Source organism: Oceanococcus atlanticus, assembly GCF_002088235.1.
Classification (GTDB): domain Bacteria; phylum Pseudomonadota; class Gammaproteobacteria; order Nevskiales; family Oceanococcaceae; genus Oceanococcus; species Oceanococcus atlanticus.
On sequence record NZ_AQQV01000003.1, the window covers coordinates 461373 to 519043 of the forward strand.

At 60.7% G+C, this 57671-nt stretch carries 54 protein-coding genes (2 of these 54 cut by a window edge); 37 read left to right on the top strand and 17 right to left on the bottom strand.

Features of this window, described 5'->3' with window-relative positions; all coding sequences use genetic code 11:
- The 13 genes from pepN to tsaB form a co-directional block, all read left to right on the top strand.
- On the top strand, positions 1 to 980 hold the final stretch of the coding sequence (gene pepN, locus ATO7_RS13095; protein WP_083562384.1) for an aminopeptidase N. The gene continues 1576 nt to the left of window position 1, outside the view; the window shows 980 of its 2556 coding nt (coding positions 1577–2556); the start codon falls outside the window, past its left edge; the stop codon is at positions 978 to 980.
- Positions 981 to 1113: 133 nt separating this feature from the next.
- A complete protein-coding gene (gene phoB, locus ATO7_RS13100; protein WP_083562386.1) occupies positions 1114 to 1809 on the top strand; it encodes a phosphate regulon transcriptional regulator PhoB in 696 nt (231 codons plus the stop codon).
- Entirely contained in the window at positions 1809 to 3167 is a 1359-nt protein-coding gene (gene phoR / locus ATO7_RS13105) for a phosphate regulon sensor histidine kinase PhoR (RefSeq protein WP_083562388.1), read from the top strand. The genes phoB and phoR overlap by 1 nt, the downstream gene beginning before the upstream one ends.
- Positions 3168 to 3314: 147 nt before the next feature.
- Positions 3315 to 4280 (top strand): PstS family phosphate ABC transporter substrate-binding protein, encoded by a 966-nt coding sequence (locus tag ATO7_RS13110; protein WP_083562390.1) that lies wholly within the window; start codon positions 3315 to 3317, stop codon positions 4278 to 4280.
- 81 nt (positions 4281 to 4361) lie between these two features.
- Positions 4362 to 5366, top strand: coding sequence for a porin (locus ATO7_RS13115; protein WP_158523210.1), 1005 nt, complete (start codon positions 4362 to 4364; stop codon positions 5364 to 5366).
- Positions 5367 to 5451: 85 nt separating this feature from the next.
- The gene (locus tag ATO7_RS13120; protein WP_083562394.1) at positions 5452 to 7704 is read left to right on the top strand and encodes an ABC transporter permease subunit; all 2253 of its coding nucleotides are present in this window, start codon (positions 5452 to 5454) and stop codon (positions 7702 to 7704) included.
- On the top strand, positions 7701 to 9395 hold the full coding sequence (pstA, locus tag ATO7_RS13125; RefSeq protein ID WP_083562396.1) for a phosphate ABC transporter permease PstA: 1695 nt from the start codon (positions 7701 to 7703) through the stop codon (positions 9393 to 9395). The genes ATO7_RS13120 and pstA overlap by 4 nt, the downstream gene beginning before the upstream one ends.
- A 56-nt stretch (positions 9396 to 9451) precedes the next feature.
- Positions 9452 to 10252 (top strand): phosphate ABC transporter ATP-binding protein PstB, encoded by an 801-nt coding sequence (pstB, locus tag ATO7_RS13130; RefSeq protein ID WP_407938471.1) that lies wholly within the window; start codon positions 9452 to 9454, stop codon positions 10250 to 10252.
- Between the two features lie 78 nt (positions 10253 to 10330).
- Entirely contained in the window at positions 10331 to 11068 is a 738-nt protein-coding gene (phoU, locus tag ATO7_RS13135) for a phosphate signaling complex protein PhoU (RefSeq protein ID WP_083562400.1), read from the top strand.
- Between the two features lie 41 nt (positions 11069 to 11109).
- On the top strand, positions 11110 to 13374 hold the full coding sequence (gene mrcB / locus ATO7_RS13140; protein ID WP_083562402.1) for a penicillin-binding protein 1B: 2265 nt from the start codon (positions 11110 to 11112) through the stop codon (positions 13372 to 13374).
- Positions 13374 to 13898 carry a tetratricopeptide repeat protein gene (locus ATO7_RS13145; RefSeq protein WP_083562404.1) on the top strand — a complete coding sequence of 175 codons (525 nt, stop codon included), beginning with the start codon at positions 13374 to 13376 and terminating at the stop codon, positions 13896 to 13898. The genes mrcB and ATO7_RS13145 overlap by 1 nt, the downstream gene beginning before the upstream one ends.
- A gap of 14 nt (positions 13899 to 13912) precedes the next feature.
- Entirely contained in the window at positions 13913 to 15844 is a 1932-nt protein-coding gene (locus ATO7_RS13150) for an ATP-dependent DNA helicase (RefSeq protein ID WP_206044925.1), read from the top strand.
- The gene (gene tsaB / locus ATO7_RS13155) at positions 15841 to 16515 is read left to right on the top strand and encodes a tRNA (adenosine(37)-N6)-threonylcarbamoyltransferase complex dimerization subunit type 1 TsaB (RefSeq protein ID WP_083562408.1); all 675 of its coding nucleotides are present in this window, start codon (positions 15841 to 15843) and stop codon (positions 16513 to 16515) included. The genes ATO7_RS13150 and tsaB overlap by 4 nt, the downstream gene beginning before the upstream one ends.
- On the opposite strand, the gene ATO7_RS13160 is transcribed toward tsaB, so the two are convergent.
- Positions 16512 to 17144, bottom strand: a complete 633-nt coding sequence (locus tag ATO7_RS13160) for an arylesterase (protein WP_083562410.1) — start codon at positions 17142 to 17144, stop codon at positions 16512 to 16514. The two genes, tsaB and ATO7_RS13160, sit on opposite strands and share 4 nt — an antisense overlap.
- On the opposite strand from ATO7_RS13160, the gene ATO7_RS13165 reads away from it, so the two are divergent.
- Both ATO7_RS13165 and ATO7_RS13170 read left to right on the top strand, forming a co-directional pair.
- A complete protein-coding gene (locus tag ATO7_RS13165; protein ID WP_083562413.1) occupies positions 17143 to 17661 on the top strand; it encodes a gamma carbonic anhydrase family protein in 519 nt (172 codons plus the stop codon). The two genes, ATO7_RS13160 and ATO7_RS13165, sit on opposite strands and share 2 nt — an antisense overlap.
- Before the next feature lie 69 nt (positions 17662 to 17730).
- Positions 17731 to 19581, top strand: a complete 1851-nt coding sequence (locus ATO7_RS13170; RefSeq protein ID WP_083562414.1) for a hypothetical protein — start codon at positions 17731 to 17733, stop codon at positions 19579 to 19581.
- Positions 19582 to 19591: 10 nt separating this feature from the next.
- Here ATO7_RS13170 and ATO7_RS13175 read toward each other — a convergent pair whose 3' ends face one another.
- Positions 19592 to 20341, bottom strand: coding sequence for a class I SAM-dependent methyltransferase (locus ATO7_RS13175; RefSeq protein ID WP_083562416.1), 750 nt, complete (start codon positions 20339 to 20341; stop codon positions 19592 to 19594).
- A gap of 186 nt (positions 20342 to 20527) precedes the next feature.
- Between ATO7_RS13175 and ATO7_RS13180 the strand changes: the two genes are divergently transcribed.
- The 3 genes from ATO7_RS13180 to ATO7_RS13190 are packed head-to-tail and all read left to right on the top strand — an operon-like array spanning position 20528 to position 22471.
- On the top strand, positions 20528 to 21457 hold the full coding sequence (locus ATO7_RS13180) for a transaldolase (protein ID WP_083562417.1): 930 nt from the start codon (positions 20528 to 20530) through the stop codon (positions 21455 to 21457).
- The gene (locus ATO7_RS13185) at positions 21454 to 22083 is read left to right on the top strand and encodes a CoA pyrophosphatase (protein ID WP_083562419.1); all 630 of its coding nucleotides are present in this window, start codon (positions 21454 to 21456) and stop codon (positions 22081 to 22083) included. Before ATO7_RS13180 ends, ATO7_RS13185 begins: the two co-directional genes overlap by 4 nt.
- A complete protein-coding gene (locus ATO7_RS13190) occupies positions 22070 to 22471 on the top strand; it encodes a MazG nucleotide pyrophosphohydrolase domain-containing protein (RefSeq protein WP_083562421.1) in 402 nt (133 codons plus the stop codon). Before ATO7_RS13185 ends, ATO7_RS13190 begins: the two co-directional genes overlap by 14 nt.
- On the opposite strand, the gene sthA is transcribed toward ATO7_RS13190, so the two are convergent.
- Positions 22468 to 23865, bottom strand: a complete 1398-nt coding sequence (sthA, locus tag ATO7_RS13195) for a Si-specific NAD(P)(+) transhydrogenase (protein ID WP_083562423.1) — start codon at positions 23863 to 23865, stop codon at positions 22468 to 22470. The genes ATO7_RS13190 and sthA overlap by 4 nt on opposite strands.
- Positions 23862 to 24623 carry a ParA family protein gene (locus ATO7_RS13200; RefSeq protein WP_083562425.1) on the bottom strand — a complete coding sequence of 254 codons (762 nt, stop codon included), beginning with the start codon at positions 24621 to 24623 and terminating at the stop codon, positions 23862 to 23864. The genes sthA and ATO7_RS13200 overlap by 4 nt, the downstream gene beginning before the upstream one ends.
- A gap of 91 nt (positions 24624 to 24714) precedes the next feature.
- On the opposite strand from ATO7_RS13200, the gene ATO7_RS13205 reads away from it, so the two are divergent.
- Positions 24715 to 25032, top strand: coding sequence for a DUF2288 domain-containing protein (locus ATO7_RS13205; protein WP_240499476.1), 318 nt, complete (start codon positions 24715 to 24717; stop codon positions 25030 to 25032).
- A gap of 45 nt (positions 25033 to 25077) precedes the next feature.
- Here ATO7_RS13205 and ATO7_RS17205 read toward each other — a convergent pair whose 3' ends face one another.
- Positions 25078 to 26487: a fatty acid desaturase gene (locus tag ATO7_RS17205; protein ID WP_083562429.1), complete on the bottom strand. Its 1410-nt coding sequence runs from the start codon at positions 26485 to 26487 to the stop codon at positions 25078 to 25080.
- Between the two features lie 141 nt (positions 26488 to 26628).
- On the opposite strand from ATO7_RS17205, the gene ATO7_RS13215 reads away from it, so the two are divergent.
- Complete coding sequence (locus ATO7_RS13215) at positions 26629 to 27660, top strand: helix-turn-helix transcriptional regulator (protein ID WP_158523211.1); 1032 nt, start codon at positions 26629 to 26631, stop codon at positions 27658 to 27660.
- 47 nt (positions 27661 to 27707) lie between these two features.
- Here ATO7_RS13215 and acnA read toward each other — a convergent pair whose 3' ends face one another.
- Positions 27708 to 30416, bottom strand: a complete 2709-nt coding sequence (gene acnA / locus ATO7_RS13220; protein WP_083562433.1) for an aconitate hydratase AcnA — start codon at positions 30414 to 30416, stop codon at positions 27708 to 27710.
- Positions 30417 to 30484: 68 nt separating this feature from the next.
- Positions 30485 to 31615 carry a tRNA 2-thiouridine(34) synthase MnmA gene (mnmA, locus tag ATO7_RS13225; RefSeq protein WP_083562436.1) on the bottom strand — a complete coding sequence of 377 codons (1131 nt, stop codon included), beginning with the start codon at positions 31613 to 31615 and terminating at the stop codon, positions 30485 to 30487.
- A 66-nt stretch (positions 31616 to 31681) separates the two neighbouring features.
- Here mnmA and ATO7_RS13230 point away from each other — a divergent pair, with 66 nt between their 5' ends.
- The 3 genes from ATO7_RS13230 to ATO7_RS13240 are packed head-to-tail and all read left to right on the top strand — an operon-like array spanning position 31682 to position 38955.
- Entirely contained in the window at positions 31682 to 33520 is a 1839-nt protein-coding gene (locus ATO7_RS13230; RefSeq protein ID WP_083562439.1) for a tetratricopeptide repeat protein, read from the top strand.
- A gap of 10 nt (positions 33521 to 33530) precedes the next feature.
- Positions 33531 to 35147, top strand: a complete 1617-nt coding sequence (locus ATO7_RS13235) for a FecR family protein (RefSeq protein ID WP_083562442.1) — start codon at positions 33531 to 33533, stop codon at positions 35145 to 35147.
- A 34-nt stretch (positions 35148 to 35181) separates the two neighbouring features.
- A complete protein-coding gene (locus ATO7_RS13240; protein WP_083562444.1) occupies positions 35182 to 38955 on the top strand; it encodes a Calx-beta domain-containing protein in 3774 nt (1257 codons plus the stop codon).
- Positions 38956 to 38973: 18 nt separating this feature from the next.
- Here the strand turns inward: ATO7_RS13240 and ATO7_RS13245 are convergent, their stop codons facing one another.
- The 8 genes from ATO7_RS13245 to gspG all read right to left on the bottom strand — a co-directional run bounded on the left by ATO7_RS13245 (position 38974) and on the right by gspG (position 44458).
- Positions 38974 to 39744, bottom strand: coding sequence for a type II secretion system protein N (locus ATO7_RS13245; protein ID WP_083562446.1), 771 nt, complete (start codon positions 39742 to 39744; stop codon positions 38974 to 38976).
- On the bottom strand, positions 39741 to 40229 hold the full coding sequence (gspM, locus tag ATO7_RS13250; protein ID WP_083562448.1) for a type II secretion system protein GspM: 489 nt from the start codon (positions 40227 to 40229) through the stop codon (positions 39741 to 39743). Before gspM ends, ATO7_RS13245 begins: the two co-directional genes overlap by 4 nt.
- Positions 40229 to 41413 carry a type II secretion system protein GspL gene (gene gspL, locus ATO7_RS13255; RefSeq protein WP_083562450.1) on the bottom strand — a complete coding sequence of 395 codons (1185 nt, stop codon included), beginning with the start codon at positions 41411 to 41413 and terminating at the stop codon, positions 40229 to 40231. The genes gspM and gspL overlap by 1 nt, the downstream gene beginning before the upstream one ends.
- 74 nt (positions 41414 to 41487) lie before the next feature.
- Positions 41488 to 42426, bottom strand: a complete 939-nt coding sequence (gspK, locus tag ATO7_RS13260; protein ID WP_083562452.1) for a type II secretion system minor pseudopilin GspK — start codon at positions 42424 to 42426, stop codon at positions 41488 to 41490.
- The gene (gene gspJ, locus ATO7_RS13265; protein ID WP_083562454.1) at positions 42423 to 43037 is read right to left on the bottom strand and encodes a type II secretion system minor pseudopilin GspJ; all 615 of its coding nucleotides are present in this window, start codon (positions 43035 to 43037) and stop codon (positions 42423 to 42425) included. Before gspJ ends, gspK begins: the two co-directional genes overlap by 4 nt.
- Positions 43034 to 43486, bottom strand: a complete 453-nt coding sequence (gene gspI, locus ATO7_RS13270; RefSeq protein ID WP_083562456.1) for a type II secretion system minor pseudopilin GspI — start codon at positions 43484 to 43486, stop codon at positions 43034 to 43036. Before gspI ends, gspJ begins: the two co-directional genes overlap by 4 nt.
- Entirely contained in the window at positions 43476 to 44006 is a 531-nt protein-coding gene (gene gspH / locus ATO7_RS13275; RefSeq protein WP_083562458.1) for a type II secretion system minor pseudopilin GspH, read from the bottom strand. Before gspH ends, gspI begins: the two co-directional genes overlap by 11 nt.
- 11 nt (positions 44007 to 44017) lie before the next feature.
- Positions 44018 to 44458, bottom strand: a complete 441-nt coding sequence (gene gspG / locus ATO7_RS13280; protein WP_146680349.1) for a type II secretion system major pseudopilin GspG — start codon at positions 44456 to 44458, stop codon at positions 44018 to 44020.
- Positions 44459 to 44483: 25 nt separating this feature from the next.
- On the opposite strand from gspG, the gene rrtA reads away from it, so the two are divergent.
- The 11 genes from rrtA to ATO7_RS13335 all read left to right on the top strand — a co-directional run bounded on the left by rrtA (position 44484) and on the right by ATO7_RS13335 (position 53572).
- Positions 44484 to 45110: a rhombosortase gene (rrtA, locus tag ATO7_RS13285; protein WP_083562460.1), complete on the top strand. Its 627-nt coding sequence runs from the start codon at positions 44484 to 44486 to the stop codon at positions 45108 to 45110.
- 1 nt (position 45111) lies between these two features.
- A complete protein-coding gene (gene fabD / locus ATO7_RS13290) occupies positions 45112 to 46053 on the top strand; it encodes an ACP S-malonyltransferase (RefSeq protein ID WP_240499477.1) in 942 nt (313 codons plus the stop codon).
- The gene (gene fabG, locus ATO7_RS13295) at positions 46050 to 46784 is read left to right on the top strand and encodes a 3-oxoacyl-ACP reductase FabG (RefSeq protein ID WP_083562462.1); all 735 of its coding nucleotides are present in this window, start codon (positions 46050 to 46052) and stop codon (positions 46782 to 46784) included. Before fabD ends, fabG begins: the two co-directional genes overlap by 4 nt.
- Positions 46785 to 46942: 158 nt before the next feature.
- Positions 46943 to 47185, top strand: a complete 243-nt coding sequence (gene acpP / locus ATO7_RS13300) for an acyl carrier protein (protein WP_083562464.1) — start codon at positions 46943 to 46945, stop codon at positions 47183 to 47185.
- A 125-nt stretch (positions 47186 to 47310) separates the two neighbouring features.
- Positions 47311 to 48549: a beta-ketoacyl-ACP synthase II gene (gene fabF / locus ATO7_RS13305; protein WP_083562904.1), complete on the top strand. Its 1239-nt coding sequence runs from the start codon at positions 47311 to 47313 to the stop codon at positions 48547 to 48549.
- A gap of 7 nt (positions 48550 to 48556) precedes the next feature.
- Entirely contained in the window at positions 48557 to 49861 is a 1305-nt protein-coding gene (locus ATO7_RS13310) for a chorismate-binding protein (RefSeq protein ID WP_083562466.1), read from the top strand.
- The gene (pabC, locus tag ATO7_RS13315) at positions 49858 to 50712 is read left to right on the top strand and encodes an aminodeoxychorismate lyase (RefSeq protein WP_083562468.1); all 855 of its coding nucleotides are present in this window, start codon (positions 49858 to 49860) and stop codon (positions 50710 to 50712) included. Before ATO7_RS13310 ends, pabC begins: the two co-directional genes overlap by 4 nt.
- On the top strand, positions 50705 to 51721 hold the full coding sequence (gene mltG, locus ATO7_RS13320; RefSeq protein WP_083562469.1) for an endolytic transglycosylase MltG: 1017 nt from the start codon (positions 50705 to 50707) through the stop codon (positions 51719 to 51721). The genes pabC and mltG overlap by 8 nt, the downstream gene beginning before the upstream one ends.
- Complete coding sequence (gene tmk / locus ATO7_RS13325; RefSeq protein ID WP_083562471.1) at positions 51718 to 52329, top strand: dTMP kinase; 612 nt, start codon at positions 51718 to 51720, stop codon at positions 52327 to 52329. Before mltG ends, tmk begins: the two co-directional genes overlap by 4 nt.
- Positions 52326 to 53237, top strand: coding sequence for a DNA polymerase III subunit delta' (locus ATO7_RS13330; protein WP_083562473.1), 912 nt, complete (start codon positions 52326 to 52328; stop codon positions 53235 to 53237). The genes tmk and ATO7_RS13330 overlap by 4 nt, the downstream gene beginning before the upstream one ends.
- A complete protein-coding gene (locus ATO7_RS13335; RefSeq protein WP_083562475.1) occupies positions 53234 to 53572 on the top strand; it encodes a PilZ domain-containing protein in 339 nt (112 codons plus the stop codon). The genes ATO7_RS13330 and ATO7_RS13335 overlap by 4 nt, the downstream gene beginning before the upstream one ends.
- On the opposite strand, the gene ATO7_RS13340 is transcribed toward ATO7_RS13335, so the two are convergent.
- Positions 53573 to 54631 carry a cyclic nucleotide-binding domain-containing protein gene (locus ATO7_RS13340; RefSeq protein WP_158523212.1) on the bottom strand — a complete coding sequence of 353 codons (1059 nt, stop codon included), beginning with the start codon at positions 54629 to 54631 and terminating at the stop codon, positions 53573 to 53575.
- Between the two features lie 232 nt (positions 54632 to 54863).
- On the opposite strand from ATO7_RS13340, the gene ATO7_RS13345 reads away from it, so the two are divergent.
- The 3 genes from ATO7_RS13345 (at position 54864) to ATO7_RS13355 (ending at position 56216) form a co-directional block, all read left to right on the top strand.
- Complete coding sequence (locus ATO7_RS13345; RefSeq protein WP_146680351.1) at positions 54864 to 55178, top strand: hypothetical protein; 315 nt, start codon at positions 54864 to 54866, stop codon at positions 55176 to 55178.
- Positions 55179 to 55185: 7 nt separating this feature from the next.
- Positions 55186 to 55758, top strand: a complete 573-nt coding sequence (locus ATO7_RS13350; RefSeq protein ID WP_083562481.1) for a DUF2726 domain-containing protein — start codon at positions 55186 to 55188, stop codon at positions 55756 to 55758.
- A 149-nt stretch (positions 55759 to 55907) separates the two neighbouring features.
- Positions 55908 to 56216, top strand: coding sequence for a PAS domain-containing protein (locus ATO7_RS13355; protein ID WP_083562483.1), 309 nt, complete (start codon positions 55908 to 55910; stop codon positions 56214 to 56216).
- Positions 56217 to 56376: 160 nt separating this feature from the next.
- Here ATO7_RS13355 and putA read toward each other — a convergent pair whose 3' ends face one another.
- Positions 56377 to 57671, bottom strand: the end of a protein-coding gene (gene putA / locus ATO7_RS13360; RefSeq protein WP_083562485.1) for a bifunctional proline dehydrogenase/L-glutamate gamma-semialdehyde dehydrogenase PutA. 2227 nt of this gene lie beyond the right edge of the window; the window shows 1295 of its 3522 coding nt (coding positions 2228–3522); its start codon lies off the right edge, out of view; its stop codon occupies positions 56377 to 56379.

The window sequence follows — 57671 nt, forward strand, 5'->3', positions numbered from 1 at the left end:
TAACCTGGGATTACGCTTACAGCCAGGATCAGCTCAAGCACATCGTGCGTCATGCTCAAGACCCATTTTCGCGTTGGGAAGCAGCACAACGCCTGTACTTGATCATGATCGATGCGGCCTACGCCGGAACCACGCTTGAAGACCAGCACCTCGACGTGTTTTGCGAAGTGATGGTGGGCGAGGGCGATGGCGCGGTGATCGCAGCGTTGCTCAGCCCACCATCAGCCGATGAGCTCACCACGCGCTACACCGAACTTGACCCGCTGCGCCTGAGCCAGGCCGTGGATCAGACCGAAGCAGCCCTGGCACGAGTGCTAGGCGATGCATTGGCAACACAGACCCAGAACTTGATGGAGCACGTAGCGACGTATGCCTTCGAACCGGCCGCCGCCGCACGCCGTAGCCTGCGGGCTCGCCTGCTGCGGTTGTGGTGTTTGCGCGGTGACCAGCAGGCCTGGCAGCAGGCTGAGCAGCTGTACGACAACAGCGACAATCTGACCGATCGCTTGGCGGCCTTGCAAGCGCTCAACCAGACTGACGCTGCACAACGCGACATCCTGCTTGAACGCTTTTACCAAACCTACAAAAACGACAAGCTGGTGCTTGACCGCTGGTTTGCGTTGCAAGCTGCCCGCGCCGGCCAGGCTGGCCTTGATTCGGTGCGCACCTTGCTTGCGCATGCCGATTTCGATCAAGGCAACCCTAACCGCGTTCGCGCGTTGATCGGCACCTTTGGCATGCTCAACCTTTCAGCCCTCCATGCACAAGGCGGGCAGGGCGTTGCCCTGTTGGCCGAGCAAATTCTGGTTTACGACAAGCTCAATCCACAGCTCGCAGCACGCTTGATCACGCCGTTTGCCGGCCTCAATGGCCTTGCTGAAGAGCGCGCCGCAGCAGTGCGTAAAGCGCTGCAAGAGATCGTCGCACAGGCGTCATCGCCGGATGTTCTGGAACAAGCACAACGCATTCTGGGGCACTGAATTCCTCCAACATTCGCCGCGAAAACCTCGAAAATTCAAAGTCCTGGCCCGATTGTCACACCACTGTCATACTCGCGGTGGAGACTATGCGGGTCAAATTGGACTGTTTTGAATGACCGTGACTGATTCTTCTATGCGCGGCAAGACCATCCTGGTTGTTGAGGATGAGAAGCCGATCCGAGATTTGCTGCGATTTTCCCTTGAACGTGAGGGATTTCAGGTTGACGCTGCAGAAGACGCGGCGGCCGCGCGGCTGGCGTTGGCAGAGCACCGCCCAGATCTCGTCCTGATCGACTGGATGATGCCAGTCACCAGCGGCCTTGAATTCGCCCGCGAACTCAAGGCTGCCGCAACCTTTGCCGATATTCCACTCATCATGCTCACCGCGCGTGGCGAAGAAGGCGACAAGGTCAAAGGCTTGAACACCGGTTGTGACGACTATGTGACAAAGCCCTTTTCGACCGCAGAGCTGGTCGCCCGCATCAGCGCTGTGTTGCGCCGTACCGTTCCCGGCGGCAGCGATGAACGGATTGAATTTGGTGGCATCGAGATCAATGTGGCGGCCCAACGTGTAGAGGCCAATGGTCAATCCATCAACCTGGGCCCCACCGAGTATCGTTTGCTGCACTTTTTCACCAGCCACCCGGAACGGGTGTACAGCCGTGAACAGCTTCTTGACCGCATCTGGGGCCAGAATGTCTACATCGAAGAACGCACCGTAGATGTTCACATCCGGCGCTTGCGCAAGGCTCTGGCTCCGGCGGGCAAAGACAACCTGATCCAGACTGTGCGCGGCACCGGCTACCGCTTCTCGGCCACGCCGAGCTGATGAACAGAGCACTCCAGGCTGAGCTTTTGCGGCTGTTTGGCTACGCCAGCCTGGGTGCATTGCTGGCCGTACCTTTCCAAGCGCCAATGGTCGGCCTGTGCCTGGGGCTGCTGGGTTTTATCTGGCACCACCTGTGGCATGCCGCAGCGCTGGTTCGCTGGCTCAACGCGCCGAAGAAGCACGAGCTTCCAGATGGCGTGGGCATCTGGCGTGAGATTTACACCGGCTCCTACGAGCGCTGGAAACAAGGCAAGAAACGCAAACGCCAGCTGCGCGCCATCGTATCCGAATTTCGTGCTTCAACCGCGGCCTTGCCTGACGCCGCCGTGGTGCTGGATGCCGATGGTTGCATAAGCTGGTTCAACGAAGCCGCGACCAATTTGCTCGATCTGGAAGGCAAGCGTGACCGTGGCATACGCATCAGCCATCTGATCCGTCATCCCGAGTTTGCCAACTACCTTAAGGCGGACGACAGCGAAAAGGCGGGCATTGAGATTGCCGCCCCCGCTGAATCCGGCCGCATGCTGTGGATTCGCGTCATTGCCTACGGACAGGGACAGAAGCTGTTGATTGCCCGGGATGTCACAAAAATGAAACAACTCGAACAGAGCCGCCGCGACTTTGTCGCCAACGCCTCCCACGAGCTGCGCACCCCGCTGACCGTCCTGCGTGGATACCTGGACATGATGGCTCAAGAGGCCGAATCAGACGAGATCGCTGCACAGGCCGGCGAGAAGGACACCACCGATGGACTTGCGCCCTGGCATGCGCCGCTGCAGGAAATGCGCAGACAGGCCAGTCGCATGCAGAAAATCATTGCCGACCTGCTCAAGCTCGCCAACCTTGAAGCCAGCGGGCGCCACGCCAGCGATGAACTGATTGATATCCCGGCCTTGATTGGCGCATCGCTGGAAGAAGCCATGGTGTTGTCGGATGGCCAGCATGAATTCATCGCCCACGTTGATGAATCTCTCAACCTGAGAGGCAATCAGGCAGAGCTGCACAGCGTGATCTCCAACTTGCTGAGCAACGCACTGCGCTACACACCGCCCCAGGGCAAGATCGAAATCTTCTGGGAAAACCGCAGCAACGGCGCATTGTTACGTGTTTGTGACACGGGCATCGGTATCTCTCCCACCGATCTGCCGCGGCTGACCGAGCGTTTCTACCGCGCGGACACCGCACGCTCGCGTGAAACAGGCGGCACTGGGCTTGGCCTGGCCATTGTTAAACATGCACTTGAGCGCCATGAAGGCCAGCTCAAGATCCGCAGCCAGCTCGGCCAGGGCAGCGAATTCACCTGCCATTTTCCGCGCACGCGCAGTGTCACACGGGACGCGCTCGCCAAAGCCGGCTAGGCGCCTCAAACCGCGCTACGACAAGGTGTTTCACACTTTGTCATAAAACTGTCACAGTTGATCTCTAATGTGCGCCCATCAAACGCCGCAGGTGCGTCAGTGCACCGCTTCGGCGTCCCGTCCAACAACCAAAGGAATGGACAACCGATGAAGCTCATTTCTGTGATCTCCGCCGCGACGCTCGGTCTGGGTCTCGCCACCTCTTCACTGGCCAATGGGGTTGACCCGGCGCTGCCAGCCTATGCCAAAGCCTCTGGCGTGTCCGGCAACATTTCCAGTGTTGGCTCGGACACGCTGGCCAATCTGATGACCTTGTGGACCGAAGAGTTCAAGCGCATCTACCCGAATGTGAACATTCAGGTGCAGGCTGCCGGCTCCTCCACGGCACCGCCGGCGCTGACCGAAGGCACCGCCAACTTTGGCCCCATGAGCCGCATGATGAAAAGCGGTGAAGTTGAAGCCTTTGAAAAGAAATTCGGCTATGCCCCAACGCCCATCGGTGTCGCCATCGATGCACTGGCCGTCTACGTCAACAAAGACAACCCGATCAAATCGCTGAGCATCCCGCAGGTGGACGCCATTTTCTCCTCAACCCGCAAATGCGGCGCGCTGAACGATGTGCAGCGCTGGGGTGACCTGGGCATGTCAGGTGATTGGAGCAGCCGCCCGTTGCAGCTGTATGGCCGCAATTCGGTATCGGGCACCTATGGCTACTTCAAGAAAGTCGGCCTGTGCAAAGGCGACTTCAAGAACAACGTGAATGAACAGCCTGGTTCGGCGTCGGTCGTGCAGTCCATCAGCACCGGCCTAAACGCCATCGGCTATTCCGGCGTTGGCTACCGCACCTCCGGTGTGCGCGCGCTGCCGCTGGCCAAGAAAGAAGGCGACAAGGCCTATGAGCCGACCCCGGACAACGCGGTATCCGGCAAATATCCGTTGTCGCGCCTGCTCTATGTCTACGTGAACAAGCACCCCAACAAACCGATGGCCCCGCTGGAGCGCGAGTTCGTCAAGCTGGTCATGTCCAAGCAGGGCCAGGAAGTGGTGGTAAAAGACGGCTACGTTCCGCTGCCCAAGAAGCTTGCTGACATCCAACTCAAAAAACTGAAATAAACCGCTGTCATCATGACCGGATGCGAACCGTCATCCCCACGCACGGTTCGCATCTTTTGCCGCAAGGACAAAGAAGTAAAAATGAAAACAAAAGCCACTCTGGCCTTGGCCAGCCTGATCGCCGCACCGGCTTACGCCAATGTTGAAATGCCGCACATCTATGGGCGCGCCGACGTATCCATCAACAGCACCGAAGAAGCCGGCTCGGACAGCGCGATCCAGACCAACAGCAATGCATCGCGACTGGGTTTTCACAACACCCATGCGCTGACCGACAGCCTGGACGTGTTCTACCGTCTGGAATATGAAGTCAACTTCGACGAGCGTCTGCGCTCCGAAGATCGCGACATGCTGCGTCAGCGCAACAGCATTGTGGGCTTGAAAGGGACCTGGGGTAGCGTGTTCGTCGGGGTTCACGATACGCCGTTCAAGAAGGCCGAACTGAAAGTCGACCAGTTCAGCGACTATCACCTGGCCGATATCGATGAAGTCATCGGTGGCCAGGACCGCATCTCTGACACCATCAACTACATGTCGCCGAAATTCGGCAACCTGCAGTTCTGGGCGATGCTGATTCCCGGTGACGATGAAGCCACCGCGCCCGGCACCGACTCCGGTGGCGGTGCTGATGGATCGCAGGGTGATGGTCTGGCCGACGCCGTATCGGCTTCGGTGACCTACAAGCACGACAAATTCCAGCTCGCTTTTGCGATCAACAGCGAAATCGATGCGCGTGACAGCTTCCGCCTGAGCGGTCAGACCAAGCTGGGCATGTTTCAGCTTGGCGCGCTGATCCAGCAGTCCGAGAATTCAGATGGCAGCGGCACCGACGGTGTTGCCTACGTGCTCAGCGGCGCCATGAACATCACCAGCCAGACCAAACTGAAACTGCAGTGGGCCAGTGCTGATGAAGATTCGGTGGAAGCGTCACCGGGCTCAGATCTGCTGGTCGCAGGGGTTGATCACAAGCTGGCCAAAACCACCAAGGTCTATGCCTACTACAGCGATCGCTCCAATGACGTCGAGGCGGAAGAATTTTCCACCATTGGCGTTGGTATTCAGCACAACTTCGGTCAGGCGAAGTAACCGCCTCTGATCCATTGACGTAAAGGCCTTCGCCCTGGCGAAGGCCTTTGTACACCCGCAAAACCACACCCAACAGGCAAACGGCATGAGCAACGCCAGCGACACCACCGACGGCACGGTCTTCGCCAGCCCCGGTTTGATGAAGTGGCGCTACACCAAAGACAAGCTGGCAGCGGCCAGCGTCACGGTGGGCGGCATCGGCGTTATTTTCGCCGTGGTTCTGATCTTCTTCTATCTGCTTTGGGTGGTGCTGCCGATTTTCAAACCGGCATCGCTTGAACCGCTGAACCAGTTCACCATGCCGGCCGACAGCGGTGACCAAAGCCTGCTCTATGCCATCGAAGAGCAGGGCGAAATCGGCCTGCGTATTTCAGAAGATGGGCGTTTGCGGTTTTTCACGCTGGCTGACGGAACACTCAAGGCCTCGGACGACCTGCAAACCCGGCTGCTGGCCGCCACCCATGTCGACCAGTCCAAGAACACCATTGCCGTCTTGACTGAGGCTCAGCGCGTTGTCCTGTTACAACATAAATATCGGCTCGATTACCCGGCCGAGGGGCAACGCACCATCACACCACGGGTGGAATTTCCGTACGGTACAGAAGGCCTGGATGCGCCCATCGGTCAACAGATGGTGGTTCGCGAAGATGAAGACCTGCTGACGCTGGGCACCGCCCAGGGAACCTCGATCACCCTCAAGCAGTTCGAAAAATCGACCTCGTTTTTTGATGAATCTGTGAACTTGGAGGAGCTCGGGGAAATCACGCTGACCCTGCCGCGGCAGGTCGACAGCATGCTCATGGATCCGCTGCAGGACTGGCTGTATGCCTTTAACTTCGAAAATGCGGAAATCTATTTCTACGATATTCGTCGTTTCGATAACGCCAAGCTGGTCCAGACCATTTCTGCCGCTCAGCATGGCGATACCATTACCGCAGTCAATATGCTGGCCGGCGGTTTGTCCCTGGTTGTGGCCACCAATGACGGATTGATCACTCAGTATTTCCCGCTGCGACGGGAAAACACCGCAGATTACACGCTGCAACGCGTGCGTGATTTCGAGGCGGCAGACGGTGCGGTTGTGGAAACCCTGATCACCGAGCAGCGCCGCCGTGGGTTTATGTCGCTGGCTGCCAACGGCACGCTTGGCGCCTACTTCTCCACATCAGAGCGTGAACTGGCCGAGCAGCAGCTTGAGGTCAATGGGCTGCAGATCGGCGCCATCTCGCCGCGCGCCAATGTCATGCTGGTCGAGCATGCCAACCGTGGCATTCAAATCGTAAAGCTGCATAACGAACACCCTGAAGTGTCCTTCAAGGCGTTGTGGGGCAAGATTTGGTACGAAAGCTACCCTGAGCCCGATTACACGTGGCAATCCTCGGCGGCCAACAGCGATTTCGAACCCAAGTTCAGCCTCTCGCCGCTGGCTTTCGGCACCATCAAGGCCGCGTTCTACGCGATGCTGTTCGCGGTGCCACTGGCCTTGGCTGGCGCCATCTATACCGCGTACTTCATGTCATCCGGCCTGCGCCAGCTGGTTAAGCCGGCGATTGAGGTGATGGAAGCCCTGCCAACCGTCATCCTCGGTTTTCTGGCCGGTTTGTGGCTCGCACCGTTTATAGAAACGCACCTGCCCGGCGTTTTCCTGATGATCCTGTTCCTGCCCATCACCATGCCACTGACCGGCTGGCTGTGGAGCAGGGCACCAGCGCACATTCGCCACCGCGTGCCGGAAGGATGGCAGCCGTTGCTGCTGCTGCTTCCAATCATGCTGTCGGTAGCCTTGGCATTGGCCTTGAGCCCGATGGTCGAGGCGGCCTTTTTCGGCGGCAGCATGCCGCACTGGCTGGACAACGAAATGGGCATCACCTACGACCAGCGCAACTCCCTGGTGGTTGGTCTGGCCATGGGCTTTGCGGTTATCCCGACGATTTTCTCAATTGCCGAGGACGCGGTGTTCAGCGTGCCCAAACAGCTAACCCAAGGCTCGTTGGCGCTGGGCGCCACGCCGTGGCAGACCCTGGTCAGGGTGGTCTTGCCGACAGCCAGCCCAGGCATGTTTTCGGCGCTGATGATCGGTTTCGGGCGTGCTGTGGGTGAAACCATGATCGTGCTCATGGCGACCGGCAATACGCCGATTATGGATTTCAATATTTTTGAGGGTTTCCGCACGCTGTCGGCCAATATCGCTGTGGAGATGCCGGAATCTGAAGTCGGCAGTACACACTTCCGCATTCTGTTCCTCGCCGGCCTGGTGCTGTTCCTGTTCACCTTCGTGTTCAACACCCTGGCCGAAATCATCCGTCAACGCCTGCGTAGCAAGTACAGCAACCTATGAGCGAACATCACACGATTAGCGCGCAGCGCAACTCGGCCTTCAAAGCCTGGTACAAAAGCGGCGATCCGTGGATCTGGATGACCGGTGGTGCGGTGGCGATTTCGCTGCTGCTGGTAGCCGGCTTGCTGGGTTTGATCGCGTTCAGGGGGCTGGCCCATTTCTGGCCCGCCGACGTGGTACAGGCAAGCTATCAGGTGCCGGGCAAGCAGCCGATGAAGGTGCTGGGCGAGATGCTGGACAGCGAACTGGCCAGCAAATCCCGGCTTGAATCGGCCGGTTTGCCCGTCGAAGGCGACAAAGAGTTCTACGATCGCTATCTGTTCAAGGTCGGCAATCGGGACATCTACGGCAGTGATTTTCGCTACGTCATCGATGATTGGCTGGTGGAACGGGAATACCCCGAAGACATCACCGTGTTTGAGCGCCTGGAGTGGGGCAACCTGTACGGCTGGATCGAGTCGGTCAGCGAAAACGGCGAAGTTGTCGCCAGTGGAGAAGAAGCCTGGGCGGCATTGAAGCTGCGTCAAGACCGCGCCAATGATTTGCGCGCGCAGATCGAAAAGATCGAAAAGCATGACATCGGTGCGATTAACTACGGCCTGGAAAAACTGCGCCTCAAGCGTCGTGGCCTGGAAATTCGCGATGCGCTTACAGCGCAGGCAGAGCAGGACATCGCCGCACAGGAAGCCGAACTGCAAAGCCAGTACAAAAGTTATGAAGACGAACTGATCGAACTCTACGGTCAAATCACCCGCGACAGTGTCACGGTTCGCGTAATGACTGGCGAAACGCTCACGGTCGAGCTGTCAAAGGTTGTGCGTATCTTCCGCCCGAATGCCATGGGGACATTTGGGAAGCTTGGTCATTACGCTGCGAAATTGTGGGAATTTGTCGCCGACGAGCCACGCGAAGCCAATACCGAGGGGGGCATTTTTCCGGCCATCTTCGGCACCGTGCTGATGGTTTTGCTGATGTCCGTGTTCGTCACACCGTTTGGTGTGGTCGCGGCGTTGTATCTGCGTGAATATGCCAAGCAAGGCGTGATGACCCGCATCATTCGTATCGCGGTCAACAACCTCGCCGGTGTTCCATCGATTGTGTACGGCGTATTCGGCCTGGGCTTTTTCGTCTATTTCCTCGGCGGCTCGATTGATGCGCTGTTCTTTCCCGAAGCCTTGCCCACGCCCACATTCGGCACCGGCGGGATTCTGTGGGCATCGCTGACCTTGGCCATCCTGACCCTGCCAGTGGTTATCGTGGCCACCGAAGAAGGCTTGGCGCGGATTCCGCGCAGCCTGCGCGAAGCCTCACTGGCGCTGGGCGCCACCAAAGCCGAGACCTTATGGAAGGTGGTCCTGCCGATGGCCAGCCCGGCCATGATGACAGGCCTGATTCTGGCCGTCGCCCGTGCCGCCGGCGAAGTCGCACCGTTGATGTTGGTCGGCGTGGTCAAGCTGGCACCGTCGTTGCCGCTTGATGGCAACATGCCCTTCATCCACCTCGACCGTAAATTCATGCATCTGGGCTTTCACATTTACGATGTGGGCTTCCAGAGTCCGAACGTAGAGGCCGCCCGGCCGCTGGTGTACGCCACCGCGCTGCTGCTGGTGCTGGTCATCATCGCCCTGAACCTGTTCGCTGTCCGGGTTCGTAACCGTCTGCGCGAAAAATACCGCGCGCTCGAACACTGATCAGTGAGACCATGGTCCAGACCAAAGAGAAAACCAACATGACGCATGCCATCGACATGGGCGCAGCCAACCGGTCGCCGCAGAATCGCAAACTTGAGGACGAAACGATCGCACTGACCGTGCGTGACCTGAGTCTTTATTACGACGACAAGCAAGCGCTCAAGACCATCAATCTGCAAATTCCAGAGAAACGGGTAACGGCCTTCATCGGTCCCAGTGGCTGCGGCAAATCCACGCTGCTGCGCTGTTTCAACCGCATGAATGATCTGGTCGACAGCGCCCGTATCGAAGGCCAGCTGCTGCTCGGCGACAAGAACATCTACGATAAAGATGTCGATGTAGCACGCTTGCGTCGGCGCATCGGCATGGTGTTTCAAAAGCCCAATCCGTTCCCCAAGAGTATCTACGAAAACGTGGCCTATGGCCTGCGTCTGGCCGGCATCAACAAGAAACGCACGCTGGATGAAACCGTAGAGTGGGCACTCAAGGGCGCGGCTTTGTGGGATGAGGTTAAAGATCGCCTGCACGACAATGCCTTGGGCATGTCCGGCGGTCAGCAACAGCGTCTGGTGATCGCACGCTCCATTGCCGTCAAACCGGAAGTGCTGCTGCTGGACGAGCCGGCTTCGGCCCTGGACCCGATTTCCACGCTCAAGATCGAAGAGCTGATCAACGATCTGAAAAACGATTACACCATCGTGATCGTGACCCACAACATGCAGCAGGCGGCCCGTGTGTCGGACTACACCGCATTCATGTATCTGGGCGATCTGGTGGAGTACGGGGCTACGGACAAGATCTTCACCGTGCCCGAAAAGAAGCAGACCGAAGACTACATCACCGGCCGATACGGCTGATCGATATAACACCGAAGACAGCGCAGGTCATGACAACGTGCCCTCGGCAGGTTGTTTCAAACTTACAGGAAAGCGGCTATGGCATCTCCCAATAATCGTTACGACACACACATCTCAGCCCAGTACAACGCTGAGCTTGAGGATGTGCGCCAGCGTGTGCTGGCTATGGGTGGCATGGTGGAACATCAGGTCACCCGTGCCATGCAGGCATTGCTGGAGATCGATTCAGACCTGGCCCGCGAGGTGATCGAGAACGACCATCGCGTTAATGGCATGGAGGTGCACATTGACGAGGAATGCAGTCGCATTCTGGCCCGCCGCCAGCCTGCGGCCAGTGACCTGCGTCTGATTGTCGCGGTGATCAAGACCATCACCGATCTTGAGCGCATCGGCGACGAAGCCGAACGCATTGCGCGTATGTCGCTGGACCTGGCCGAGCTGGACGCACCTCGCGGGCCGCATTTTGAGATCGAAACCCTGGGCCGCCAGGTTCAGACCATGCTGCATGACGTGCTTGATGCTTTTGCCCGCATGGACCCGGAAGCGGCGCTGGCCGCAGCCCAGCACGACATCCGAATCGACCGCGAATACGAAAGCATCATGCGCCAGTGCATCACCTTCATGATCGAAGACCCGCGCTCGATCAGCCGCGTGTTCGACATCGTCTGGTCTTTGCGTTCGCTGGAGCGAATTGGCGATCACGCCCGCAACATCGCCGAGTACGTGATCTACTTCGTGCATGGCAAGGATGTGCGTCATATCTCGCTGGAGCAGGTTGCTGAAGAGCTCGGCGCCGAGCCGTTGAGCAAGGATTGAGGCACCGCGGCAGCTCAGGCATGGGGTAACATTCCCACCCCATGTCGAAAATTGCCTCCCTGACTCTCAAGCTGGCCGTGGTGCTCGGATGCATCGCGGCGCTGGCCCTGATCGCCTACACCCTGGTGCTGGACCAGCAGATCCGCAGCCGCTTTGCCGGCGCCCGCTGGGCCTTGCCCGCGCAGATTTACGCGGCGCCGCTGGAACTTTATCCCGGCCTTGCGCTGAGCAAGTATCAGCTGATCGAAGAACTGGAACGGCTCGGCTACCGGCGTCATCCGCGTGCCGAACTGGCCCAGGGGCGTTACGCCCAGCAGCGCGATCGTATCGAGCTGCAAACCCGACCGTTCAGCTTCTCTGATGGTCCCCAGCCCAGCCGCACGCTGAGCCTTGATTTCGGGCCCAGCCAGCTCAAGCAGATCAGCGAGGGCGGGCAGCCGGTCAGCCTGGTGCGTCTCGATCCGCTGCTGATCGGCAGTATCTATCCGCGCCATGGCGAAGATCGTGTGCTGGTCAATCTGGCCGAAGTGCCCGCGCTTTTGCCGCACGGCCTGATCCAGACCGAAGACCAGCGCTTTTACAAGCATTTTGGCTTGGACCCGCGAGCCATCCTGCGCGCCGCGGTGGTCAACATCCGCGCCGGACGGGTGGTGCAGGGCGGCAGTACCCTGACCCAGCAGCTGGTCAAGAATTTCTTCCTGCACAATCAGCGCAATTTCAGCCGCAAATTCAGCGAGGCCATACTGTCGGTCCTGCTGGAAGTGCATTACGAAAAAGACGCCATACTCGAGGCCTACCTCAACGAGGTGTATCTCGGCCAGGACGGGCAGCGCGCCATCCACGGCTTTGGCCTGGGCAGCGAGTTCTACTTCCACAAACCGCTGGCCGAGCTCGGCGTGGCCGAGATTGCCACCCTGGTCGGCATGGTCAAGGGCCCGTCCTACTACAACCCACGGCGTCATCCGGAGCGTGCGCGCGAACGCCGCAATCTGGTTCTGGCCCAGTGGCACGATGCCGGGCTGATCGATGAAGAAACCCTGGCCGCGGCCCAGGCGCGCGACGTCCACACCTCGCAACAGACCCTCAATGCCAACCGGCGCTATCCGGCTTTTGTGCAGCAGGTTCACCGTGAACTGGCGCGTGACTACCCCGATGATGTACTCACCGCCGAAGGCCTGCGCATCTACACCAGCCTGGCGCCACATGTGCAGGCCGCCGCCGAAACCGCAGTGATTGAAGGGCTGGACAGCATCGAGGCCAGTCGTGGCCTGAGCAGCCTGCAGGCGGCTGCGGTGGTGGCCTCGGTCACCGACGGCTCCATACTGGCCCTGGTCGGGGGGCGCAAACCCGGCGAGGCGGGTTTCAACCGGGCGCTGGATGCACGCCGCCCGATTGGCTCGACCATCAAGCCGGTGGTCTACCTGGCCGCCCTGCAGCAATCACAGCGCTATCAGCTGACCAGCCTGCTCAAGGATGAACCCCTGCGTCTGGACATGCCCAATGGCTCGGTCTGGGAGCCGGAAAACTACGACAAGGAAAGTCACGGCGAAATCCCGCTGTTCCAGGCCCTCAGCCAGTCGTACAACCTGGCCACGGTCAATCTCGGGCTGGAGGTCGGCCTGGACCAGGTGATCGAGACCCTGCATGGTCTCGGTGTGGAGGATCAGGTACCGGCGTTGCCATCGCTGCTGCTCGGTGCCTGGGACCGCAGCCCGCTGCAGCTCACCCAAATCTACGCCGCGCTGGCCAGCGGCGGTTTCGCCCAGAAACTGATCAGCATCCGCTCGGTGCAGACGCGTGAGGGGCAGCTGGTCAAACGCTATCCGCTGGAACTGGCCGACCCGTTGCCCGCCGATGCCGTGGCCCTGCTCAACTGGGCCATGCAACAAGCGACCCAGAACGGCACCGGTCGTAGCATATACCGCCAGATTGACCCGACGCTGCGCATTGCCGGCAAGACCGGCACCTCGGATGATCTGCGCGACAGCTGGTTTGCCGGTTTTGGCAGCAACTACCTGGGTGTGGTCTGGGTTGGCCATGACAACAATGATGTGACCCAGCTGACCGGCGCCAGCGGTGCTTTGCCGGTTTGGGCGCGGATGATGCGTATGGCCGGCCTGCAAGGGCTGTCCGCACGGCCACAATCTGGCCTGGAGTGGGTGCCGGTGGACACCGAAAGCTGGCTGCCTGGCGATGAGGCCTGCCGCAGCGTCTTGCGCGTTCCCTACATTGCAGGCACTGTTCCCGATCAACAGGCGCCGTGTGCGCGCTCCGGCTGGAACAAGTTCTTGGATTTATGGCGCTAATGTCGTTTCAACGTCTTCTCATCGCATGTTTTGCACTGTTTCTCTCGGCTTGCGCGGTATCCCCTGAAGGGCCGGTCTGGCCCTATCCGGAAGCGCCCGGCGATGACAGCTGGGGACGCCAGCCGGCACCGCCAGCGCCCGGCCAGGACAGCCCGTCGGACGGTGATCAGCCTGCGACCAGCAGCGACGAGGATGCTGCGGTCAGCCACCACCCCACGGTTCTGGCCCTGGTCAGCCAGGCTGAAGAAGAACGCGCTGCGGGTGATCTGGAACGCGCATCGGGCACGCTGGAGCGCGCCATTCGCATCGTCAGCGATGACCCGCTGCCATGGTTGCGGCTGGCCGAGATTCGCTTCGAGCAGGGCAATATGGTGCAGTCTGAGAATCTTGCCCGGCGCAGCATCAGCTTCGCAGCGCCGGGGCCGCTGACCCGTCAGGCCTGGTTGCTGATTGCCGACATCAAACGCCTGCAAGGCGATGACAGTGCGGCGCGACAGGCAGAGGACAAGGCCCGCGGCGGCTGACAGGCACCCCACACGTGGATGACATTGATTCCGTTCTGGGTCCGGACGGTGCGCTGGCCTCGGTAATCCCCGGCTTTGCCGCGCGTGAAGGCCAGATTGCCCTTGCGCATGCGGTGCTCAACACCCTCAACGACGCAGACACCCTGGTGGCCGAAGCCGGTACCGGTATTGGCAAGACCTTTGCCTACCTGGTACCGACGCTGCTCAGCGGGCACCGCGTACTGATTTCGACCGGCACCCGACATCTGCAGGACCAGCTGTTTCATACCGACATACCGCGTCTCAGCACGGCGCTGGGCTTGCCGCTACGCGCCCAATTGCTCAAGGGACGCAGCAACTACTACTGCGCCCAGCGTGCCGGCAAGTTCATCCCGCAGAGCAACAGCGAAGCCGACAAGCTCAAACGTGTGCAGCTGTGGGCCAGTCAGACCGACAGCGGGGATCTCGCCGAGCTGAGTGATCTGCGCGACCACGACCCCATGCGGATTCAGCTCACCTCGACCGCCGAGAACTGTCTCGGCGCACAGTGTCCGGAGTACGAGAACTGCTTCGTCGCCAAAGCGCGCAATCGAGCCCAGAACGCCCAGGTCGTGGTGGTCAATCATCATTTGCTGTGCGCCGATCTGGCCCTCAAGGAAGACGGTTTTGGCGAACTGCTGCCGGAAATGGATGGCGTCATCATCGACGAGGCGCATCAGTTTCCCGATGTGCTGGCGCAATTTTTCGGATTTGGCGTTTCGGCTCGGCAATGTCGTGATCTCGGGCGAGATATCGTCGAGGCGGCTGATGCGTTTGGCGATATTCCTCAGCTCAAGGATCAGGTCGCCGCCATGGGCGACGCCCTGCAGCATCTGCTCGCCTGTTTTCCGTTCAGTCGCCAGCGTCTGGAACTCGACGACCTCATGCGCAATGCCGATTTCGTGGCCGAGCTGGACACCCTGACCGACATTTTCGAGCTGCTCAACAAGCAGCTGGAAGAGCAGGCCGGTCGTGGCCCGGAGCTGGCCACCGCGTGGCGTCGCGTGGGCAACGTGCTGACCCGCCTGCGCCGCTGGCGTCAGCACATCGACAGCAGCGACAACCAGACGCCCCAGGCAGGCGATGAACTGGTGCGCTGGGCTGAACGGCAGACCAACGGTTTCAGCCTGCAGGCCATCCCCATGGATGTGGCCCCGGCCATGCAGACGGCGCGGGCGCGACAGAGCGGGGCGTGGATACTCACCAGCGCCACTCTGTCGGTGTCCGGTGCATTCCGCCATTTCACCGAGCGATTGGGGCTTGAAGACAGCCGTACGCTGGATATACACAGCCCCTTCGACTACGCCAACAACGCCCGCATGCTGCTGCCACGGCGTTTGCCGCCGCCCAACGACCGGGCCTATCCACGCGCTTTGCTGGAGCTGGGAAAACCGCTGATCGAGGCTTCGGACGGCGGCTGTTTCTGGTTGTGCACCAGTGCCCGCGCGGTCGAAGAGTACGCCCGCAGCCTGCGCCAGTGGGGCAAATACCGCGTCCTCGAGCAGGGCGAGCAGGAACGCACCCAGCTGCTCGACAATTTTCGCAATGATGGCCATGCCATTCTTGTCGGTACGGCCAGCTTCTGGGAAGGCGTCGATGTGCGTGGTGCGGCGCTTCGCCTGGTCATCATCGACCGTCTGCCTTTTGCCTCGCCCGACGACCCTCTGGTCAAGGCGCGCAGCCTGCAGCTGGAGCGCGAAGGGCGCAATCCGTTTTTCGAATTTCAGGTGCCGCAGGCGGTGCTAACCCTCAAACAGGGTGCAGGCCGGCTGATCCGTGATGTTACCGACCGCGGCATGCTGGTCCTGGGCGACACCCGCATCCAGCGCATGCGCTATGGTCGCCAGTTTCTCGACAGCCTGCCGCCGATGACACCGATCTACGATGAAGCCGAAGCCGCCGCATTCCTGCAAGGGATACGGCCATGAATCTGTTGGTCGTCGATTCGGCAGATGGCCAGGCATCGGTTGCCCTGCTGCAAGGTGATGCACTGGACCTGCGCGTGAACCAGGACACGCGCGACAGCCTGAGCTGGCTGCAGCAACAGGTCGAAGCCTTGCGTCAGACATTCGCCGACTGGTCAACGCTGGATGCGCTGGTCTGCGGTGTCGGACCCGGTGGTTTCACCGGCGTGCGCGTGGCAGTGGGGTATGTACAGGGACTGGGCCTGGCAACGGGTTTACCCTGTTTGCCGGTCAACAGCCTGGATGCGCTGGCCTGGCGACTCTATCTGGATGGCGCCCGTGGCCCCGCCTGGATTGCCCTGGATGCGCGTATGAACCAACTCTACGCCGCGCGTTACAACCTGGCACAGGGGCCGCAGCGCGAGGGAGATCTACAACTGCTTGATGCAGATGCGCTGGTCGATCAGCTCAGCCCCGATTGTCTGTTCGCGGGTCCCGGTTTCGAGGCCTGGCCCGAGCACTATGCTCAACACACCCATGCCGGTTTGCGACTGGATGCGGCAGCTGTCGCCCTGGCTGCCCGTCATATGGGCCTGGATGCGGCCGGCCCGGCGGCCGAGCTGCAGCCACTCTACCTGCGTAATCAGGTGGCCAAAACGCTGGCCGAACGACGCGCCGAGAAAAACGCCAGCTAGAGCGCCCCGCTGGCGCGCAACAGCGCTGCCAAAGCCTCAGCCACTTGCGCGTAACCCTGTGCGTTGGGGTGGAGCGGGTCAGACTTGGCGGCCTTGTTGCCGAACACCTCGGACAAAATGTCGTTCTCCAGCGGCAGCTGATAGGTTGTCGCCAGTTCCTCATACAGCGGGTGTGCTTCAAGACCGAAAAGAGCCGGGGAGGGCACTGCAAGCAGCACGACAGGTATCCCCTGATCGCGTGCCCGTTCAATCATGCTGACCATGTTGTTGCGGGTGACCGGCAGCGGCACCTTGCGCAGGAAATCGTTACCCCCCAAACACAGTATGAGCAGATCCGGACGATGCTCATCCAAGGCCTCGTCAAACTTGGCCAGGCCATCCGACGTTTTGTCACCCGGAGTAGCCTCGACCACCACCGTGCGCCCGATCAAGCCAGAAAGTATCGCCGGATAGGCCTGCTCGCGGCGTGCGCCGGTGCCATAGGTAAGGCTGTCACCAAAGGCCAGAATGACCGCGTCATCACCCAGGTAGGGCAGTGCAGGTGGCGGCGCGCTGCGACTGCACGCCGCCGCAAACAGACTCAGGCAGAGTAGGATGACGGCTTTTCGCCAAGGGAAGAACTTCAGCATGCTGTACCAACTGGGTGAACGAACACCGCAACTCGACGGCGGCAATTTTGTGGCGGATGACGCCCGCGTCATCGGCTCCGTGCAGCTCATGCAGGATGCCAGCATCTGGTTCGGCTGTGTACTGCGCGGTGACAACGACGACATCGTGATCGGTGAACGCAGCAACATTCAGGACGGCTCCGTACTGCACACCGACCCCGGCATCAAGTTGATTGTGGGTAACGATGTGACGGTCGGTCACCAGGCCATGCTGCATGGCTGCACGATCGGCGACAACACGCTGATCGGCATTCAGGCGGTCATCCTCAACCGCGCCAAGATCGGCAAGAACTGCATTATCGGCGCTGGCGCATTGATTCCGGAAGGCAAAGAAATTCCCGACAATTCGCTGGTCATGGGCACGCCCGGCAAGGTGGTCAAGGAGAATCCGCCCAACGTAGCCGCCATGCTCAAAATGCAGGCGGCGCACTATGTGCAGAATGCTCGTCGCTATCTGAACGATCTCAAACCGCTGTAAGACCGCACCACACACAATGGCATCGCATGCACGATGCCGTCTCACAAGAACATCATTGGGGGGAGACCCATGACGACACCGTCCCGCGCGCTGCTGGGCGCGCTCTGCCTGTGCTTGCTGGCCGCATGTTCAGGCGCCGATCGCACGCCCACTCAGGCCAGCAGCACCGATACCGGCAGCCCCCCGTCATCGTCCCCTGCTGACAAGACCCTGGCCGATCTGTGCATCGCAGTCGGCGGCAGCGCCGCGCTGTGTGACGCCCTCACTGCTGTGGGTCTCAGTTCGGCCGACTTCCCGGGCGTACGCAGCGTCCCGGACCTGGCCTGTGCCGATGACTACCTGGCCACCGCACGGCTGCCGGTGAATCCGCTGCCCTTCGCGATCGTGCCGGAGGACACAACCGGGCAGGGTGGCGGCCCGGCCGAACCCGAGGTGGCGCGAGCCTTGCCCGGCTTGATCCATCAGCGTGGTCCCACCGCCAGTTTCACGCATGAATTCGATTTCGCCGTGCACGAAGGGCGCATCTACAGCCGTCCAAGGCCACAAACCACCGGCGTGGAGGAAGCTTGGCATGAGGTGCTGCTGCCGCGTTGCCTGCACGGTCAGGTCAGCGAAATTTCCGCGGATGGTTTTGTCCTGCTCGCTGCCAATGCGCAACGTGACATCTACACGCTGGATTTTGGTGACAGTGGCTGGACACGTCGCTGGGGACCACTGTTCTGGCTCGATATGGGCGTCACCATTCCACCGGATGTGACGCACTGGGCTGCCTCTGAACTGCACTCCGGTTTCGATGATTACTTCGTCGATATCGCCGGTCGCAAGAATGATTTTTGGGGCATATTGATGCTCTACATGTTGCGTGGCGATGGCCAGCGCATCACCCATTTCGATCCCTGGCTGCCGGCCGACGAAAGCCGCGAAATCTGTCCGCCTGAAGAAGGCGCGGCCATGATGGAAGGCTTATCGGCCAGCGGCTCCACCATGATGGTGGTGACCAGTCGTGGGCGCATCTACACGCGCCTGTATGACTTCGATATCTCCGGTGCCAATACCGTGTTGCACGACTATTCCTGGTTTGATCAGGAGGGTGTGGAGGACTACAAGATTCAGCTGCCCGCACCGGACTGGATTCGTCACCCGGACGTTCCCGGCAGCGTGACCAACCGCGTCAGCATTCGCAAGATCAGCCCGGGCACCGAACACCGCATCATGCGCATCGAAGGTACGGATGCGTCCGGCAACAGCGGATTCTGGGAAAAGGACATCAGCGAGCTGGGTGATGAAGCCTGGCATTTCGTCTTCACCGGCCAGGCGCTGCAGGGCAAAGCGCTACCGACCCAGGGCCCGCATGAACAGGAGGTCGAACGATTCGACTATCAGGGCATGATCGCAGGCCATCCGGCACGCGTGAAAGGCTTCCGTCCGTACTGCTCGCCCGCCACGCTGGAAATTGATTTCGGCGAAGAAACCTTGCCGCTGACCCTGCACAGCCTGGATGGGATGCGTCAGGAACGTCGTGCACCAGGGCTGGATGCGTTCCCGCACTATTACCGCAGCGCTCTGGAAGTCCCGCAAGACATCTGGGACAAGCGCGACAGCTTGAGCGCGGACATCCAACAATTCATTGGCAACCATTTCAACGAGCGCCAGTTGCCCGGCCCGATGCAGGCCACCCTGAACCTGATGCAATTCCAGGCACCGTGCTGGAACCTTGTCCGACTGCACGACAATCTCGGCGACTATGTGACCCAGCCCCCCTTGCCGGATGTCGGAAATGTTGCTGCGGAGAGTCCGCTGCTCAGCGCATTGGTGCCGGAGTTATTGTCCAGCGATCCGGATCTGGCTGCGGTTTTTCCGGCGCTGGGTGAAGGCGTGCTCGGACTCGGACTCAGGCCGTGTCCGGTGACCTTGCCCTAGCCAGGCCCTGCTAACGCGCTGGCGGGCGCAGATACACGTCGTAAACCACGCGTCCGCCGCCAAAACTGAGATCCGGCTTGGCCAGTCGCACCTTGGCGCCGCGCGGCGGACGTTTGAGCACAACGCGGCGCGCCCCACTGTCCATGGCACGCTGCCACAGCTGCTGTGCATCAGCGTCGGGCCCGACCAGGCTCTGCATGATCTGCATCTCAAGCGCAGGGGCGGCACGGCGTCCGCTGTCGGGAAACATGGGATCAAGAAAGATCGCATCGGCTGTTGCGGCCTGAAGACTGCGCCCGTCATCGTGGCGCAGACGGATACGCGCCGCCGTCTCACCAGTGGCTCGGGCGAGCGCATCGCGCAGCAGGGCATGGATCAACGGATGGCGCTCGTACCAGTCCATGCACGCGCCCAGACTGGCCAAGCACCACGCGTCCCGGCCCAGGCCAGCCGTGGCATCCACAATGTAGGCGCCAGGATGCTTGTGCAGGCCGCAAGCTTTGGCCAGAGGTTGCTGACGTCCGGCCGAGACGCGTCGACGCATCTCGGCACTGAAGAAATCGATCCGCAAGGGCCGTTGTCGAGGGCTTTGCGCATTACCAACCACCAGTTCGCCGGCCTCGCGTCGCAACACCCAGCGCGTGCTGGCCTCGGCAGGCGGCAGTGACAGCTCGGCCAGCGCAGGGTCGTCGGGCGCCAGCACATGCCCGGCGTCGGCCAGGTCGGGATATCCAGGCTGCTCCGTTAAGTGTTTATCCACCTGCGCCCACCATCATCCTCAGGCACCACTCAGGGCGCCGCGCCTCCGCATGCGGGATCACGCCATGGTCAGGGCTAGGCCAGCTGGCAAGGCGTGCGTAGCGGCCGGTCATGAATGCGGGCTAGAATCGATCATCAATGCATTATGCCGATGCCCAGGCGGGCAAGGCACCCAATTCCTGATTTTATGAACGCACTGGAACAACTCGGCCAGTTGAGCACGCTGGTTGCAGACAGCGGCGACCTCGACGCCATTCGCCGCTTCAAACCCACTGACGCCACGACCAATCCGAGCCTGATCCTGGCCGCGGCGAGCACCGATCATGCCGCCACCTGGGCGCGCGAAGCGCTGGTGGCAAGTGGCGGCAACATCGACCGGGCGCGCGAGAAACTGACCGTGCGCTTCGGCTGCGAAATTCTCAAATCCGTGGGCCGCTATGTCTCTACGGAAGTCGATCCGCGAGCATCCTTCGACACCCAGAAAACCATACAGGCGGCCGAACGCATCATTGCGGACTACGCCGCCGCCGGGGTTGGCCCCGAGCGGGTACTGATCAAGATCGCTTCAACCTGGGAAGGCATCCGCGCGGCGCGCGTGCTGGAATCGCGCGGCCTGCGCTGCAATATGACGCTGCTGTTCGGTTTTGCCCAGGCGCGCCAGTGCGCCGACGCCGGGGTCACCCTGATTTCGCCGTTTGTGGGCCGCATCCTCGACTGGCATGTGGCCAATGGCCTCAAAGTCGAAAGCCCTGAGCAGGATCCCGGCGTGCAGTCGGTACGGCGCATCTACCGCTGGTACAAGGCGCACGGCTACCCCACGCAAGTCATGGGCGCGAGCTTCCGCAACACTGGCGAAATTCTGGCCCTGGCCGGCTGCGACCTGCTGACCATCGCGCCCAAGCTGCTCGACGAGCTGGCTGCAGACACCAGCACACGAGTTGAGGCCCAGCTGAGCGCCGATCAGACCAGCGAGGATCCGCGCGAGATTCCCGACGAGGCCCGCTTTCGTGCGGAACTCAACGACGACGCCATGGCCACTGAAAAACTCGCCGACGGCATTCGCCGCTTCGCCGCCGACCAGGCCAAACTGGACAGCTGGCTGGCCTCTCTGGCGTGATCCGCACTCAATTGGTTGATCGGCTCGAGGACGTACTCGAGCACACCCACGCCGAGCATCCGCGCCGCATGGCGCGCTGGGAACTGCCCCTGGGGCTGGATTACGTCCTGCAGAAGCGCTGGACCCGTCGACTGCGACCGGCCAGTGTGCTGGTCGGTGTTCGCGACAAGGATGCACCCAGCATCATCATGACGGTGCGCTCGGAAAACCTGCGCGCCCACGGCGGGCAGATCAGCTTCCCCGGCGGGCGCAAAGACGAGGGCGACGAATTCCCTGTGGGCACGGCCTTGCGCGAAGCCCAGGAAGAAATCGACCTTGATCCCGCCGCGGTGAAGGTCATCGGCTATCTCGACGATTACCCGACCATCTCCAAGTTCCGGGTCACCCCGGTGGTCGCCCTGGTGGATGCCGCTGCACCCGTGCATTCGGACTCCGAAGAGGTCGCGGAAGTGTTCGAGCTACCGCTGTCCTTCGTCCTCGAACGACGCAACTACCAGATGCGCAAACTCGGCCGTCTGGGGCTCAAGTACTACGAGCTGAACTACAAGCACTACCGCATCTGGGGCGCCACGGCCGGGATGCTCTATAACCTGCAGCAGATGTTCGAAGCCCATGAGCTGGTCTGATCACAAGGCCGATGCCGCAGCGCCTCTGAGCGAGGCCCGCCGCCTGCAACAAGCGGCGGCCGAACTGGGTTTTGACTGGCCGGATCTGCCACCGCTGTGGGACAAACTCGAAGAAGAACTGGGCGAATTCCGTGAAGCGGTGGACAGTGGCGACAGCCAGGCCATGCAGGATGAGCTGGGTGACCTGCTGTTCATGCTGGTCAATTTCTCTCGCTTTCTGAAGCTGTCACCAGAGCAGGCGCTGGACAGTGTCAATCGCAAGTTCATCCGGCGTTTGCGTCATGTCGAACACAAGCTGACCGAACATGGCCGCGACTGGGCCGACTGCACGCTGGACGAACTTGAAGCCTGGTGGCAGGACGCCAAAACCAACGGCCCAGAAGTCTAGGCCAAACGGTTCATCCCGTTGAGCGCCGCAACCCGGTAGGCCTCGGCCATGGTCGGGTAGTTGAAGGTGGTTTCAATGAAGTAATCCAGGCCAGGGCCGCCATTTTGCGTGGCCATCACGGTCTGACCGATGTGGATGATTTCCGATGCCCGGTCGCCAAAGCAGTGCACGCCCAACACCTCGCGTGTATCGGCATGGAAAATCAGCTTGAGCATGCCCACGGTTTCACCGGCCATCTGGGCCCGCGCCAGGTGTTTGAAGTAGGCGTAGCCGGACTCGTAAGGCACGTTGGCAGCGGCCAGTTCCTGCTCGGTGCGCCCCACCGATGACAGTTCCGGGATGGTGTAGATACCCGCTGGCATCAGATCAAACAGTTCGTTGACCCGCTCCGGATTGAGCCGGTGAGACAAGGCGAAACGTCCCTGGTCATAGGCACTCGACGCCAAGGCCGGGTAACCGATAATGTCGCCCACCGCATAGATATGCGGGATGTCGGTCTGATAGGCCTCGTTGACGCTGAGCTGCCCACGCGAATTGACCGGTAGGCCTAGATCCTCCAACCCCATACCGGCCGAGTTGCCGGTGCGGCCGTTGGCCCACAGCAGCACGTCAGACTTGAGCCTGCGGCCCGATTTCAGATGCAGCACCACGTCATGCTCACGCGCTTCGACGTGCGAGTACTCTTCGTTGTGCCGGATCGTGATGCCCTGATCACGCAGGTGATAGGACAGGGCTTCACTGATCTCCTCATCCATGAACGACAACAGCCGTCCCTGGGTGTTGACCAGATTGACCTTGATACCGAGATTGGCAAAGATCGATGCGTACTCGCAGCCGATCACACCGGCACCATAAATGGTGATGGAGCGCGGGTGTTCCTTGAGTTTGAGGATGGTGTCGCTGTCGAGAATGCGCGGGTGATCGAAATCCAGCCCCTCGGGATGATAGGGCCGAGAGCCGGTGGCGATCACGATGGTCTTGGCCTTGATCTGCGCCACGGTGTGGCGCTCATGCTCAATCATCAGCGTATGCGCGTCTTTGAAGCGCGCCGCACCTTCGATGATCGGCACATCATTGCGCTCGTAGGCGCGGTGGCGACTGGCAACCTGGCGCCCGACCACGCCGCCCGCGGTTTCCAGCAGTTCCGGGTAGGTCACCCGGATCTGACGCCGCAGGGATTGCAGCAGCGGATTGTGACGCACCTCGTTGATTTGCTTGACCGCGTAGCGCAAGGCCTTGCTGGGTATGGTGCCCCAGTGGGTGCAGCCTCCGCCGACATCCACATAGCGTTCGATGACCACCGTGCTGAGGTGGTTCTTGGCCGCCATCATGGCAGCCCCTTCACCGGCAGGGCCGGTGCCGATTATGGCGACGTCAACGTTGTACTTTTTCACTTGAGACTGCGGTAGAGATCCTGAAACTGCTTGGAGATTTTGTGCGAGGGTGCAAGGTAGACCAGCGGAATCGACTGATCATGTGATTCCTTGACCTTGATCGAGCTGGCCAGACGGGTCTTGAGTATCGGCATGCCTTCTTCGGTCAGTTCCTTGACCAGCCGCTGTGGCAGATTGGCGCGCTCCTGAAACTGATTGACGATGATGCCTTCGATACTCAGATCTTCGTTGTGGTCGGCCTGAATCTCTTCGATATTTTCAGTCAGCGTGTACAGGGCCTGACGGGCGAAATCGTCGCAGTCGAAGGGAATCAGGCAGCGGTCGGCCGCGATCAGGGCCGAACGGCTGTAGAAATTCAGCGCCGGTGGGGTGTCGATATAAATCTCGTCATAATCCGACAGCTTGCTCAGGGCATTGCGCAGCTTGTAGATCTTCTGCCGTGATTCCAGCTTGACGATCAGATGCTCAAGATCCGGATGCGCCGCGACCACATGCAGGTTGTCGAACGGGGTGGGGGCGATGTGCGGGCGCAGGTCGGCAGCCTTGAGGCTGCGCCCCAACGTGCCTTCGAAGAAGTCCGCCATGCTGCTCGGCGCCGGCGTGTCCTGGCTGCCCAGCAGGTACTGGCTGGTGTTGCACTGAGGATCCAGATCCACAACCAGGGTCTTGCGTCCGCGCGATGCGCTGATCGCGGCCAGATTGCACACGATCGTGGTTTTGCCCACACCACCTTTTTGATTGAACACCACTCTGCGCATGCCAACTCCCACGGGCGATTTTCAGGTGGCGCAATGTTAGCGCAAGCCCTGCTGCATGGCACAATACACGGGTGAATAAATTGGACTGAATGTGGACTCAAGTCAGCACATCGAAATACCCACCTATGACAAGCTGCTGGGCGAAACCGCACGCGTCAGCTGGGCCGAGATTGAACGCATGTTCGCCGTTGGCCGGGTGGTCGAGGTCGCCGAACCGCTGGATCTTATCGACGTGGCGCAAGCGTTTGCCGACGATGACAAGGATCGCGTGCGCGACTGGATGCAAGCCGGGCAGGTTGGCCATCTGGCCGATCACAATGCCGCCCGCTGGGCGGCGGACAACTCCTTGGAGCTGTGGGCCGTGGTGGTCAGCCCCTGGGTGCTGGTTCAGGAACGTAGCAAACGCTAAAAGAAAAGCGGCCCTGGGGCCGCTTTTCACCTCCGCCTTGATCCCTCAGGCTGCCTTTGCTGGCTTGAAATCTGGTTTTTCGCGCACCGCACAGTCTGGGCAGGGCCAGTCGTCTGGCAGCGCCGCCCATGGCGTACCCGGGGCATAGCCCTCACGCGGGCAGCCTTCGGCCTCGTCGTAGATGTAGCCGCAATCCGTGCAGGCGTAGCGGGTTGCCCCGGTCGCAGCATGCGCAGTGCTGGGGCTTTCGCTGTCATGGTGCGCGTCGCTGAGTCCGGCGTCCGGTTCAGCACGCTGCCAGCGCGCCAGCAACGCTTGGCGCTTGGGCGCATGCAAATGGGCTTTGCTGATGTCGCCGTTGTGGTGCGCCGCCACCAGCGGATCCATGACCCGGAACCACAGCCACGGCACATAGGCCAGCATCAGCATCGAGGCATAACCGGACGGCAGCTGCGGGCTTTCGTCGAAATGGCGCAAAGCCTGAAAGCGACGGGTCGGATTGGCGTGGTGATCGGAATGACGCTGCAGCTGGTACAGCACCAGATTGGTCACAATGTGATTGCTGTTCCAGGAATGGCGTGGTGCGCAGCGCTCGTAACGACCATTTGCGGCTTTCTGACGCAGCAGGCCGTAGTGCTCGATGTAATTGATGACTTCAAGCAGGCTGGCGCCGAAAAAGGCCTGTGCAAAGAGGAAACTCAGGGCCCATGGCCCCAACCACAGGGCCAGCCCGCCAAACAGCACGGCCGTCATGGCCCAAGCCTGCAGATTGTCATTCTCAAGGGCCCATACGCTCTTGCCCTTGCGCTGCAGGCGCTGTTCTTCGATCTCCCAGGCTGAACGCACGCTGCCAAGCATGGTCCGCGGCAGGAAAGCCCAGAACGATTCGCCCATGCGTGAGCTGGCCGGATCCTCCGGCGTGGCCACATTCTTGTGATGGCCACGGTTGTGTTCCACGTAGAAATGTCCGTATGCCACCGGCGCCAGGGTCAGCTTGGCCAACCAGCGGTCCAGGCTTTCTTTCTTGTGACCCAGCTCATGCGCCGTATTGATGGCCACGCCATTGATGGTGCCGCAGGTCAACGCCAGACCCAGTATGGTCCAGCCACCCAGATCCCCGGTCATAAATACCCAGGCTCCCAATATGGTCATGGCGAACTGGGCTGGGATGTAGGCGTAGACGATCAGACGGTAGTAAGCATCATTTTCAAGCCGCTCGACCGCAGCTTCGGGCGGGTTGCTGCGGTCCGTCCCGATCAAACGATCAAACAGCGGAATGACGGCATACATCAAGATCGGCCCGCCCCAGGCAAATACGCTGTACCCGGTCAGGTAGAACAACGCTACGGACAGGAAACCAAGCGTTGGCAACAGGGGACTCAGCAGCCACAGGTAGCGCTTGCCGTCCTGCCACTGCATCGCATCCGAAACGGACATGGATTGGGTTGTGCTCATGCTGATTCTCCTCATGGCTATTCTGGTGCACGACCCGCCTCGGGGCCATGACATGCAAGCATTGTGGGGCGCTGCTCGCACCGCGGCTTGTCATTTCTTGACAAGTTCCTGTCATTTTCAGACAGTTCAGGTATGAACACGATGTCCACCAGCGACACCAAAGACCTGCGCATCCCGGCCCGCTATTACGCCCGGGTCGCCGACCTGCTGCTACGCGATGGTGTGGATGTGGACGATTTGCTGCGACCGCTGGGCCTTGATCTGGGCACTTTGAGCCAGCCCGGTGCTACCTTGCCGCTGTATCAGGTCGACCTGATGGTCCAGGCCGGTGTGCAGATGACAGGGCGTCGTGACCTCGGTTTTGAACTGGGCAAGTCGCTCAAGCTGAGCTCGCATGACATCGTCGGCTACGGCATCCTGAGCAGTCCGAATGTGGACTACGCGTTGCGCCTAGTTTCACGCTTTTTCCGCTTGATCATGCCCAGCTTTCAAGCCCGCTACCGGCGTGACCAGCGGCATATGGAATTCACTTTTCAGGCCGTCGCGGCCACCTCGCAGGTGTGCCTTGATGTGCATCTTGAAGCTCTGGCCAGTGCCGCACACTTCGAAATCCGCGAACTGATGCAGGGCCAGATGCCCGATTACGCGCTGTACCTGTCACTGAGCGAGCCTGCTCACGTGCAGCGCTATCAGGAATTGCGTGAGGCGCGCTGCCACTTCATTCCCTCTGTGCCCCCGGAAGTGCGCTTCGTATTCCCAGCCAGCGCCGGCGACAAAGCCCTGGCCCTAGCCGACGACGTGGCCCTCAAAGCGGCTGAGGAACGTTGCCGCAGCATGGTCCAGCGCGCCCTCAACCGGCAGGATGTCAGCGGCTGGGTGCGCATGATGCTGCGCGAAGCCCGCCACGGCATGCCCAGCATGGACGAAATGGCCCATACCCTGAACATGTCGCCACGCTCTTTAGACCGATATCTGCAGCGTGAAGGGGCTGGCTACCGTGCCCTGTTGCAACAGGTGCGACACGAACGGGCGCAACGGCTGCTGCTGAACAGCGGCACGTCGATCACCCAGATTGCACTGGAGCTGGGCTACACCGATGCGGCCAACTTCACCCGCGCGTTCCGCAAGATCGAAGGCGTAAGCCCCAGCGTATTCCGCACCCGCTCCACATAAAAACGCCCCGCAATGCGGGGCGTTTATGCTGTGCTGCGGACCTGAGATTAGGCCGCTGCGAGCTGGCGAATCACATACTGCAGGATGCCGCCGTGCTCGTAGTAATCCCACTCCTTGGGCGTGTCGATGCGCACCTTGGCCTGGAACGTGGTGACCTTGCCATCGTCCGTGGTGGCGGTCACGCTCACGCTCTTGGCTCCGCGCTGCAGACCTTCGATGTCGTAGGTCTCAAGCCCGGTCAAACCCAGGGATTCGTGGCTGTCACCGTCAGCAAATTGCAACGGCAGCACGCCCATACCGACCAGATTCGAGCGGTGAATGCGTTCGAAGCTTTCACAGATCACAGCTTTCACGCCGAGCAGAATCGTGCCCTTGGCCGCCCAGTCACGGGATGAACCGGTGCCGTATTCCTTGCCACCCAGTACCACCAGCGGGGTGTTTTCGGCTTTGTACTTCATCGCCGCTTCGTAGATCGACATCTGCTCGCCGTCGGGCAGATGTCGGGTCCAGCCACCTTCGGTGCCGGGTGCGATCTGATTGCGCAGACGCACATTGGCGAAGGTGCCGCGCATCATCACCTCGTGGTTACCGCGACGGCTACCCAGCGAGTTGAAGTCGGCCTGCTGTACCCCTTTGGACATGAGGTACTCGCCCGCATCCTGATCCGGCTTGATCACGCCCGCAGGCGAGATATGGTCCGTGGTGATGGAGTCACCCAGCTTGGCCAGGCACCGTGCGCCTTTGATCTCGCCGATGTCGTCGGTGTCTAGGGACATGCCTTCAAAGTAGGGCGGATTCTGCACGTAGGTCGATGTGTTGTCCCATTCGTAGATCTTGCCGGTGGGGATTTCCAGCCCTTGCCAGCGTGCATCACCGGCATAAACATCGGCGTAGCGGGTCTTGAACATGTCCGAATTCAGGCTCGCCGCGAGCGTTTCCTGAATTTCGGCATTGCTCGGCCAGATGTCCTTGAGATAGACATCATTGCCGTCCTGATCCTGACCGAGCGGCTCATTGACCAGATCGATATCGACCGTACCGGCCAGCGCGTAGGCCACCACCAGCGGTGGTGAGGCCAGGAAATTCATGCGCACATCGGAATGCACTCGACCTTCGAAGTTGCGGTTGCCGGACAGCACCGACGTCGCGACCAGATCGTTGTCCTGGATGGCCTGGGAAATCGCCGCTTTGAGCGGCCCCGAGTTGCCGATGCAGGTGGTGCAACCATAGCCCACCACGTGGAAGCCCAGCGCTTCCAGGTCATCCATGAGGCCGGCTTTGTTGAGATAGTCGGTCACCACCTGGGAGCCCGGCGCCAGCGACGTCTTGACCCAGGGTTTAACCTTCAGGCCACGTGCCGCAGCTTTCTGCGCAACCAGGCCAGCGCCAAGCAGTACAACCGGGTTGGAGGTGTTGGTGCACGAGGTGATGGCTGCAATCACCACCGCGCCATCTGAGAGTTCGAACGACTCACCATCGATAGCGAGTTGGGCAACGCCAGACTTGACCACCGGGCCACCTTCGCTTTCCAGCCGCGCCTCGGCCTGCGACTTTTCGCTACGCTCGGCCACCATCGGCTTCAGATGACTCTGGTAGCTGGATTTCATGTCGGACAACAGAATCCGGTCCTGCGGGCGCTTGGGGCCGGCCAGCGAGGGCTGCACGGTGGACAGATCCAGTTCCAGCACGTGGCTGTACTCGGCATCGGGATCGTCATCGTGACGCCACATGCCATTGGCCTTGGCATAGGTTTCCACCAGCGCCAGTTCATCCTCATCACGACCGGTCAGCTTGAGGTAATTGATGGTCGCCTCATCAACCGGGAAAATGCCGCAGGTGGCGCCATATTCCGGTGCCATATTGGCGATGGTGGCGCGATCCGCCAGCGGCAGATCAGCCAGGCCTTCGCCGAAGAATTCGACGAACTTGCCCACCACACCGAGCTCACGCAGGCGCTCGACTATGGTCAGCACCAGGTCCGTGGCGGTGACACCTTCCGACAGCTTGCCGGTCAGGCGATAACCGACGACCTGCGGGATCAGCATGGTAACCGGCTGGCCCAGCATCGCGGCTTCGGCCTCGATGCCGCCCACGCCCCAGCCCAGCACACCGATGCCATTGACCATCGTAGTGTGCGAGTCGGTGCCGACCACGGTATCCGGGTAGGCCACCCCAGTTTCCTTGCCGAAAACCACGCGGGCGAGGTATTCGATGTTGACCTGGTGAACAATGCCGGTATCCGGCGGCACAACCTTGAAGTTGTCGAATGCGGTCTGGCCCCAGCGCAGGAAGGCGTAGCGTTCCTTGTTGCGGTCGAACTCGATCTTGGCATTGAGATCCAGAGCATCGTTGCTGCCGGATTTGTCGACCATCACGGAGTGGTCGATCACCAGCTCAACCGGCACCAGCGGGTTGATCTTGGTCGCATCGCCACCCAGCTTGGCCACCGCATCACGCATCGCGGCCAGATCGACCACGCAGGGCACACCGGTGAAATCCTGCAGGATCACGCGGGCCGGAGTGAACGCGATTTCCGTGCTGGGTTCTGCCTTGGGATCCCAGTTGATCAGGGCGTTGATGTCGTCCTTGGTGATGTTGACGCCATCTTCGTGGCGCACCAGGTTCTCCAGCAACACCTTCAGGGAGTAGGGCAGACGGTCGAGTTGAGCCTGAGAGGCCACCGCGCCGAGACGGTAGTAATCGTAAGACGTGCCGCCAACCGCGAGTTGGCCGCGAGCACCGAAGCTATCGGTCATGAACAGATCTCCCTGTTTTGAAAGAGGGGACAGCGGAGCGCCAAAAGCGCTCGAATTCGGGGCGCAAATTATACCGAATTCTGACGCCTGCCTGCCTCGGCGACATCCGGTGCAGCACCTTGTTCCGGCACGGCGCGGGCAATCACGGCACTGCCCAGGCACTCTTCATCCTGATAGAAAACGGCCGATTGACCGGGCGCAATCGCCCACTGCGGTGTATCGAAGCTCAGCACCGCGGTATCGCCATCCAGCTCAAGCGTGCAGTCCTGCAGCACCTGGCGATGACGAATACGTGCCCGCCCGCGCCAGTGCGCCGCAGCGGGTGCCTCATGCAACCAGTGCGGCGTTTCAAGCTCGGCCACGCGGCAATTCAAGGCCGGGTGCTGCTCGTTCTGGGTCACATACAAGGTCGCGCTGTGCTCGTCCTTGGCGTACACATACCAGGGCGCATCGGTGGCGTGCTTCTGGCCACCAATGCCCAGCCCCTTGCGCTGGCCGATGGTGAAGAAACACAAACCGGGGTGCTCGCCCAGATCGTGTCCGGCATCATCAATCATGCGCCCGCGCTGGGTCGTCAGATAACGTGACAGGAACTCACGCATCGGGCGCTCACCGATGAAACAGATGCCGGTGCTGTCCTTGCGCTGATAGTTGACCAGACCACGCGCCTGGGCCATCTCGCGCACCTGCGGCTTGGTGAACTCGCCCAGCGGGAACAGCACATGATCCAGCGCCTGGCCATCGACGGCTGCAAGGAAATAGGTCTGATCCTTGTTCTGATCGACCGCCTGCAACAATCGGCTGCGCCCACCGCTGCGATCCAGCCGGGCGTAGTGGCCTGTGGCGATCGCATCGGCACCCAGCTGCCGCGCGTAGTCGAGAAACTCTCGAAACTTGATCTCCCGATTGCACAGCAGATCCGGACTCGGCGTGCGCCCACGCCGGTACTCGTCCAGAAAATGGGCAAACACCCGCTCGCGGTACTCGCGACTGAAATCGGCGCGATGCAATTTGATGCCGAGATCAGCAGCAACCTGGGCCGCGACGGCGTAGTCCTCGGCCGCCGTGCAATAAGCATCCTCATCCTGAGCCCAGTTGAACATGAACAGCCCCTCGACCGAATGACCTTGCTCCAGCAACAGGGCTGCGGTCAGTGAGGAGTCAACGCCGCCGGACATCCCGACGATGATGTGTGTCATGAAAGCTGGCTCTTTTGGGAGTAGTATCAGGGTATTGTGCCGTATGTGCTCAGGGGTTGGGGTTCAATGACTGATTCAAGACGTCGCAGACCGGGCTTGTTCCTCTCTGCGCTGTTTGCTGCTTTGTTGAGTGTGCCGGCAACCGCACAGCAACAATACGGACCAACCGGCGTGGGCGAGGGGGTTTACTCCATCGCCCGGCAGTTCCGTGCAGCGCAAAGCGACCTGAATCTGCGTCAGTGGGCTCTGGCGATCTACGCCGCCAATCGCAATGCTTTTAACGGTGATTTGAACAGCTTGCGCGCAGGCGTGATGCTCAACATTCCCTCTGTCGAACAGGTCCGCCTGAGCTGGTCACAAGGACTGAACGCCGAACAAAGCGCAACGAACCCACCACCAATCGCACCAGCACCCACGCCTTTTTTGAGCGATGCAGAAGTCGCCGCAATCGATGCCAATCAAGCCGTGCCAGCTCCGGCCGGACTTGAGTCGCTCCAGATCAAGCAAGTAACGCCAACGCCGCGGGCGCAAGCTGCCGCCCCTGCGCCAGCTGTGCATGCGCCGCCTCCTGGGCCTCAGACCATGCTGGCTGCAGATACGCAACGCACGCCCGCATTGCCTGACACGAATGGCGATGATACATCCGCTGCGCATGAGCACTTCACTGCGCATCCACTGCATGCTCAAGCAGTAAATGTGAGTAACGCCGCTCAACGCGGCGAAGTGCTTGAACAACTGCTCGCCATGGAAGCGGCATACGCCGGCGACCCTGATTACGATTACCTGCTCGGCGTCCTGTTGCTCGACAGCGGGCGCCCACAGGACGCACTGTTCCCTCTGCTGCGGGCAACACAAGTCAAACCACAGGGATTGGGGATTCGCCTGGACTTGGGTCGCGCCTATTTCGAAACCGGCGAAAACGAATCGGCACGCCAGGTTTTCGAGCAGCTCAACAAGCAAAACCCGCCGCCCCGAGCGGCTCAGGTTATCGACAGCTATATGCAAGCCATCGACCGACGCGCAGCCCGCTATGAGCCGCACTGGCAGGCATTGATTGAACTGCTTGGCGGTCACGACTCCAATGCCAACAGTGCCACCGACCTGCAGAATTTCGCCGGTTTTGTGCTCGACGAGCAGGCCCGCAGCAGCGACTCGCCGTACGCGGAACTGGCCGGCAACGTGCAGTATGTGCGCCCGTTCAGCCCGCGCTGGCGCTGGCTCAACCTGGCCCAGGCCTCACACCGCAGCTATACCGATGCTGATGAGTTCAACACCCTGCAATGGCGGGTTGGCAGCGGACTCAGCTACCGCCAGGGCGATTGGGAATTGAGCGGTCGTGTGAGCGGCGGGCAGACCTACCTGGATGGCGAGCAGAACAATGATGTGACCGCCTTCAACGCGGCCTGGCGCCTCAACGTGTCCCCTCTGCTGAGCACGCGACTGCAGTTCAAACTCGGCAGCATCCGCTACGCAGATGCTTTGTCGGTGCGCGATGTCGACCAGTGGCTGGTCTCGGCCGGCTTCAGCCGCCGTGTCAATCTGGCCTACGGCAGCGAATTCGGACTGGATCTCATCGGTGGTCGCGATGATGCGGTGGAAAACACCTCACCCAACAGCCGTGACGTGCTCGGCGCCGGCCTGTTTGCGAGCACCCAGCTGTCGCCGCGCTGGCGCCTCCAGCTGAACAGCAACCTGCTGCAGGCTGACTACGAAGGCCTGTTTTTCGGAATCGAACGCAGCGATGTGCAGTGGTTCACAGTCGCCGGACTGCGCTTCACCGATAATCGGTGGCGTAACTGGGCGATCGGCCTGGAGGCGTCTTATGTCGACAATCAGTCCGATGTCGACATCTACGAATACGATCGTCTCGACATCGCGCTCCGTGTGAGCTGGATGCTGAATTAGGGGTAGCACCATGATGCGAATACTACTGTTGCTGCTGATGACACTCCCGGGGCTGGCCATGGCGGATTCGGGCCGCATTCTTTATGTGACAGGCCAGGTCACGGTGGAGCGGGGCGGCAAGCTCTACCGCGCGGTAAAAAATGCCCGTGTGGTCGAAGGCGACACGATCAGCACCAGTGCCACCGGGCGCCTGCACATCCGCATGAGCGACCGCACATTGTTATCGCTCAAGCCGGATACGCGCTTCACTATCGAAAGCTATCGGCATGCAGCTGCGCGCAGCACCAGCACGCTCGGCAGCAGCAGTGCGAGCGAAGATCGTAGCGTTTTCGGTCTGCTCAAAGGCGGCTTTCGAGCCATCACAGGGCTGATCGGGCAACGCGACAAAAGCGCTTTCAGCGTCAACACGCCGGTCGCCACCATCGGGATTCGTGGCACATCTTTTGTTGCAGACTTGCAGGTGCCGGATAACCAGCAGGCGGTGGCTGATGACGTGCTGAATCCCCAGCGTTATGTGCAACTGGCTCAGGCCGGCGCCATGCAACCGGGTACGCTGGCACTGCCAGACGATGCCGGGCAAACCCGCCTCACCGTCGGCGTGGGCGACGGCGCAGTGATTCTGAGCAACGCCGGTGGCAGCCTGGTGCTGGAGAATGGCGAATTCGGTCAGGTCACGGCGCAAAGTCAGGCACCGCAGCGGCTGTTGCGCCCGGTCCCGGATGAGGAGCTGGAAAATGCCAGTTTTGATGACGAGGATCTTTCCTTCTCATCCGACGACGACACCCAGACCCAGCTCGGTCTGCGTACCATGCCCGGCAGCAGCGATCCTGCAGGCGGTTCCGACGCTGCGAACAACGAAGCCGAGGAAACCGTGCCGCAGGACAGTGAACCGCTGTCACGACGCAACCTGGCCTACGCCTCGGCGCTGCAGAGCCAGGGCAGCAACGCCACAGCGCTGACGTTGGCCGATCAGGCCACGCTGGTCGACAGCAACGGCGATGTTGTCGGTTTTGTCACCGGCATCGACAACAACGGCCAGGTCGAACCCGTGGTGGTTCAGCTGGATCAGGGTCAGATCGTCAATCGCGGAGCCGACCCGCAGACCGGGTTGAGCTGGGGCCGCTGGAGCGGCGAGGCCGTTTCGCTGACCAATGCCGCGGGCGAAAGCACGTCGCTGAGCACCGAACAGCTCAACCTGCACATGGTTCAATCCGACAGCAGCAACGGCAGCATCGCGGTTCCCATCACCGGCAGCCGTGAATTCACGCTGGTGGGCAACACCGACCCGACCAGCAGCACCGGCGCGACTGGTTTTCTTGGGCATGCTGCCCTGAGCGCAAACTTTGATACCCAAAGGGTCACGTCCAGCCTCAGCCTCAGCGTTGATCAGCAAAACTGGCAGGCCCAGGGGCAAGGGCAGCTCGGCGCCGGACTGGGCAGTGGTACACCAGAGCATCTGTTTGGCGGCACCTACAGCAGTGTCCGGGTTAACGGTGTGGCCGGTGGCCAGGGCCAGTTCAGCGGCTTTTTCACCGACCAGGCTGGCGCTGCCGGCCTGAGTTACGCGCTGCAGAACAATGGCGAATCCGTCCACGGCAGCGCCGCTTTTGAAGCTGCTTCACCTTAGTGTTTCAGCGCCCTGAGCGGGAGAAACCTGTGTCATGAGCATGATCAAGCATTCGATTTTTCTGTTGCTGCGACGCGCGCTCCTGTGCGCCAGCGCACTCATACTCATCAGCGCCTGTTCGCAGCAGACATCGGGCAGCGCCGAACCCCGTGCCGCCAGCCGCGATGTTCATGGCGCGGTGGTCAAAGGTCCGGTCCGTGGTGCCCGCATCGAAATCTTTGCCATTGCATTCGATGGACAGCCGGTCCTGCCCGCTGTGGCGACCGCACAGACCGATGCCAGCGGCAACTTCAGTGTCAGCGGTCTGCCGGACATCCCGCTGCTTGCGCGCAGCCGTGGCGGAAGCTTCTTCGACGAATCCGACCCCAGCGGCCAGCGCAGCATCCAGCTCGGTCCGCAGCAGGGCTTTGAAACCCTTATTCCCGCCGGAGAAACCAGCGCCACCCTGAACCCATTCACCCAGGCCCTGGTCGACAAGCTGCGCCAGCAGAGCGCTCGTGATGATGTGCCCATGGCCAGCCTCATTGCGGGCGGTCGGGCACTGTTCAGCCAAGCCTTCGGCTTCGACATTCTGACCACCGTACCGGCCAACCCGACCGCACCGGCAACCGGCAGTACAGCCGCGCAGCTCAACTACGCCATGGCCCTGGGTGGCTACGCCAATGCGGTCAACAGCATGATCACCCGGCGCGGTCTGGATCAGCCACGCTTTGCCTACATCCGCGCGCTGGCCCGCGATATCAGTGACGGCGCCCAGAACAGCCAGGCTGGTGACCAGGCCATCACGGTGGCCGACCAGACGCTGCCCGAGACCGTCATCAACCAGGAAATCCGACGCTTCCGCAACAACAATGATGCGGCGTACACCGGCGCATCGCCGTTTGAAATCGACCTGTCGGCACTGGCCGGCGATGCCGTGCAAGGCCCGGTCGTGGAATTTGATGAAGCCACCTTCAGCGCGGATGAAGGCGCGCAGAATCTGGCCGTCAGCGTCAGTATTATGCCAACGTCCAGCAATGCCATTTCGCTGCGCATCCGCGCGCTCGATGGCACCGCCACGTCTGATGACGACTTCGCCGGCATCGACCGCAGCGTGACCATCCCGGCGAACCAGGACAGCGCTCAGATCAACATCGCGTTTATCGACGACGACCGTTTTGAAGCCGACGAAACCTTCCGTCTGCTGCTGAGCGATGCGCGCGGCGCAACACTGGGCGCTGCAATCGAAATGCACGTTGTCATTGTCAATGACGACAGCGCACCGACGCCGACGCCAACACCAAGTCCCAGCCCGACACCGAGCCCCACACCAAGCCCAACGCCGACGCCAACTCCGGTGATCACACCGAGCCCGACGCCGATCGCAACACCAACACCGGTGATCACGCCCAGCCCGACGCCGTTGGTCACGCCAACGCCGACACCGGCCACGCTCAGTGTGACAACCTCAGGTTTGGTGGTTCAGAACAAATCGCAGGCCCGGGTTCAAACCATCAACCTTGCGGCCACCGACCCGGCTGCGACCTCACCACCGACTTATACGGTGCCTTCACCGAACACCTCCGGTCTGGAATTTTTCCTGCCCGAAGACGCCGTTAATCCAGCCACCAGCTTCACCCAGGCAGACATTGATAATGGTCGGGTATTGTTGATTCCTGACCCGGTGATCTTGGATAAAGCCTTTGCCGAGTCACGCTCGATTACGCTGGCCGTCTCCAGCGACAGCGGTGCAACGGCCAGCGCCGTTTTGCCCGTGGACATCGATTTCGAATCTTTCGTGGGTGATTATCACCTGATCGAGTTCGGCATGGGCCTTGAGCGACGCAATTCGGGCAGCGTGGCAGCGCCCGACTATTTCGGCGCTATCCGTACCTACAACGCGCTGATTGACAGTCGCCTCGACCTGGTTGATGGCGATCTGTTTTGGGACCGAGCCGAAGATCCACAGTTCCAGTTCTACGCTGTCACTGTCAGCGAATCTGAAGATCCGCCAAACTCTGTCGACGTGTCGGGTGATCGCTACGGGTTGTTTTTCTCCAACGAAGCGACGCCAACCGGATTCATTACTGGCCAAGAGATTGGCCAGGGACAAATGGACTTCCAGGCCGACTTTGACGAAGAGGTCATCGAACCCTTTGCCAAACGCGAGCTGCCTTACACCATCCGCTCATTGCCGTTGGGTGCCCGGGGGTATATGAGCAGCGTGCGCAGTGCGAAAGAAACCTACTCAACCGCACAAGGCAGTCTCTACGCCCCGGATTTGCAGTCGCATAAGCAGCACGTGGTCACCCGAGTCATGCTGCAAAAATCCAGCACGGCGGATTTTTTTCCGCTCAATGGCGACTACGCATTCGCCGGCATTCATCTGGAACTTGGTGCCGATAGTGACAGCTTAGGGCGGCGTTACGCCGGCACAACGTTGTTGGAAACCACGATCAACGACAACGTAGCCAGGGTGCTGGAAGAGTCCAACACGGTTATCTGGCGCAACTACACCGGTGGGCAAGGATCACCATCCACCACAACCGTCAGCTGTGATCCACTGAGCGCCCCGTGCGAGGAACTGACCTTCGCAATCACCTCCAACGGTGGCGTGGAACTCAGCGATGCTTCGGCGACGCCGCTGCGTTACGGCGCGATCGACGAAAACCACAGCCTGATCGCTCTGGTTGGCCACAGCCTGGAGCTGAATCCACTGGGCGGCGTCAAGCAGGCGAGCGCAAAAGCCTCCGCTGTGGGCAGCTTCACCTTGTCTTTCAATGAATCCTCCAGGCATGAGATCAGTATCGGCGTGCGTCGTTTTAGCGGCGATAGCACGGCGCTTGAGTCGCAGCTCGAGGGGCGCCGTTTTCGCATCACCGGCCTGGAATATGCAGCCGCGCAAGGCGCAACGGCGGAAGCCATTGGCGAGATGCGCCATGGCGAGTTGATCTTCAGCACCGGTGGTACGGTGCAACTGGTGGCCAGCGCTGAAACCACCCCCGCAGTTCTGTGCCCCTCGATACCAGCCGGACCGCTGCCTGTAGCCACGACGGTCGTACGTCGTGATGCTGAACTGGCGGCACTCGAACAGCCTGCCGCGATTTCCGAGCACTGTGATGCGTCCGACAGCAACTCGGCAGCACATTATGAAGGTCTGGACTCGACCGTGGTCTTTGGAGACAAGGGGCGCGTGTCATTCAGCCTTGGCTACCACAGCTACAGCGGATTCGTGTCGGACGATGCTCGCAGTCTGGTCCTACAAGCCCACTACGATGGATTGTCAATTGGCAATCACTTGTCCGGCGCGGCTTCAGAATCCAGCGTGGCGCTGTTCATCGGAACACGCGACATTGGCTTTAACCTCAATGATTTGCCGCCGCAACGCGATGCCGATAACAGCTGCGGTGGTTCTATTCCAATCTCCGACAGCACCAAACGCCTGTTGCGAAACGGCGGCCCGGCCGAATCTCAGGAAAACATTATCGTTGCACCTGGCAGCACCATCGCCATGGAGTCTTGCTTCGAACACCTGGATCTTGATCTTGGCACCGTGACACCGATCAAGAAGGCCGCTGGCAGCTACCCAAGCGACACCAGTGCAGGCTGGCAAAGCACCATTCCCGGTGACATGTTTGCCGATCCAAACGCCGACCAGACGTCCTGGGAAGCGCCCACAAGCAACAGTGGACGCAGCTTCCTCAACGCCATCGCGAAGAACCCTGTGTTTCAGAGTGTGCTATCCACCATCGTCGCCTTTGGCGCCGACTGCGACAGCGACGGCGAGTTGGACGACATCGAAGATGGTGATATCGGCAGCTGCCTCTAAGCCGACGGGAGGTTAAGGCTAAAAGCTGCCGTCCTGGCGAACGCGGTACCAACCCTGGGCATCCGTGCGGCCCAGGGCCTTCATCTGATTGGCCACGGATGCTGGGGTGTCGAGCTTGGGCTTAAGCTGGATATCGACCGCGTACGCCCGCTCGGCGGACAGCTCGGCTTTGCCCTGAATGCTGACTTTTGCCGAATCGCTGTCGCTGAGGGTTGCAACCACAGCGTCTTCTGGTGTGCTCAGCGCAATGCGATAGTCGCCCAGAGCGACCGGCTGCCCCAGTTTCCACTGGGTCTGAGTCAGGTAAGCCAGACCTTCAACACGCTCAGGCGCCATATCGACCACGCGGAGCTCGTCGAGGTTGAGGCGGATGACCGCATCCACCGGCAAGTAGGGCAGCTTGAGAGGTTTCTGCAACGCACTAAGTGGGGCCGCAGCCTGAATCTCACGCGCCACGATGGTATTGCCGAACAGGCTGCGCGCGACACGGGCCGTGAGCCAGGCATTGTCTTCGTCCAGATCGCGGCTGTGCATCGACACCTCCAGATCGGCGCTTACACGGCCCAACAGCAAGCTCCCCGGATGCAACACCCAACGAACGTCATCGGCGCCGACGCCCTGCGCACGAACATAGCCGGCGTGACCGTCGAGCAAGGTGCCATCGAGTTCGTACAATTCGACGCCGGCCGAATCCGGCAGCACCCGAGGTAAAATCTTGTTAACCGGTGCCTGCGTCACCAGGCCAAGCAGCACACCCACGAAAAGGGCAACAACTATCTTCCAGGTCATGCGCCACCTCGTACCAGCGTCAGACGGGCCTTGACCGTACCTGCGATATCATCGCGATCCAGACTGCCATCACTGAGCACGATACCCAATTGGTTCTGCAGCTGATCCATCCAACGCAGCAATTGCTCGAACGGCACACCCTCTATCCACACACGCACGCTGGTTTGCCCCTCAGGTTGAATACGCTTGATCTTGTCGCCCAACCCGTTGCGCTTGCTGCTGCTGTCCACATCCGACAACAGCGAGCGCCCGGAGCTTTGCGGTGCGCCCGCATTCTGGCCGCCCAGCTGCGCCACTTGCTGACGGGTGCTCTGCATAAAGCTGACCAGATCACGCGCATCGGCCAGGTCGTTGTGCAAACGTGCAGCTTTCTGGCTGAGCGGATCCCAGACCAGTAGGAAATACATCATCAGCGCGAACACCACGCCGCCAGCACTGACGATCCACCGCTCACGCGGGGCCAGATTATCGAACCATTCACGCATCAGGCCTGATCCACCTTGAGTCGAATTTGAACGCCGTCGGTACCGGCCTGGGCAGATTGGACATCCAGCGCCAGACTGCTGATTTTTGCGAATTCGGCGCGCAGCTTTTCCAGCGCCTGAAGATCACTACCGGACAACGAGATGTACAACGCGCTGTCGCGAAACTGCACGCCGTCGACCTTGAGTTCGGACACGCTGGCCAGCGCCGCTGAGGAACGGCTGAGCAAGCTCAGAAAAACATCCTCGGAACCACCGGATATCAGACGTTCAAGTTGCTGTTCAGCCTGCACTCGCAGATCCACAATACGGGTGATTTGCGGGAAAGCCTGGCTGAATTCATCCTGCGCGCGATCCTGCAGGGCCTCGTACTCACGTTGCTTCTGGTGATTGTTCACGGCCAGTGCAAGCGTGCTGACCAGCACCCAGGATGCCGCCAGAGCAGCCGGCCAGCGCGCAGCTTGCAGCCACTTTTCAGTGGCACGGCGCGGTGCAAAGGCGCCCTGCAAAAGATTGATGCGCAGTGCCGGATCGGCGAACTGACTATACGCATCCAGAGGCTGCGCCAGGGGCAGGCTGCGCCCAATGGTGTAGTCATCCGGCAGCGCGGTTTTTTCGCCTTGCAACAAAAACAGAGCCGGCGCTTCAGCCCCTGTGGGCAACACGCTGGTGAGCAAACTCAGTGGAGCAACGTAGCCAGCAGCCTTGCCGCTGCGCACCAGACAGCGCTGACCATCGATGTGCAGCGTCACCAGCGCCTCGTCGTAGGGCAGGGCGAGAACATCCGGCATCAGCACGTCAGGCTGAATGCCCGCCTCATTGAAGGGCGCAAGCCAGTTCTGCATCTGCTCGATCGACACCACTGCGACCGGCGTGCTGCCATCGGCCTGACGCGGGCCGGGAGCAAAATGCAGCGCATCAACGTCCTCGGCCAGCTGCTCCTCAAGCGCGAAAGGAATCGCCTGCAGCAAACGGCTGGCCTGACGCACAGGCAATTCAACCTGAGTCAGGGTCATGCGCTCGGCCGGGGCCAGCACGATCACCCGGGCGCCACCAACCTCACCCAGCACCTCGTCAAGCGGCCCACTGCCATCACGGCTGGGCTGAGTCGCACCGGTCTCCCAGCGTCGCCAGACGCAAGGCTGTTCCGGCACAGCGGGGAGGTGAATCAACAGGGTTTCGCGCACGCGCTAAGTCCAGTAAACAAAGGGGAATATTCTAGAGCCTGACACCCACAAGACCAACCATCGCAAGGTTTGGCTCACAGGGTATTACGGCTGTGCGCAATCGGGCGGGTGCGCGCGCCTTCCAGGCGCTCAAGCAAACTGACATAGCTGAGCCTTACGTTGCCAATCATGGCGGCCGCTTCTGCCTGGAAGTAATGGGTTTTTACCGTGATGTCCTCAGTGGTCATGCTGATGCCGGCGATCAGTTCGTCGGTGATGAACTGCTCATCCGTCTCCCACGGCACCTCCTCACGCTTGTTCATAAGCCCTTCAACCACACCCGGATTCATGTTCTCGTTGAGGCTCATCAACACCGGCGCTGTCGCCGTGTTCACGTTGATCTTGTGATCACCTGGATGAACCGTCACATGCGGCTGCAGCGCAGCATAAATTTTGGGCGTGACCCCGTTGACCAGCAGCAACTCACTGACGCTGGCCATCGGCCGGTTGGGCGTTCGATAGGGGCGGTCCTTGGACAGGTAAAGGCTGTCCTCGGCACCTGACGGAAAACCCGGCTCGGTATCCTGATCCATCCAGTCCACGATCGCGATGGCCAGTTCTTCGGCCGTGCCGCTTTTCAGACCCTCAACGTTCTGCAGCAACCTGATCAATTGCTGCTTGCGCGGCTCAACCACGACACCATCGCCGCTCACCACTGATAACAGATTGAAACGGCCCTGCAGGTCCACCAATCGGCCGGACAGGGCGCCTTCATCGACCGGCAGGAAGTCGACCGGCTGCGCCCAGGCCTCGCCCAGATAATCGAACTGATTGTCTTCAAGATCACGATCGAGCAGCGTGCCGGCCCATTGTTCCATGCCGACCAGATACCACCAGGCCTGATCCTGATGAATCATGTTGGCGCTGCGGTGCACCGCCAGATTCTGGCTGACCATCAGGGCTGCGGCCACGGTGCTGGCAAAAGCCACCACCATCACTGCCGTAATCAATGCCACCCCGCGTTGTGCTCTCATGCTTCTACACCGGTGGCAAAGATGAATTCCAGCTCACCCAGACGCTTGGACTCGATACGCAACTCCACCGCACGTGGTGGCGGCAGATCCTGGGGCAGGGTGCCGGCCAACTGGGCCGGCGGCCAGTCTTCAACCCACGTGTCATCACTGTTGAGGAAACGCCATTCCAGGGTTTCGATATCTTCTAAAATGGTTGTTCGCAACGGCTTTTCCGACTGCGCCCGATCCAGCCCCAACCAGCTCTGGCGGATCAAGGAACCGTCGGTATCGAGAAACCAGGCCACCCGCTCAAGGGTGGAGCGCGGCTGTCCCAGCGGATTGCGCCGCCCACCATGGGTCAATTCCAGACGGCCTTCCTCAGGCTCGTGCAGGGCCGGTTGAACGTCGCCGAACTCGTCGCGCACCGGGCGCTCTCGCACCTGCGTTAGATCCAGGCGCAGACGGTGAGTGGCGAGCTGCCAGTTCTGCAACCGTTCGTAGCTGACATCCAGCCCCTCGCGGGTCGTAATCAGCGCGCTGACCCCGCCATAGGCCATCACGCTCATCATGGCGAAGATGGCCAGCGCGGCCACCAGTTCAAGCAGGGTAAAGCCACGTGCGTGCATGCTCATGGACCGGCACTCACACCCTGATTTTCACCCTGTTGCTGCTGGCGTTGGGCCTGGGCCTGTTGCGCCGCGCCCTTGGGTATGGGCTGGGCAAAGAAACCGGACAGTTTGGCCAGCCAGGCATCATCGTCATCCGCATCGGCCAGGCGCACCCGGATGGTCACGCGGCGCAGGCGTTCGTCGGGTGTTTCTTCAACTTCGCGCTCCCACTGCCACTCGCGCTGAGCCATTTCGATTTTGCCGTTGCTGCGCCCCTCGGGTACCCACGTGCGATCAAGCTGCACCTTGACCATCTGATTGTTGGCCACCCAGCCCGCCAGCGTGCGGTCCTGCAAATAAACCGCATTGCGACCGTAAAACGCAGCGGCATTCATGATGCCGCCCAGCGTAAGCGCTAACACCACCAGCGCAGCGAGCACTTCAATGAGGGTGAAACCGCGCTCAGCTTTCACGCAGCACCAGATCGTCAGGGTCGACTTTTTCCAGCGCGATTTCGCCGAGCAGATTGCCACTGATCAGGAATACAAAATCCAGATCCGGCGCGCCCAGCTCAATGGCAAAGGGGGTCATCTCACCGCTGGACAGAATCATCACCTGGGGCAGCAGTTGATCGTCATCGGTTTCGATCGGCAGATCATCAACACGCACGGTCATTTTGAGCGGTGCCTCAATACGCCGCGGGCGCAGCGGCGTACGTTCGCCGTATTCCGCCCAGCCGTTGTCGGACAAGGCCACAAACCGATAACCCTCGTCGGTTTTGAGCCAGCCCAGCTCCAGGCCGGTGAGCCCGGCCTCATCGCGGGCCAGACGCAGGATTTCACTCAAACGCCGAGCCTCCTCCTGCACCTTGTCGTCCAGCGCGCGGCCAGACAGGCTCAAGGTGGCGAAACCGAGGATGACACCGATGATGAACACCACCACGAGGATTTCGATCAGGGTAAAGCCCTGTTGCCATCGCCGTAGCTGCGGCATGCCGGTCAGCCTCAGGAGTTGGCGTCGTCGGTCCAGTTGCCGATATCTGCAGCGGTTTCGCTACCGCCGGGGCGGCCATCCGAACCATAAGAGAAGATATCGATCTCGGATTTCACACCCGGATTGAGGAACTGATATTCATTGCCCCAGGGATCTTTGGGCATGGCCTTGATGTAACCACCACGCTTCCAGTTAGGCGCGGGCGGATCACCGCTGGGCTTTTGCACCAGCGCTTCCAGGCCCTGCTGGGTGCTGGGGTAGTTGAAGTTATCCAGACGGTAGAGTTCCAGCGCGCTTTCCAGCACGCGGATATCCTGCTTGGCTTTGGTTACGCGTGCTTCGTCGGGGCGGTCCATAATGCGCGGCACAACCGCCGCGGCCAGGATCGCGAGTATGACCACGACGACCATGATTTCGATCAGCGTAAAGCCCTGAGAACGGGAAGGAAGCATCGGTTTTGTTCGCATATAAGAAGCCATGAGCCTAATGATAATCGATCGCTGGTTCGAAGACCGCCGCGCGGCGCTGGCGTGTATGACCACCGCGCTACTCATTGGTGCCCTGAGCCTCGGCGGTGAGAGCCTCACTGAGCTTTTGCGCTATGACCGCAGCGCGATCTTTGCCGGACAGTGGTGGCGCGCACTCAGCGGTCATCTGGTGCATGCCAGTGTGGGCCATACATTGCTGAACGTCGCTGGACTGGTACTTATCGCGCTGCTGTTCCCAGAGCCGCTGCCGCTGTGGCGCTGGGCCTGGCGCTTGCTGATTCTGAGCCTTGGCATCAGCGCATTGATGCTATGGCGCCTGCCTGAGCTGGGCTGGTATGTCGGACTCTCCGGGACCTTGCATGGCTTGTTCGTGCTCGGCTTCTGGTGGTTGTTTCGTCAGGGTGACAAGCTTGCGCCCCTCCTTTTGATAGTGCTCATCGGCAAATTAGTGTGGGAGCATTTCAACGGTCCGATCACCAGCAACGAGGCGCTGGTCGGCGTTCCGGTACTGGTGGAAGCGCACAGTTATGGCGCATTGTGCGCCGTGATCTATCTCGCGCTGGCCCGGTTGGGGGCGCGCCTGAGCGCGCCACGTACGAACACAGGAGACATTTGATTTGAGCGCATACGCTTTCGTTTTTCCCGGTCAGGGCTCACAAAGCCTGGGCATGCTGGATACCTGGGCTGAGGCCAGCCCGGTGGTTCGCGACACCCTGCAGGAGGCCAACGATGCCATCGGCTTTGATCTTGCCGGGCTGGTTGCCAGCGGGCCGCAGGAGGAACTCAATCGCACAGCCAACACGCAACCGGCCATGCTCATGGCTGATGTTGCGATCTGGCGCGCCTGGCAGGCGGCCGGAGCCCCACAGCCAGCCGTGATGGCCGGGCACAGCTTGGGCGAATACGCCGCGCTGGTCGCAGCCGATGTCCTCGATTTCGCCGACGCCATGCGTCTGGTGCAAAAGCGCGGCAGCTGGATGCAGCAGGCGGTCCCCGAAGGCGAGGGCGGCATGGCTGCCGTGGTCGGACTGGATGATGCTGCCGTGATCAGCCTGTGCCAGACCCATGCTGGCGAGGATGTGCTGGAGGCGGTCAATTTCAATGCCCCTGGCCAGGTCGTGGTGGCCGGCCATCAACGCGCCGTGCAGCGTCTGCTCGACAACGCCAAGGCGGCCGGAGCGCGCATGGCCAAGGCCTTGCCGGTCAGCGTCCCGGCTCACAGCGCACTGATGGCGCCCGTGCGTGACCAGCTTCAGCAAGCCCTGGGCGAGCTGAGCCTGCGCGCAGCGAAAATCCCGGTCCTGCACAACGTGAATGCGAAGTTGGCAGACAACACCAACGTGAGCCCGCTGATTGCACAGCAGGTATGCGCCCCGGTGCGCTGGGTCGACACCTTACTGAGCATGTCCAACGACTACAGCATCACCCATGGTCTGGAGTGTGGCCCCGGGCAGGTGCTGTGCGGGCTGGCCAAACGCACCATCAAACACATACCGTTCGACAGCTTGGCGCAACCCGCGCAGCTCGAACGCTGGATTACAGCAGAGGACAACGTATGAGCAGCTTGAGCGGCAAGACTGCCCTGGTCACCGGCGCCAGCCGCGGCATCGGCCAGGCCATTGCGGAGCGTCTGGCCCATCAGGGCGCCGTCGTTATTGGCACCGCAACCAGCGACGCCGGCGCGAAGGCCATCGCAACCCACCTTCAGGCGATCAACCCGGCCTGCACAGGACATGCGCTCAACGTCACCGACGCTGATGCCTGCAAGGCGCTGATCGATGAGCTCGGCAGCCCCGACATCCTGATCAACAATGCCGCCATCACCCGCGACACGCTGCTACTGCGGATGAAAGATGCCGATTTTGATGATGTCATTGCCACCAACCTGGCCTCGGTTGCGCGCATGAGCCGCCTGGTCCTCAAGGGCATGATGAAAAAGCGCTGGGGACGCATCATCAGCATCAGCTCGGTGGTCGGATTCTCCGGCAATCCGGGGCAGACCAATTACGCCGCGGCCAAGGCAGGGGTGGTCGGGTTTTCCAAGGCACTGGCGCGTGAAGTCGCCTCGCGCAACATCACGGTCAATCTTGTTGCCCCGGGCTTTATCGACACCGACATGACCAAATCGCTGCCTGACGACGTCAAAACCGGCCTGCTTGAACAGATCCCGCTGGGGCGGCTGGGCGCCGCCGCTGACGTGGCCGCTGCGGTGAGCTTTTTAGCCAGCGATGACGCCGCGTATGTCACCGGACAAACCCTGCATGTCAATGGTGGCATGCTGATGCCCTGAGTGGGGTAAAATCCAGGCTTAGACTGGAATCCGAATCACCGATCCCAGGCTGTGCTGGCCAGACCATATCGATGCTGGCAGGGCAGGGGGCAATTCACTAGAATGTCGCGCGCAGTCCGAAAGGCTGCGCTACTACCAAGAGAGGGAGCAAACCCAAGATGAGTAATATCGACGAGCGAGTCAAAAAGATCATTGCTGAGCAGCTCAGCGTGGAAATCGAGAAGATCACGCCCGAAGCCCGCTTCGTGGACGATCTGGGTGCCGATTCGCTCGATACCGTCGAGCTCGTAATGGCACTGGAAGAGGAATTCGAAATCGACATTCCTGACGAAGAAGCTGAAAAGATCGTCACCTTCCAGGACGTGCTGAATTACGTACAGTCCAACGCCAGCGACGCCTAAGTCGCAGCGGTTCTTTGTTCCCTCCTGCGACCCGTCAGGGCGCAGGAGACTTTCCTTACGCTGTTGCACTGTCGTCCTGACAGGGTCGTCAACAGCAGCAAGTACCTTCACGAGGTGCTGAAATGATGCCGAAACGACGCGTCGTGGTGACCGGTCTTGGAGCCGTGTCGCCGGTGGGCTTGTCTGCGCAAGAATCCTGGAATTCGGTCAAAGCCGGCCGCAGCGGTATCGGCCCGATCGACACCTATGATGTCAGTGCCTATCCCACCCGTATTGCCGGGCTGGTGCGGGGATTCGACATCGAGCAGTACATGAGCCCCAAGGAAGCACGCAAGTGCGACCCCTTCATCCATTACGGTATTGCCGCCAGCGATGAAGCGCTCAAGGACGCCGCCCTGGACCTTCAGAGCGCAGATCTGGACCGCATTGGCGTCCATGTCGGCTCGGGTATCGGCGGCATCGGCAACATTGAAAAGAATCATCAGGTGTTGCTCGACAAAGGGGTGCGCAAGGTTTCCCCGTTTTTCGTGCCGAGCAGCATCATCAACATGATCTCCGGCAACATTTCCATCCGTCACGGCCTGACCGGGCCTAACCTCGCTACGGTCACGGCCTGCACCACGGCCACGCATTGCATCGGGCTGTCGGCCCGGCTCATTGCCCACGGTGATGCCGACGTAATGATTGCCGGTGGCGCCGAGGCTGGCTCAAGTCCGCTCGGCATGGCCGGATTCTGCGCCGCCCGCGCACTGTCTCAGCGTAATGACGCGCCCGCAGCGGCAAGCCGGCCGTGGGATCAGGATCGCGATGGCTTCGTCCTCGGCGACGGCGCCGGTGTACTCGTGCTTGAAGAGTACGAGCATGCCAAAGCGCGCGGCGCCAAGATCTACGCCGAGCTGACCGGGTTTGGCATGAGTGGCGACGCCTACCACATCACCTCGCCGCTGGAAGATGGTCGCGGGGCGTACAAGTGCATGGAAAACGCCCTGCGCGATGCGGATCTCGGCATCGAGGACGTGCAATACATCAACGCCCACGGCACCTCCACCCAGGCTGGCGATGTGGCCGAGAGCAAGGCCATTCGACGTACGTTTGGCGCGCACGCCGACAGCCTGGCAGTGAGCTCCACAAAATCCATGACCGGCCATCTGCTTGGCGCGGCCGGGGGGCTGGAAGCGGTGCTGTGCCTGCTCGCCATGCGTGACGGCGTGATCCCGCCGACCATCAACCTGGATCAGCCGGGTGAAGGCTGCGACCTGGACTACGTGCCCAACACCGCGCGTGAGGCCAAGCTGGATGTGGTCCTGTCCAACTCCTTCGGTTTTGGCGGCACCAATGGCACGCTGATTTTCCAGCGCGCCTGATCGCATCATGCCTGCGGTGCGCCGTCTGGACGGGCAACTCGACCTGTTCGCGATCCACCGCAGTCATGCCCAGCGCTTTCCCTTTCTACTGGAAAGTCGCCAGCACAATCCGCAAACCGGCCGTTACAGCCTGCTCATGGGCCAAGCCGGTGAGCAGCGACACTGCTACGCCGTCGATGAGCTTCCGGCCTTCTTTGCCGCCTTGCCAGATCCGCACGGTTGCGACAGCGACAGCCGTGTGCCGTTTATTGGCGGCTGGTTCGTGTATTTGTCATACGAATCCGCCTGGGGGTTGCAGCCCCATCTGCCGGCACTCGACAGCGCCCCGCATACACAGCCGCTGGCCAGCGCGGTGTACTGCGAACAGGCCCTGATCGTTGATCACATCGACAATTGCAGCTGGAGTATCGGGCTTGAGGATGATGCGGTTCAGGCCTTGCTCAACAGCAGTACTGCAAACGCCGTGGACACACCCTGGCAGCCCCTTGCGTTTCGCAGCGATGCGGCCGAGAAGTTTCACGCCGCTGTGCATCAGGGCGTGCGCTACATTCAGGCGGGCGACATCTATCAAGCCAATCTGTCGCGACGCTGGCACGGCGGCGCCGTCGCCAGCTCTCGCATGCTTGAAGCCTATGCGCGTCTGCGCTTGCGCAACGCCGCAAGCTTCGCGGCCTCGGTTCAATTGCCCGACCTGCAGCTTGCCAGCGCCTCACCGGAACGCCTGTTTCTGCATCAACACGGCGTGGTTGAAACGCGCCCCATCGCCGGCACCCGTCCGCGCCACCACGATCCGGCGCAGGACCAGGCCCTGATCAGAGAGCTGATGGCGCATCCCAAGGAACGCGCCGAGCACATCATGCTGGTCGACCTGGAGCGCCATGACCTTGGCCGCATCTGCGCGCAAGGCAGCGTCGAGGTCAACGAGTTGCTGGCCCTGGAGAGTTACGCCAGCGTGCATCACATCGTGTCCAATGTGCGCGGTCGCCTGCACACGGAGGTCACAGCGACCGAGCTGTTTGCCGCGCTGTTTCCCGGCGGCACCATCACCGGATGCCCGAAAATTCGTTGCATGCAGATCATTCATGAGCTGGAGCAGCGCAGCCGAGGCCCCTACACCGGCAGCCTCGGCTACATCTCGGATTGCGGACGTATGGACTTCAACATCCTGATCCGCACCCTGGTCTGGCACAACGGTACGGTTCATGTTGATGCCGGCGCCGGGATCGTGGCCGACTCGGTGGCCGAACTGGAAACCGCAGAAACCGAAGCCAAGGCCGCCGGGCTGCTGCGCGCACTGGGGCCGCTGGAATGAGTGCACACACGCTGATCGATGGCCAACCCGGCGATGCGTTGCCGCTGGCTGATCGTGGTCTGCAATATGGCGACGGCGTGTTTCGCACCATGCTGGTTTGCAAAGGTACGGTTGAGGTTCAGGCCCAGCAGCTCGACAAGCTGCTGGCAGATGCCCGCGCGCTGGGCCTGACACCACCGCCGCGCGATGCGATGGCCACCGCGCTTAACCAGGCCGCATCAAACCTGGGGCAGGGCGTCATCAAACTGCTCATCACCGCCGGCGACAGCCAACGAGGCTATGCCCGCGCTGAGAACGCCTGCCGTTGGCTGCTTTATCACAGTGCACTGCCGGCGTGGCCGGCCGCGTTATGGCGCGAGGGCATCATCATCGGAGATGTCGGCTGGCCCTTGAGCCAACAACCCCATCTGGCGGGCCTCAAACATCTCAATCGTCTGGATCAGGTTATGGCTCGTCGGCAGTTGTCGGCCAACTGCCAGGAAAGTCTCATGCGCAACCTGGGCGGGCAGCCGGTCTGCGGCGGTATGAGCAATTTGTTCTGGTTCGCCGACGGCCACTGGCACACCCCGGACCTGAGCCAGGGCGGAATTGCCGGCCTGATGCGCGAGCGCATCCTCGCTGCACTGGCGCAGGATGGGCAGCCGCCGCGTATCCTCAATGCCAGCGACCAGGCCCTGGAGCAGGCCGAATTGCTGCTGATGTGCAACTCCGTCATCGGCTTGTGGCCTGTGCGAGAATGGCGGGACATCCATGATCAGTCGCGTCGGCGCTGGGAACGTCCCGGCGCACACCCGGCCCTGACCGCACTGCGCGCACTGATCCCGCACCCGTGGCAAGGAGAGCATGTCTAAAGCCAGAGCGCTGGTAACCGGGCTTGTGCTGATCGCAACCGTCGTGGCGATCGGGCTGTGGCTTGACTATCTGCGCTTCGCACGTACGCCGCTGAACCTGTCTGATGAACAACGCATCGAGGTGCCGCAGGGGCGCAGCCAGACTGCACTGGTGCGGGAATGGGCGAAGCAGGGCTGGCTCTCGCATGGCCTGCGCGATCAGCTCTGGCTGCGCGCGCATAATCGCATCGAAGCCGGCGCACGCGAGCTCAAACTGGGTGAATATGCCTTGCGCCCGGGCCAGAGCCTGCTCGAGGCCCTGGCCATGATTCGCGCTGGCGAAGTGATCAGCTATCGCCTGACCATCATCGAAGGTTGGACCTATGCCCAGCTGCGCGCCGCATTGCGTGAACAGCCGCGCCTGGAACAACACACCGTTGACTGGGACGATGCCCGGCTGATGGCCGCGCTGGACAAGGCCGACGTCCATCCCGAAGGTCAATTCCTGCCCGAAACCTACACCTACACCGCCGGTGTATCTGACCTGGACCTGCTGCGCCAGGCCAGTCAGGCACTCGACAAGGTGCTCAGCCAGGCCTGGGCCGAACGCCAGGACGACCTGCCGCTGCAAACACCGCAGCAGGCCCTGACCCTGGCCTCGATCATCGAGAAGGAAACCGCGCTGGCCGAAGAGCGCGAACTCATCGCAGGCGTATTCGTGCAGCGGCTACGCAAAGGCATGCGCCTGCAAACCGATCCCACCGTGATCTATGGCCTGGGCGATGCCTTTGATGGCAACCTGCGACGCCGTGACCTACGCACCGACACGCCGTACAACACCTATACACGACACGGCCTTCCACCCGGGCCCATTGCATTGGCCGGGCGCGCCTCCATCCACGCCGCGCTCAATCCGCAAGACACCGACAAGCTGTATTTCGTGGCCACCGGCGAGAACGGACGCCACCATTTCAGCGCCTCCCTGAACGAGCACAACGCGGCCGTGCGCCGCTATCAGTTGAAACGATGAGCGGCTATTTCTTTGTCTTTGACGGCATGGACGGCGCAGGAAAATCCACGGCCCTGAACGGGGTCGCGGCCAGCCTGCGCCGCATGGGACACAGCGTGGTCACCACCCGCGAGCCGGGCGGCAGCCCGCTGGCCGAACAGATTCGTGAATGCATGCTCGGCGACTGGTCGGATGGCGTGCCGCCGCAGACCGAGTTGCTGCTGGTGTTCGCCGCCCGCGCCGCCCACATGCAGCACACCGTGCTTCCTGCCCTGGCGCGTGGCGAGATCGTGCTGTGCGATCGCTTCATCGATTCCAGCCATGTATACCAGGGCGTGCTCGGCGGCATCACAGCTTCGTGGATCGATCAGCTGGGCACGCAGACCATCGCTCGCCTGCCAGAGGCCAGTTTCATTTTTGATCTGCCCGTCGAGCAGGCCTCACAGCGCCTGCAGCAGCGTGGCATCGAAAACCGCTTTGACCGGATCGATCTCGAGCGCATGCAAACCATCCGTGACGCCTTCGCCCAACGCGCGCAGGCCCCAAGCCACCACCTGATTGACGCAAGCCGTGAGCAGAGCGCGGTTCACGCCGATGTGCTGGAACGCATCGAAGGCCTGTTGGCATGAACGCGCCATACGACTGGCAAATGCCGGCCTGGACCGAGCTGCGCAACAGCTTGCAGGCCAAACGTCTGCCGCACTCACTGCTGATCAGCGGGCAAGCTGGTGTAGGCAAGACCGCGCTGGCCCGCGAACTGGCTCGGACCGGCCTGTGTGAGGCACCAGAACTCAGCGCCTGTGGTCAATGTGACAGCTGCCACCAGTTCGCAGCCGGTGCCCACCCAGACTGGATCGAGATCGAAAAGCCGCAGGACAAACGGGAAATTCTGATCGATCAGATCCGCGCGTTCTGCACCGATATTCAGCTGACCGCCAGCCAGCCACGTGGTCGCTATGCGCACATTCGCGATGCCGATGCGCTCAATCGGGCATCCGCCAATGCATTGCTCAAAACCCTGGAAGAGCCACCACGCGGCGTCACCATCATGCTCAGCGTGAGCAATCTGTCGCGCCTGCCCGCCACCATTCGCAGTCGCTGCAGTCGCATCAGCATCGCCATGCCCAGCGTGGATCAGGCCCGCGCCTTTCTCGGTGCGCAGGCCGAGGTGCCGGCCCATTTGCTCGGTCGGGTCGGGCCGTGTGCGCTGGCCGCTGACGACGCCAGCCTGGATACCCTGATCAAAGCCGAAAAAAACTGGCAACAGGTGCTCGAACGCGTGGGGCGCGATCATGACGCGATCAGTGCGGCCGAGGCCATCAACGAGGCTCAGTTCGACGCCTTTCTGAGCTGGTGGCAAAGCCGTTTGCTGGACGACATGAAAAGCGGCCGCCAGGGCATGGCGCAACGTCGCCTGTGGGATGCACTGATCAAGGTGCGTAAAGACGGGCAGGGCAGCTTCAACCGCTTGCTCGCCCTGGAAGGCCTGTTTATTCTCTATCTTGATCTACAAGCACGGCAGCGGGAGAGGGCATGAGTCAACCGGGGATACTGACGCTTTCCATCAAGGAAAAGAATCAGCTTTACATGGCCTACATGCCGTTCGTGAAGAATGGCGGGCTGTTCATCCCCACGACCAAGCCCTACAAGCTGGGCGACGAGGTGTTCATTCTGCTGACTTTGCTCGACAACGCCGAACGCCTGCCGGTGGCCGGGAAGGTCATCTGGATTACGCCCAAGGGCGCGCAGAACAAACGCAGCCAGGGCATCGGCGTGCAGTTCTCGGAACAGGACGGCGGCGAAACCCAGAAAAAGATTGAAAGCGCACTGGCCGGCGGCGTGGATTCGGACCGCCCGACCTACACCATGTAGCTAACCGGCCTCGACCGGAATGCCGCCATCCAGCACTTTGGCTTCGAAGCCTTTCTGGGTCAGCACAAATGCACCCACCTGGCTGCGGCGACCTCCATCGCAATAAACGAGATAAACCAGATTCTTGTCCAGGCTGCCAAGTTTGGGGCGCAGCATGAACAAGGGTAGGTTGATCGCGCCGTCCAGATGCTGGTTCTTGTACTCGCTGGGTAAACGGACATCCAGCCAGCGTGCCTTGCCCGATGCCACCAGGGCTTTGCCTTCGTCCAGTTTCACGTTCAACGTCAGCGGTGCGGTGAGCAGGGCGCGGAAGTCATCCTTGGCCAGGCGCATCAAGGTACCGGCTTCCAGCATGGTCACGGACGCATTGCGTTTATCATCTGAAATCAATGACTCTTCGCCGAAACATGAACCCGTTTCGAGCTCAGCAAGGCGAATCGGCTTGGGCGAGGTCCGGGTCTCCCGGGTGACCATTGCCCGACCTTTGATGATGACGTAGAAAAAATCACCATCGCTGTCCTGACGCACCACCACATCACCGGCCTTGACCGGGATCTGCTCCATACGCATGAACATCGCCTGCAGATTCGACGGCGGCACCTTCTGAAAGGCCTTCATCTGAAGCAGCCGGGTCATCCAGTCACCATCAGCATCCTCGCTGTCGGCACTCAACTCATCAACTTCGAAAGAGCCGGTCTGATCCCAGGTCAGCATCACATCAAGCAGGCCGGAATCGATGCGGATATATTCCACAGCCGTTTTACACCGGGCGCTGACCACGCGGGGAATCTGATGGGCAATACGGTGCATGGCATCAGCGCTGCCGGCCACCAAGGTGCGCGCCACGCGACCCTCGGCATCAATCAACTCGATCTCACCGCTGAGCAGATAATATGAATCGGCGTTCGCGCTGCCGCGTGCAAAAAGGTCTTTGCCAGATTTTTCCGTCAAAGTGGCAATGCGCTTATACAGTTGCTGCAGACTTTCCTCGCGCAAGCCATTGATAGGACTCAGCTTGCGAAATTCGTCGATGCTCAATTGGGTTGGCGTATTTGCCATCAAAGCGCGCCTTGCTTGCGGTTGTTCCACGACAATGCCGGCATGATACCGAAAAAAGCGTGAAGTCCGCCTGTTGCAGGCGCCTTGCCCTGGCAACGCGTTGAACGGAGCAGGGCGCCACAATCGACTTCTACCATCGGCAAAATCAATAATTTCTATCATTTCCGATAGTTGAAGGCGATTCCTAGAATTCGTGATACTCCCTCTACCGTATCCGCAGGTGGAATCGATCGTGCGCCTGATCTTCGTTATATGCATTCTGTTCAGTTCGGTCACGCTGGCGCAGACACAAGAGCCCCACAGCCACTCAAGCTTTGTCGAAAAGCTCGGCCGCGCTTTCAGCGCACCCTTAACTGACACGATGCAAGCCGGGATCCCGCGCTGGGAAGCTTTCAAGCCTCGACCGCGCAAGGAATGTCTGGCGGCAGCAAACGGCACGCTTGACGACGATTACAAACGCTGTCGCTTTGGGTACGAAGAATATGTGCGTTATGACTCGCAAGGTCATCGCATCGTGCTCAATAGCCGCGCTTTGACCCGGTATTAAACGAAGCATGGATCTTCTCATCACGTTCGCAGCCTTTTTCGTACTCGCGCTGTTCCTCCGTGCAGCTGCACATGCAGCTGACCACGACGCGCACCCTTATGCCATGCGCAAGTATCTACTCAGTAAAGCTGAACGCTCGTTTCACGGTGTATTGCAACAAGCTGCGCCCCCGGGAACCCAGATTTACAGCAAAGTCCGAATGGCCGACGTCTTACAGGTGCGCAAAGGCGCGCGTAACAGGCTTGGGTTTTTCAACAAAATCTCATCAAAACACTTTGACTTTGTCCTCACCGACGCAAGCACCAGCGCGATCATCGCCGTCATCGAGCTGGATGATGCTAGCCACCGATCCAATCGAGCAAAAATCAGCGACACATTCAAAAACAAAGCCACAGAGGCAGCGGACTTGCCATTGATGCGGGTAGATGCTGCTCGCAGCTATGGCGTCGCAGATCTGCGCATGAGACTCAAAGCCCTCATGCCGGCCGGCGAAACTGAGCAATCTCGTAGCAACGGAAGGCCACACAGCAGCGTCGACACCGAATCGACCAGCGTTACACTGGACTCGACCACAATCTAACGATCGATCTGCCAGCGAGTGGAACGTTATGCGCTCACCATTCGTTTACCGTCCTGCAATCTTTCGGGGGACGAGCCGAACGTATGTGCCCACAACGAGAACCAGAATGTTTTTCGGAATTTCTGGCAACAGATGCGCCCAGAGCCATCATGGCCGATGAAGGGACATTCTTGAGCGCGAACAAAGCGTTTTGTCTTGGGTTCAACCTGAAACCCGAGGCCGTGATCGGCACACATATCTCGGAGCTTTTTTCACCTCGCAGCGTAAGCCACGCCAGCAAGGCGGCAAACACCGTGTCGAACACCGCTCGACAACGCGTAGACAACTTCTGCAACTGTTGGGTTGGTGGTGACGAAGGCGATGTTGTCTGGTTTGCCGAGAAGGTGGACCGCTTCGGCCATATCTATTGCGAAGTCTGCTTTCCAGTTAGCGAAAGCAGCGCATGCTGCGGCACCTGACGGACAACAATCGATTGGTGAATGAGTCCGGATACATTAATGCGCATAATATATATTATGTTAAATAATATCTGGATCACACATAGAACACGGCCAGCCATGACGACCAAAACGATCTGGCAGCGATTTGCCGCTTGCCAACATGGCAGCCCCATCCGCACTATCCCCCGTCCAACGACATCAAATGAGCATCTCCACCGACTGCCATGGTATTGGTCGTGATCACTTTTTCATCGACGAATCGCTGCCAATAGCTGGCACTGGGTTCATCCCGCACAATCCTGGGCAATGCGCCGCACTGCTGATCCAGCAAACGCGACATCGTCGGCTGAAGCAAAGCGCTCCCGGGCGGGATAACCAGCGTGTGATAACACGCTGCGGCGTCCAGTTGAACTGGATCATGCAGTACCACAGCCCCTAATTCGCCCAGCTCACTGCGTAACGCATGCTCACGTTCGAGCACCACGTCTCGCCAACCTTCGGGAATAACAAGATGCAGCACGTTCCCTGTGGATAGCACGGCGTCCATAGTCGCCAGGCAGTGGCTCACCGGATCACCCGCTGCATAGAACGCAGCGACCACGCCTCTGGGCTGGATGAGATACAGATTGCGCTCGCCGGCAGAACTGCTCAGCGCAACCGGCGCCGTGTCTGCTGCCTTGTAGCGTTGTCTGCCCGCTCCGGAATCATGCCGTCTCAGATTGGGCACATAAAGTGGCCCACCGGCTTTGGGCCCGGTGCCGGAGAGCCCTCGCCCACCAAACGGCTGCACGCCGACCACCGCACCGACCATGTCGCGATTGACATAAACATTGCCAACCTTGATGGCGGCAGCGAGATAGTCCGCGCACCGCTGAATGCGCGTGTGTATGCCCAGCGTCAACCCAAAGCCTGCGGCGTTGATCTGCTCGACCACGGCCGGCAATTCATCTGCAGCATAGCGAATCACATGCACAATCGGCCCGAACACTTCCTCCGGCAACTGTTTCATATGCTGGATTTCATAAAGCCGTGGAGCGAAAAAGTAACCCTGGCTATGCGTCGGCGCTGACTTAGCTACGTGCAGCAAACGCGCCTCTTTATCCAGACGCTGGCAATGTGCATGCAATCGTTGGCGCGCCGGCTCATCAATGAGTGGCCCCACATCGGTAGCCAGCTCCTGCGGGCTGCCAAGTTTCAGTTCATCCATGGCGCCCTTGATCAATTCGATCACCCGATCTGCCGTGTCCGCCTGCAAAAACAGCACGCGCAGGGCCGAGCAACGCTGACCGGCGCTATGAAAACCCGAGCGGATGACATCGTCCACCAACTGCTCTGCCAGTGCTGTCGAATCGGCGATCAGGGCATTCTGCCCCCCCGTTTCAGCCACCAGTGGAATCGGCGCATCGGTGCGCTGAGCCAGCGTCCTGAACAACCAGCGCGCCGTGCGGTTGGAACCGGTGAACAGCACCGCCT

Excerpts from the sequence above, each read along its gene's own strand:
- phoB (WP_083562386.1), top strand. The coding sequence starts at position 1,114 with ATGCGCGGCAAGACCATCCTGGTTGTTGAGGATGAGAAGCCGATCCGA.
- phoR (WP_083562388.1), top strand. The coding sequence starts at position 1,809 with ATGAACAGAGCACTCCAGGCTGAGCTTTTGCGGCTGTTTGGCTACGCC.
- ATO7_RS13110 (WP_083562390.1), top strand. The coding sequence starts at position 3,315 with ATGAAGCTCATTTCTGTGATCTCCGCCGCGACGCTCGGTCTGGGTCTC.
- ATO7_RS13115 (WP_158523210.1), top strand. The coding sequence starts at position 4,362 with ATGAAAACAAAAGCCACTCTGGCCTTGGCCAGCCTGATCGCCGCACCG.
- ATO7_RS13120 (WP_083562394.1), top strand. The coding sequence starts at position 5,452 with ATGAGCAACGCCAGCGACACCACCGACGGCACGGTCTTCGCCAGCCCC.
- pstA (WP_083562396.1), top strand. The coding sequence starts at position 7,701 with ATGAGCGAACATCACACGATTAGCGCGCAGCGCAACTCGGCCTTCAAA.
- pstB (WP_407938471.1), top strand. The coding sequence starts at position 9,452 with ATGGGCGCAGCCAACCGGTCGCCGCAGAATCGCAAACTTGAGGACGAA.
- phoU (WP_083562400.1), top strand. The coding sequence starts at position 10,331 with ATGGCATCTCCCAATAATCGTTACGACACACACATCTCAGCCCAGTAC.
- mrcB (WP_083562402.1), top strand. The coding sequence starts at position 11,110 with ATGTCGAAAATTGCCTCCCTGACTCTCAAGCTGGCCGTGGTGCTCGGA.
- ATO7_RS13145 (WP_083562404.1), top strand. The coding sequence starts at position 13,374 with ATGTCGTTTCAACGTCTTCTCATCGCATGTTTTGCACTGTTTCTCTCG.
- tsaB (WP_083562408.1), top strand. The coding sequence starts at position 15,841 with ATGAATCTGTTGGTCGTCGATTCGGCAGATGGCCAGGCATCGGTTGCC.
- ATO7_RS13165 (WP_083562413.1), top strand. The coding sequence starts at position 17,143 with ATGCTGTACCAACTGGGTGAACGAACACCGCAACTCGACGGCGGCAAT.
- ATO7_RS13160 (WP_083562410.1), bottom strand. The coding sequence starts at position 17,144 with ATGCTGAAGTTCTTCCCTTGGCGAAAAGCCGTCATCCTACTCTGCCTG.
- ATO7_RS13170 (WP_083562414.1), top strand. The coding sequence starts at position 17,731 with ATGACGACACCGTCCCGCGCGCTGCTGGGCGCGCTCTGCCTGTGCTTG.
- ATO7_RS13180 (WP_083562417.1), top strand. The coding sequence starts at position 20,528 with ATGAACGCACTGGAACAACTCGGCCAGTTGAGCACGCTGGTTGCAGAC.
- ATO7_RS13190 (WP_083562421.1), top strand. The coding sequence starts at position 22,070 with ATGAGCTGGTCTGATCACAAGGCCGATGCCGCAGCGCCTCTGAGCGAG.
- ATO7_RS13200 (WP_083562425.1), bottom strand. The coding sequence starts at position 24,623 with ATGCGCAGAGTGGTGTTCAATCAAAAAGGTGGTGTGGGCAAAACCACG.
- ATO7_RS17205 (WP_083562429.1), bottom strand. The coding sequence starts at position 26,487 with ATGAGCACAACCCAATCCATGTCCGTTTCGGATGCGATGCAGTGGCAG.
- ATO7_RS13215 (WP_158523211.1), top strand. The coding sequence starts at position 26,629 with ATGTCCACCAGCGACACCAAAGACCTGCGCATCCCGGCCCGCTATTAC.
- acnA (WP_083562433.1), bottom strand. The coding sequence starts at position 30,416 with ATGACCGATAGCTTCGGTGCTCGCGGCCAACTCGCGGTTGGCGGCACG.
- mnmA (WP_083562436.1), bottom strand. The coding sequence starts at position 31,615 with ATGACACACATCATCGTCGGGATGTCCGGCGGCGTTGACTCCTCACTG.
- ATO7_RS13230 (WP_083562439.1), top strand. The coding sequence starts at position 31,682 with ATGACTGATTCAAGACGTCGCAGACCGGGCTTGTTCCTCTCTGCGCTG.
- ATO7_RS13235 (WP_083562442.1), top strand. The coding sequence starts at position 33,531 with ATGATGCGAATACTACTGTTGCTGCTGATGACACTCCCGGGGCTGGCC.
- ATO7_RS13240 (WP_083562444.1), top strand. The coding sequence starts at position 35,182 with ATGAGCATGATCAAGCATTCGATTTTTCTGTTGCTGCGACGCGCGCTC.
- ATO7_RS13245 (WP_083562446.1), bottom strand. The coding sequence starts at position 39,744 with ATGACCTGGAAGATAGTTGTTGCCCTTTTCGTGGGTGTGCTGCTTGGC.
- gspM (WP_083562448.1), bottom strand. The coding sequence starts at position 40,229 with ATGCGTGAATGGTTCGATAATCTGGCCCCGCGTGAGCGGTGGATCGTC.
- gspK (WP_083562452.1), bottom strand. The coding sequence starts at position 42,426 with ATGAGAGCACAACGCGGGGTGGCATTGATTACGGCAGTGATGGTGGTG.
- gspJ (WP_083562454.1), bottom strand. The coding sequence starts at position 43,037 with ATGAGCATGCACGCACGTGGCTTTACCCTGCTTGAACTGGTGGCCGCG.
- gspH (WP_083562458.1), bottom strand. The coding sequence starts at position 44,006 with ATGCCGCAGCTACGGCGATGGCAACAGGGCTTTACCCTGATCGAAATC.
- gspG (WP_146680349.1), bottom strand. The coding sequence starts at position 44,458 with ATGCTTCCTTCCCGTTCTCAGGGCTTTACGCTGATCGAAATCATGGTC.
- rrtA (WP_083562460.1), top strand. The coding sequence starts at position 44,484 with ATGAGCCTAATGATAATCGATCGCTGGTTCGAAGACCGCCGCGCGGCG.
- fabG (WP_083562462.1), top strand. The coding sequence starts at position 46,050 with ATGAGCAGCTTGAGCGGCAAGACTGCCCTGGTCACCGGCGCCAGCCGC.
- acpP (WP_083562464.1), top strand. The coding sequence starts at position 46,943 with ATGAGTAATATCGACGAGCGAGTCAAAAAGATCATTGCTGAGCAGCTC.
- fabF (WP_083562904.1), top strand. The coding sequence starts at position 47,311 with ATGCCGAAACGACGCGTCGTGGTGACCGGTCTTGGAGCCGTGTCGCCG.
- ATO7_RS13310 (WP_083562466.1), top strand. The coding sequence starts at position 48,557 with ATGCCTGCGGTGCGCCGTCTGGACGGGCAACTCGACCTGTTCGCGATC.
- pabC (WP_083562468.1), top strand. The coding sequence starts at position 49,858 with ATGAGTGCACACACGCTGATCGATGGCCAACCCGGCGATGCGTTGCCG.
- mltG (WP_083562469.1), top strand. The coding sequence starts at position 50,705 with ATGTCTAAAGCCAGAGCGCTGGTAACCGGGCTTGTGCTGATCGCAACC.
- tmk (WP_083562471.1), top strand. The coding sequence starts at position 51,718 with ATGAGCGGCTATTTCTTTGTCTTTGACGGCATGGACGGCGCAGGAAAA.
- ATO7_RS13330 (WP_083562473.1), top strand. The coding sequence starts at position 52,326 with ATGAACGCGCCATACGACTGGCAAATGCCGGCCTGGACCGAGCTGCGC.
- ATO7_RS13335 (WP_083562475.1), top strand. The coding sequence starts at position 53,234 with ATGAGTCAACCGGGGATACTGACGCTTTCCATCAAGGAAAAGAATCAG.
- ATO7_RS13340 (WP_158523212.1), bottom strand. The coding sequence starts at position 54,631 with ATGGCAAATACGCCAACCCAATTGAGCATCGACGAATTTCGCAAGCTG.
- ATO7_RS13350 (WP_083562481.1), top strand. The coding sequence starts at position 55,186 with ATGGATCTTCTCATCACGTTCGCAGCCTTTTTCGTACTCGCGCTGTTC.
- ATO7_RS13355 (WP_083562483.1), top strand. The coding sequence starts at position 55,908 with ATGGCCGATGAAGGGACATTCTTGAGCGCGAACAAAGCGTTTTGTCTT.